General features: G+C 30.8%; 54 protein-coding genes, 1 other RNA gene and 2 pseudogenes (2 of these 57 running past the window's edge). 14 read left to right on the forward strand and 43 right to left on the reverse strand.

Annotated elements, in window-relative coordinates; all coding sequences use genetic code 11:
- Positions 1 to 491, forward strand: partial view of a DUF2860 family protein gene (locus AJN56_RS02420; RefSeq protein WP_009882286.1) — the 3' portion only. 439 nt of this gene lie to the left of the window's left edge; 491 of the gene's 930 nt are visible here — the last part of the coding sequence; the start codon falls outside the window, past its left edge; it ends in the stop codon at positions 489 to 491.
- A 47-nt stretch (positions 492 to 538) separates the two neighbouring features.
- Here AJN56_RS02420 and AJN56_RS02425 read toward each other — a convergent pair.
- Positions 539 to 1,866: pseudogene (locus tag AJN56_RS02425) on the reverse strand (MATE family efflux transporter).
- Between the two features lie 180 nt (positions 1,867 to 2,046).
- On the reverse strand, positions 2,047 to 2,982 hold the full coding sequence (locus AJN56_RS02430) for an NAD(P)-binding domain-containing protein (RefSeq protein WP_009882282.1): 936 nt from the start codon (positions 2,980 to 2,982) through the stop codon (positions 2,047 to 2,049).
- A gap of 70 nt (positions 2,983 to 3,052) precedes the next feature.
- Here AJN56_RS02430 and AJN56_RS02435 point away from each other — a divergent pair, with 70 nt between their 5' ends.
- Positions 3,053 to 4,285 (forward strand): glutamate-5-semialdehyde dehydrogenase, encoded by a 1,233-nt coding sequence (locus AJN56_RS02435; RefSeq protein ID WP_009882279.1) that lies wholly within the window; start codon positions 3,053 to 3,055, stop codon positions 4,283 to 4,285.
- Positions 4,282 to 5,367: an FUSC family protein gene (locus AJN56_RS02440; protein WP_009882278.1), complete on the forward strand. Its 1,086-nt coding sequence runs from the start codon at positions 4,282 to 4,284 to the stop codon at positions 5,365 to 5,367. Before AJN56_RS02435 ends, AJN56_RS02440 begins: the two co-directional genes overlap by 4 nt.
- On the opposite strand, the gene AJN56_RS02445 is transcribed toward AJN56_RS02440, so the two are convergent.
- The 6 genes from AJN56_RS02445 to efp all read right to left on the reverse strand — a co-directional run bounded on the left by AJN56_RS02445 (position 5,364) and on the right by efp (position 10,947).
- On the reverse strand, positions 5,364 to 6,161 hold the full coding sequence (locus AJN56_RS02445; protein ID WP_002855246.1) for an amidohydrolase family protein: 798 nt from the start codon (positions 6,159 to 6,161) through the stop codon (positions 5,364 to 5,366). The genes AJN56_RS02440 and AJN56_RS02445 overlap by 4 nt on opposite strands.
- A gap of 10 nt (positions 6,162 to 6,171) precedes the next feature.
- Positions 6,172 to 7,464 carry an SLC13 family permease gene (locus AJN56_RS02450; RefSeq protein ID WP_074468901.1) on the reverse strand — a complete coding sequence of 431 codons (1,293 nt, stop codon included), beginning with the start codon at positions 7,462 to 7,464 and terminating at the stop codon, positions 6,172 to 6,174.
- Positions 7,465 to 7,572: 108 nt separating this feature from the next.
- Complete coding sequence (locus tag AJN56_RS02455) at positions 7,573 to 8,577, reverse strand: DUF2891 domain-containing protein (RefSeq protein WP_070246382.1); 1,005 nt, start codon at positions 8,575 to 8,577, stop codon at positions 7,573 to 7,575.
- 9 nt (positions 8,578 to 8,586) lie between these two features.
- Complete coding sequence (locus AJN56_RS02460) at positions 8,587 to 9,540, reverse strand: DUF979 domain-containing protein (RefSeq protein WP_002854880.1); 954 nt, start codon at positions 9,538 to 9,540, stop codon at positions 8,587 to 8,589.
- A complete protein-coding gene (locus AJN56_RS02465; protein ID WP_002856730.1) occupies positions 9,527 to 10,219 on the reverse strand; it encodes a DUF969 domain-containing protein in 693 nt (230 codons plus the stop codon). The genes AJN56_RS02460 and AJN56_RS02465 overlap by 14 nt, the downstream gene beginning before the upstream one ends.
- Positions 10,220 to 10,377: 158 nt before the next feature.
- Positions 10,378 to 10,947, reverse strand: coding sequence for an elongation factor P (gene efp, locus AJN56_RS02470; RefSeq protein WP_002855210.1), 570 nt, complete (start codon positions 10,945 to 10,947; stop codon positions 10,378 to 10,380).
- Between the two features lie 113 nt (positions 10,948 to 11,060).
- On the opposite strand from efp, the gene rnpB reads away from it, so the two are divergent.
- An RNA gene (rnpB, locus tag AJN56_RS02475) (RNase P RNA component class A) lies at positions 11,061 to 11,381 on the forward strand.
- Here the strand turns inward: rnpB and AJN56_RS02480 are convergent.
- The 21 genes from AJN56_RS02480 to AJN56_RS02580 all read right to left on the reverse strand — a co-directional run bounded on the left by AJN56_RS02480 (position 11,379) and on the right by AJN56_RS02580 (position 33,122).
- Positions 11,379 to 11,654 (reverse strand): hypothetical protein, encoded by a 276-nt coding sequence (locus AJN56_RS02480; protein ID WP_002776186.1) that lies wholly within the window; start codon positions 11,652 to 11,654, stop codon positions 11,379 to 11,381. The genes rnpB and AJN56_RS02480 overlap by 3 nt on opposite strands.
- Positions 11,635 to 12,021, reverse strand: a complete 387-nt coding sequence (gene fliS, locus AJN56_RS02485) for a flagellar export chaperone FliS (RefSeq protein ID WP_002869304.1) — start codon at positions 12,019 to 12,021, stop codon at positions 11,635 to 11,637. Before fliS ends, AJN56_RS02480 begins: the two co-directional genes overlap by 20 nt.
- Before the next feature lie 11 nt (positions 12,022 to 12,032).
- On the reverse strand, positions 12,033 to 13,961 hold the full coding sequence (gene fliD / locus AJN56_RS02490; RefSeq protein ID WP_052785852.1) for a flagellar filament capping protein FliD: 1,929 nt from the start codon (positions 13,959 to 13,961) through the stop codon (positions 12,033 to 12,035).
- Positions 13,962 to 13,963: 2 nt separating this feature from the next.
- Positions 13,964 to 14,329 (reverse strand): FlaG family protein, encoded by a 366-nt coding sequence (locus AJN56_RS02495; RefSeq protein WP_002776146.1) that lies wholly within the window; start codon positions 14,327 to 14,329, stop codon positions 13,964 to 13,966.
- A gap of 156 nt (positions 14,330 to 14,485) precedes the next feature.
- A complete protein-coding gene (locus AJN56_RS02500; protein WP_002869306.1) occupies positions 14,486 to 16,288 on the reverse strand; it encodes a menaquinone biosynthesis decarboxylase in 1,803 nt (600 codons plus the stop codon).
- Positions 16,285 to 17,208: a hydroxymethylbilane synthase gene (gene hemC / locus AJN56_RS02505; RefSeq protein WP_002820769.1), complete on the reverse strand. Its 924-nt coding sequence runs from the start codon at positions 17,206 to 17,208 to the stop codon at positions 16,285 to 16,287. The genes AJN56_RS02500 and hemC overlap by 4 nt, the downstream gene beginning before the upstream one ends.
- On the reverse strand, positions 17,205 to 17,594 hold the full coding sequence (gene fxsA, locus AJN56_RS02510) for an FxsA family membrane protein (RefSeq protein ID WP_002854991.1): 390 nt from the start codon (positions 17,592 to 17,594) through the stop codon (positions 17,205 to 17,207). The genes hemC and fxsA overlap by 4 nt, the downstream gene beginning before the upstream one ends.
- A complete protein-coding gene (locus AJN56_RS02515) occupies positions 17,591 to 19,300 on the reverse strand; it encodes a proline--tRNA ligase (protein ID WP_002857068.1) in 1,710 nt (569 codons plus the stop codon). Before AJN56_RS02515 ends, fxsA begins: the two co-directional genes overlap by 4 nt.
- Positions 19,284 to 20,582: a glutamyl-tRNA reductase gene (gene hemA, locus AJN56_RS02520; protein WP_002859933.1), complete on the reverse strand. Its 1,299-nt coding sequence runs from the start codon at positions 20,580 to 20,582 to the stop codon at positions 19,284 to 19,286. The genes AJN56_RS02515 and hemA overlap by 17 nt, the downstream gene beginning before the upstream one ends.
- Complete coding sequence (locus AJN56_RS02525; RefSeq protein ID WP_002864642.1) at positions 20,582 to 21,475, reverse strand: hexaprenyl-diphosphate synthase; 894 nt, start codon at positions 21,473 to 21,475, stop codon at positions 20,582 to 20,584. The genes hemA and AJN56_RS02525 overlap by 1 nt, the downstream gene beginning before the upstream one ends.
- Positions 21,476 to 21,488: 13 nt before the next feature.
- Positions 21,489 to 22,025, reverse strand: coding sequence for a hypothetical protein (locus tag AJN56_RS02530; protein WP_002855217.1), 537 nt, complete (start codon positions 22,023 to 22,025; stop codon positions 21,489 to 21,491).
- 2 nt (positions 22,026 to 22,027) lie between these two features.
- Positions 22,028 to 22,291, reverse strand: coding sequence for a DUF2018 family protein (locus tag AJN56_RS02535; protein ID WP_002854834.1), 264 nt, complete (start codon positions 22,289 to 22,291; stop codon positions 22,028 to 22,030).
- A gap of 138 nt (positions 22,292 to 22,429) precedes the next feature.
- Positions 22,430 to 22,987: a 2-oxoacid:acceptor oxidoreductase family protein gene (locus AJN56_RS02540; protein WP_002856866.1), complete on the reverse strand. Its 558-nt coding sequence runs from the start codon at positions 22,985 to 22,987 to the stop codon at positions 22,430 to 22,432.
- A complete protein-coding gene (locus tag AJN56_RS02545) occupies positions 22,984 to 23,829 on the reverse strand; it encodes a 2-oxoglutarate ferredoxin oxidoreductase subunit beta (protein WP_002869309.1) in 846 nt (281 codons plus the stop codon). Before AJN56_RS02545 ends, AJN56_RS02540 begins: the two co-directional genes overlap by 4 nt.
- Before the next feature lies 1 nt (position 23,830).
- Positions 23,831 to 24,955, reverse strand: coding sequence for a 2-oxoglutarate synthase subunit alpha (locus AJN56_RS02550; RefSeq protein WP_002857113.1), 1,125 nt, complete (start codon positions 24,953 to 24,955; stop codon positions 23,831 to 23,833).
- An 8-nt stretch (positions 24,956 to 24,963) separates the two neighbouring features.
- Entirely contained in the window at positions 24,964 to 25,275 is a 312-nt protein-coding gene (locus AJN56_RS02555) for a 4Fe-4S binding protein (RefSeq protein WP_002854819.1), read from the reverse strand.
- A 13-nt stretch (positions 25,276 to 25,288) separates the two neighbouring features.
- Positions 25,289 to 26,158: a succinate--CoA ligase subunit alpha gene (gene sucD / locus AJN56_RS02560; protein ID WP_002855278.1), complete on the reverse strand. Its 870-nt coding sequence runs from the start codon at positions 26,156 to 26,158 to the stop codon at positions 25,289 to 25,291.
- Positions 26,159 to 26,167: 9 nt separating this feature from the next.
- Positions 26,168 to 27,331 carry an ADP-forming succinate--CoA ligase subunit beta gene (sucC, locus tag AJN56_RS02565; RefSeq protein WP_002869310.1) on the reverse strand — a complete coding sequence of 388 codons (1,164 nt, stop codon included), beginning with the start codon at positions 27,329 to 27,331 and terminating at the stop codon, positions 26,168 to 26,170.
- A complete protein-coding gene (locus AJN56_RS02570) occupies positions 27,332 to 28,234 on the reverse strand; it encodes a malate dehydrogenase (protein ID WP_002854883.1) in 903 nt (300 codons plus the stop codon). It abuts the gene before it with no gap.
- Positions 28,231 to 30,435 carry an NADP-dependent isocitrate dehydrogenase gene (locus tag AJN56_RS02575; protein WP_002869311.1) on the reverse strand — a complete coding sequence of 735 codons (2,205 nt, stop codon included), beginning with the start codon at positions 30,433 to 30,435 and terminating at the stop codon, positions 28,231 to 28,233. The genes AJN56_RS02570 and AJN56_RS02575 overlap by 4 nt, the downstream gene beginning before the upstream one ends.
- 116 nt (positions 30,436 to 30,551) lie before the next feature.
- Complete coding sequence (locus AJN56_RS02580; protein WP_002869312.1) at positions 30,552 to 33,122, reverse strand: DUF3971 domain-containing protein; 2,571 nt, start codon at positions 33,120 to 33,122, stop codon at positions 30,552 to 30,554.
- Between AJN56_RS02580 and mltG the strand changes: the two genes are divergently transcribed.
- The 5 genes from mltG (at position 33,037) to AJN56_RS02605 (ending at position 37,171) form a co-directional block, all read left to right on the forward strand.
- The gene (gene mltG, locus AJN56_RS02585; protein WP_002880964.1) at positions 33,037 to 34,038 is read left to right on the forward strand and encodes an endolytic transglycosylase MltG; all 1,002 of its coding nucleotides are present in this window, start codon (positions 33,037 to 33,039) and stop codon (positions 34,036 to 34,038) included. The two genes, AJN56_RS02580 and mltG, sit on opposite strands and share 86 nt — an antisense overlap.
- Positions 34,039 to 34,117: 79 nt before the next feature.
- Complete coding sequence (flgB, locus tag AJN56_RS02590) at positions 34,118 to 34,549, forward strand: flagellar basal body rod protein FlgB (RefSeq protein ID WP_002854879.1); 432 nt, start codon at positions 34,118 to 34,120, stop codon at positions 34,547 to 34,549.
- Between the two features lie 9 nt (positions 34,550 to 34,558).
- Positions 34,559 to 35,053 carry a flagellar basal body rod protein FlgC gene (gene flgC / locus AJN56_RS02595; RefSeq protein WP_002856822.1) on the forward strand — a complete coding sequence of 165 codons (495 nt, stop codon included), beginning with the start codon at positions 34,559 to 34,561 and terminating at the stop codon, positions 35,051 to 35,053.
- A 6-nt stretch (positions 35,054 to 35,059) separates the two neighbouring features.
- Entirely contained in the window at positions 35,060 to 35,356 is a 297-nt protein-coding gene (gene fliE / locus AJN56_RS02600; RefSeq protein ID WP_002856884.1) for a flagellar hook-basal body complex protein FliE, read from the forward strand.
- A 6-nt stretch (positions 35,357 to 35,362) separates the two neighbouring features.
- Positions 35,363 to 37,171: a peptidoglycan D,D-transpeptidase FtsI family protein gene (locus AJN56_RS02605; protein WP_002856744.1), complete on the forward strand. Its 1,809-nt coding sequence runs from the start codon at positions 35,363 to 35,365 to the stop codon at positions 37,169 to 37,171.
- On the opposite strand, the gene AJN56_RS02610 is transcribed toward AJN56_RS02605, so the two are convergent.
- The 11 genes and pseudogenes from AJN56_RS02610 to AJN56_RS02660 all read right to left on the reverse strand — a co-directional run bounded on the left by AJN56_RS02610 (position 37,168) and on the right by AJN56_RS02660 (position 46,764).
- Complete coding sequence (locus AJN56_RS02610) at positions 37,168 to 38,937, reverse strand: Na/Pi cotransporter family protein (protein WP_002869313.1); 1,770 nt, start codon at positions 38,935 to 38,937, stop codon at positions 37,168 to 37,170. The genes AJN56_RS02605 and AJN56_RS02610 overlap by 4 nt on opposite strands.
- Before the next feature lie 3 nt (positions 38,938 to 38,940).
- On the reverse strand, positions 38,941 to 39,375 hold the full coding sequence (locus AJN56_RS02615) for a hypothetical protein (RefSeq protein ID WP_002856797.1): 435 nt from the start codon (positions 39,373 to 39,375) through the stop codon (positions 38,941 to 38,943).
- Positions 39,375 to 39,692, reverse strand: coding sequence for a rhodanese-like domain-containing protein (locus AJN56_RS02620; RefSeq protein ID WP_002854907.1), 318 nt, complete (start codon positions 39,690 to 39,692; stop codon positions 39,375 to 39,377). The genes AJN56_RS02615 and AJN56_RS02620 overlap by 1 nt, the downstream gene beginning before the upstream one ends.
- Positions 39,689 to 41,515: a molecular chaperone HtpG gene (htpG, locus tag AJN56_RS02625; protein ID WP_002869314.1), complete on the reverse strand. Its 1,827-nt coding sequence runs from the start codon at positions 41,513 to 41,515 to the stop codon at positions 39,689 to 39,691. The genes AJN56_RS02620 and htpG overlap by 4 nt, the downstream gene beginning before the upstream one ends.
- 71 nt (positions 41,516 to 41,586) lie before the next feature.
- Positions 41,587 to 41,955, reverse strand: a complete 369-nt coding sequence (gene crcB, locus AJN56_RS02630; protein WP_002858490.1) for a fluoride efflux transporter CrcB — start codon at positions 41,953 to 41,955, stop codon at positions 41,587 to 41,589.
- Complete coding sequence (locus AJN56_RS02635) at positions 41,949 to 42,641, reverse strand: lysophospholipid acyltransferase family protein (RefSeq protein WP_002858620.1); 693 nt, start codon at positions 42,639 to 42,641, stop codon at positions 41,949 to 41,951. The genes crcB and AJN56_RS02635 overlap by 7 nt, the downstream gene beginning before the upstream one ends.
- Positions 42,622 to 43,818 carry an SH3 domain-containing protein gene (locus tag AJN56_RS02640; protein WP_002869315.1) on the reverse strand — a complete coding sequence of 399 codons (1,197 nt, stop codon included), beginning with the start codon at positions 43,816 to 43,818 and terminating at the stop codon, positions 42,622 to 42,624. The genes AJN56_RS02635 and AJN56_RS02640 overlap by 20 nt, the downstream gene beginning before the upstream one ends.
- Positions 43,790 to 44,462: pseudogene (purQ, locus tag AJN56_RS02645) on the reverse strand (phosphoribosylformylglycinamidine synthase I). Before purQ ends, AJN56_RS02640 begins: the two are co-directional and overlap by 29 nt.
- Before the next feature lies 1 nt (position 44,463).
- Positions 44,464 to 44,709: a phosphoribosylformylglycinamidine synthase subunit PurS gene (gene purS / locus AJN56_RS02650; protein WP_002857003.1), complete on the reverse strand. Its 246-nt coding sequence runs from the start codon at positions 44,707 to 44,709 to the stop codon at positions 44,464 to 44,466.
- 8 nt (positions 44,710 to 44,717) lie between these two features.
- Positions 44,718 to 45,428, reverse strand: coding sequence for a phosphoribosylaminoimidazolesuccinocarboxamide synthase (gene purC, locus AJN56_RS02655; protein ID WP_002854922.1), 711 nt, complete (start codon positions 45,426 to 45,428; stop codon positions 44,718 to 44,720).
- A 1-nt stretch (position 45,429) separates the two neighbouring features.
- Positions 45,430 to 46,764, reverse strand: a complete 1,335-nt coding sequence (locus AJN56_RS02660; RefSeq protein WP_002869317.1) for a S41 family peptidase — start codon at positions 46,762 to 46,764, stop codon at positions 45,430 to 45,432.
- Positions 46,765 to 46,881: 117 nt separating this feature from the next.
- Here AJN56_RS02660 and AJN56_RS02665 point away from each other — a divergent pair, with 117 nt between their 5' ends.
- Together AJN56_RS02665 and AJN56_RS02670 are read left to right on the forward strand one after the other, a co-directional pair.
- Positions 46,882 to 47,172 carry a metal-sensing transcriptional repressor gene (locus AJN56_RS02665; RefSeq protein ID WP_002859054.1) on the forward strand — a complete coding sequence of 97 codons (291 nt, stop codon included), beginning with the start codon at positions 46,882 to 46,884 and terminating at the stop codon, positions 47,170 to 47,172.
- A 111-nt stretch (positions 47,173 to 47,283) separates the two neighbouring features.
- Complete coding sequence (locus tag AJN56_RS02670) at positions 47,284 to 49,857, forward strand: ATP-dependent Clp protease ATP-binding subunit (RefSeq protein WP_009882250.1); 2,574 nt, start codon at positions 47,284 to 47,286, stop codon at positions 49,855 to 49,857.
- Between the two features lie 27 nt (positions 49,858 to 49,884).
- Here the strand turns inward: AJN56_RS02670 and AJN56_RS02675 are convergent, their stop codons facing one another.
- From AJN56_RS02675 to alaS, 3 genes are read right to left on the reverse strand one after another with little or no spacing between them, the layout of a single operon-like run.
- On the reverse strand, positions 49,885 to 51,816 hold the full coding sequence (locus AJN56_RS02675; protein ID WP_002867666.1) for a penicillin-binding protein 1A: 1,932 nt from the start codon (positions 51,814 to 51,816) through the stop codon (positions 49,885 to 49,887).
- Positions 51,813 to 52,364 carry a septum formation inhibitor Maf gene (gene maf, locus AJN56_RS02680; RefSeq protein WP_002855005.1) on the reverse strand — a complete coding sequence of 184 codons (552 nt, stop codon included), beginning with the start codon at positions 52,362 to 52,364 and terminating at the stop codon, positions 51,813 to 51,815. Before maf ends, AJN56_RS02675 begins: the two co-directional genes overlap by 4 nt.
- Positions 52,364 to 54,892 carry an alanine--tRNA ligase gene (gene alaS, locus AJN56_RS02685; RefSeq protein WP_002869244.1) on the reverse strand — a complete coding sequence of 843 codons (2,529 nt, stop codon included), beginning with the start codon at positions 54,890 to 54,892 and terminating at the stop codon, positions 52,364 to 52,366. Before alaS ends, maf begins: the two co-directional genes overlap by 1 nt.
- Before the next feature lie 114 nt (positions 54,893 to 55,006).
- On the opposite strand from alaS, the gene AJN56_RS02690 reads away from it, so the two are divergent.
- The 3 genes in view from AJN56_RS02690 to hemH are tightly spaced (at most 4 nt apart) and all read left to right on the forward strand, a layout consistent with a single transcriptional unit that may run on beyond the window.
- Positions 55,007 to 56,080, forward strand: a complete 1,074-nt coding sequence (locus AJN56_RS02690) for a DegT/DnrJ/EryC1/StrS family aminotransferase (RefSeq protein WP_002854835.1) — start codon at positions 55,007 to 55,009, stop codon at positions 56,078 to 56,080.
- Between the two features lie 4 nt (positions 56,081 to 56,084).
- Entirely contained in the window at positions 56,085 to 56,951 is an 867-nt protein-coding gene (locus AJN56_RS02695; RefSeq protein WP_002855142.1) for a Gfo/Idh/MocA family protein, read from the forward strand.
- Positions 56,948 to 57,671, forward strand: partial view of a ferrochelatase gene (hemH, locus tag AJN56_RS02700; RefSeq protein WP_002869243.1) — the 5' portion only. The gene runs 206 nt beyond the window's last position; 724 of the gene's 930 nt are visible here — the first part of the coding sequence; it begins with the start codon at positions 56,948 to 56,950; its stop codon lies beyond the right edge, outside the window. Before AJN56_RS02695 ends, hemH begins: the two co-directional genes overlap by 4 nt.

Raw genomic sequence — 57,671 nt, forward strand, 5'->3', positions numbered from 1 at the left:
AACTTTATGAAAGTGATTTTGGGAAATTTACCACTTCATATTTATTTAGCAAAAACAAATATGATAAAGACACTATCGCACAAAGCTCTTTAAAAAGGGAGGGATATTATCACGAAATTGAATTAAACTATAATTATAGCTTATTAAACCTAGGGTTAAATTATGATTACAATGATGCAGACGGAAAAGCTCAAAGCTATTCAAGATATGGTTTTAGTATAGGAACAAATTTGGCTTTTGCTAATGATTACATCTTCACTCCAAATTTAAATCTTAGCAAATATGAAGCAGTAGGAACTGATCCTATCTTCCACAAAAAACAAGATGGTAATATAGTTAAGCTTAATTTAAAAGTTGTTAAAAATCAATTTTTGGGTTATAACGGACTTTATGGTTTTGCAAATTATGGCATAGAAAAAAGAAATAGCGATATAGGATTTTATGATGAAACCTATCAAATTATCCTAACTGGTATAGGATATAAATTCTAAAAATTATAAAAAAGCTCCTTTGATAAAATTTAAAAAAGATCTATCTCCTATAAAGATAGATCTTTAAAAATTCTTTTAAGAAAAATCCAAGCTAAAATCAAAACACAAAATTCAGCAAAAAATGGACTTAGCCATACTCCATTTAAACCCATAAACAAGATAAAAACAAAAGAAAAAACAAAGGTATAAATAAATTTTGCGCCAAACTTAAAACCAAAGAAAAGCTTGCCTTATTAAAAGCTGTCAAAAAAGAACCACTTAGAACATTAAACCATGCAAAAAAATAATTAAAAGCAAAAAGCATCAAAGCTGTATAAGCAAAAGTTTTAAATTCTTGATTGTTTTCTTTTGTAAAAAGCGTGATTAAATTTTCTCCAAATATCAATATAAGCACTATAGAGAATAAAGATAAAAATCCCCCTGCAAAAAATACCACTTTTATAATAGCTTTGATTCTTGAAAAATCTTTTTTAGCATAGTTGTAACTAAGCGCAGGCTGCATTGCATCACCTATAGCAATAATAAGCATTATAATAAAACTATCAATATATAAAACTATAGAAAAGGCTGCCACGGCTTGAGTATCAGAAATTTTTAATAAAACAAAATTTGCAAAAATACTATACAAAGATCCTGAAATATTGCCAAAAAACTCACTGCTTCCGTTATAAAGAATATTTTTAAAAATTTTTAAATTCATATATAGGCTCGAAATTTTAAGCTCTAAATTTTGAAACAAGAAAGGAAAAATTCCAAAAATACCACCTAAAACAAGTCCCAAACAAGTTGCAAGAGCAGCTGAAAATAAGCCCCAACCCAACTCGACTATAAAAATATAATCAAGCACTATATTGCTTAATGCTATAATCACATTCATTACCATACTATAAGCAGTTTTTCCGCAAATTCTTAAATAATTATCCAAAGCAAAAGAAAGCATAGTAAAGGGTGCAAACAAAGCAAAAACAAACATACATTCTTTAGTCATCGTTTTAATCTCATCGCTAACATTTAAACAATCAATCAAAACAGGTCCTAAAAAATACTCCAAAATTCCGATAAAACAAGAGATTATAAAGATAATCAACATACTTGAGCTAAATATCTTTCTAGTTAAATTCTTCTTGCCTAAACCTAAATGCATAGAAATTTGCACTGCTGATCCTATGGCTATCATATCAGCCAAAGCAAAAGACATCATGATAAAGGGAATAATCAAGGCTAGTGCCGCTAAAGCATCACTTCCTAGATATTTTCCAACAAAAATTCCATCAACTATATAATAAAAAGAAATAAAAGCCATGCTTATAACATTTGGCACGGCACATTTTACAAAAAGCCTAAAAGGGCTTAAGGTGCTAAAAATACTTGACATAATAATCCTTAAAATATTTAAAATTAAAAATATTTTAAACCGCTAATAAAATGCCAAAAGTCCTAGTATGTAAGAATTTAAATAAAGTAATTTCGCAATAAGTTTATTAATATTTATTTTATTTTGCATATGAATTTTCTAGATTAAACTAAAATAAAAATTTAGCCCAAAGGCTAAATTTTAAAGCACAGAAAGAATTTTCACAGCGTCATTTAACCCTGTAACTATACTTGCTCCATTTTTAGTAGCAATATCTCCTGCTACAAAGATGCCTTTAACATTGCTTTGTTTGTTTTCATCCATTAAAGGCACGCCTTTATCATCAACATTAATCCCACATTTTTGTAAAAAATCAAGTGGAGTAGAACCACCAATAGCATAAATGATTCTATCATAAATATCGCTTGTACCATCGGTAAAATTTACTTTAGCTTTGCCATTATCATCTTCTACTTCATTAATGTCAATTCCTAGTTTTAACTCTACCTTACCCGAATTTCTAGCTTCGTGAATATCTTTAAGATTTATATCATTTAATCTTGTAAATTCTTTTTTACGATAACAAAGGCTAACTTGATTTGAATTTGCCAAATCCACAGCGTATTCTGCTGCTGAATTTCCGCCACCTACAACAAGAATTTTTTCATTTCCCAAAACTGAATTGGCATTAAAATTAATGATTTTTGTTAAAGTCATAGGAAGTTTGTAATCAGGTTTATTAGGTTTACCCATTCTACCTATAGCAACAATAATGTTTTTACACTCATAAACACCTTTAGCTGTACTTACTAAAAAAACTCCATTTTCATTTTTAACGCTCTCAACTTCAGAACCAAATTCAACTTCTATATTGTGCTCTTTTAAAGCGTTTTGAAAAGTTTCTATAGTGCTTTCTTTGGTGCCATCTTCAAAAGGAACATGTCCGTGATTGGTTCCTTCGCATCCCTTATAAGCTTTATCTACTCTTTTGCCATCCTTATAAAATTGCATTAAAGTTTGACAAATGTTATTTGATTTTTCTAGTATCAAAACTTCTTTGTTTTTAAGCTTGGCTTCAACTGCACAGCCTATCCCTGTTGGACCTGCACCTACTACAATTAAATCTATTTTTTTCATTTATATTTACCTTTCAATTCTAAATTTTTTTGTATAATTTATCAAGTTTTTTGTAAATAAAGGATTAAAAATGCGAAATTTGCTTGAAAATATTAAGAAAAATTCTCAAAAACTACTTAACTTAACACCCAAAGATAAAGAAAAAATTATTCTAAAATTAGCTCAAATTTTAAGAGAAAATTTCAAAATTATCCTAGAAGCAAATAAAAAAGATATGGCAAATTTCACAAAAAGCGGAGCAATGAAAGATAGGCTTTTGTTAGATGAAAAACGTATTTTAGCTCTTTGCGAAGGCCTAGAAAAAATCGCTTACATCGAAGATCCTATAGGCAAAATTTCTAAAGGCTGGAAAAATTATGCGGGTTTGAGCATACAAAAGATGAGTATTCCTTTAGGACTCATTTGTGTTATTTACGAAGCAAGGCCTAGTCTTAGCGCTGAAATCGCAGCTTTAATGATAAAAAGTTCCAATGCTTGCGTATTTAAAGGCGGAAGTGAAGCAAAATTTACAAATGAGGCTATATTTACTCTTGTTAATAAAGTACTTAAGGAATTTGATTTGCAAGATTGTTTTGCTATGTTTACCCAAAGAGATGAAATCTTGCAAATTCTAGCCTTTGATGATTTAATCGATGTGATCATACCTCGCGGAAGTTCAAATATGATACAAGAAATTGCAAACAATACCAAAATTCCTCTCATTAAGCAAAATAAAGGCTTGTGTCATGCTTTTGTAGATCAAAGTGCTAACTTAGATATGGCTTTAAAAATAATCCTTAATGCAAAGTGTCAAAGAGTAAGTGTTTGTAACGCTTTAGAAACGCTTTTAATCCATGAAAAAATTGCTAAAAATTTTATAAGTCTTTTAATACCTGAATTTAAAAAATTTAAGGTAAAAATTCACGCCCATGAAAATGCTTTGGCTTATTTTAACAACTCAAATTTAAAAATTTTTAAAGCAAATGAAAATACCTTTGATACAGAATGGCTTGATTTTGCTTTAAGTGTAAAATTAGTAAAAGATTGCGATGAAGCTATAGAGCATATCAATAAACACAGCTCCTTGCATTCTGAAACCATTATCTCAAATGATGCTTCAAATATCGCTAAATTTCAACGCCTTATAAACTCATCTTGTATTTATGCTAATGCTTCAACGCGTTTTAGCGATGGAGGAGAATTTGGCTTTGGTGGAGAAGTTGGAATTTCAACCAGCAAATTGCATGCAAGAGGTCCTATGGGGATTGAAGATATTTGCACTTATAAATATATAATCAATGGGGAAGGACAAATTCGAGAGTGAATAAAATAGAAATACTAAAGCAATACCTTAAAGAAATTGCTAAATTAAATTCAAGCGAACAAGTTTGGCAAATGCCTTTTTTTGCGGCTTTAGGCGTAGGTATAGTTTTAGGGCTTAGTGTATTTTTTGGAAAATTAAACTATGGACTCATTGCCATGATAGGAGCTTTGTCTTTTTTATATGTTCCAAACACTCCTTTATATCATAGAATGGCTGTTGTGATGTGCTGTTCTTTTGGCATAGTTTCTAGTTTTTTCTTAGGAATTTTAACTCATTTTTTGCCTGCAATTTTTGCCTTCATCCCTATAGGAATTATGGCCATGGGAAGTTCTATTTTAATTAGATACTATAACATTGGTGCACCTGGATATTTTTTCTTTGTATTTTCTTGTGTTTTAGGAGCCTATTCTCCTTTTGAAGCTAAGGATTTTATCTTTTTAGTAGGTCTTGTTTTTCTTGGAGCAATGGTAGCTAATTTAATGGCTTTGTTATATTCTATCGTTGTGATTTATGGATTTAAAAATGCTTTACCTAGCGAAATTCCACCTAGAGAATACATAGGTTTTGATGCAGTTTTTGTGGATTCTTTGATCATGGGTTCTTTTGTGGCTTTTTCTATATTTATAGGAACTTTTTTAGAACTTGAAAGAAGTTATTGGATAGCCATTTCTTGCACAGCTATTATGCAAGGTGTAACTTTAAATTCTATATGGATTAAACAAATTCAACGCATCATAGGAACGGCCTTAGGAGTATGTTTTGCATGGTGGCTTTTATCTAAACAATTTCACGATATAGAGCTTATTTTACTTATGATGTCTTTGTTTTTTATAGGACAATTTTTAGTCAATCGAAACTATGCTTTAGCTATGATTTTCTTTACTCCTTATGCTACTTATCTTTCGGAAGCAGCTAATTTTATGAGTGAAAATGCAGATAAATTAATACTCGCTCGTTTAATTGATGTTGTAATAGGAAGCATTTTAGGGCTTTTAGGTGGTTTTGTGATTTACAAACCTTATCTAAGAGTGTATTTTGAACGCATTGCAAAATACATCTTTAGGATAAAACAAAAAGCTTAAAAGCCAAATAAAGCACAAGCATTATCCCCTAAAATTTGCTCTTGTTCTTTTTTAGATACGACAACTTCATTAAAAGCCACTAGAGCCGATGAAAAATTAATATTTGCTTCAAAATTTGTATGTGGCCAATCGCTTCCAAAAACAAAATTGCTAAGTGGAAAATGTTCTTTTAAAATTTCATATATTTTCTTTGCAAATTTTACAGCTTGTTCATTATTAGCATAGTCTATTTTTGCTCTATAAAAACCGCTAATTTTAAAAAATATTCTAGAGTTTTTTAAGCAAATTAAATCCTCTAAATTTGTTAAGTTTGCATTAGCTCTTGCTAAATGATCGATAACAATATTACAACCATAAGGAATTAAATTTTCAACAATATCAACAAGATTATTATCTAAATCTCTTTGAATTTCTATTTGCATTTTAAGCTTACTTAAATTTTCAAAAAATTGAGTCCAAACCATACTTTTAAAATTTGGCAATTCTTTGCCAATTAAATTTAATCTAACTCCACAAGCTTTTCTTTCTTTTAGTTTTTTAAGCTCATCAAATTTAATATTTTCATCAACCACAACTATAGCTTTTATATTTTCATCTTTTTCTATACTCTGAAGCAAAAATTCATTATCAATACCTAAAAAACTTGGCTGAACTAAAACCCCTTTATTAAAATCATAATGATCTAAATTTGCTTTATAATCTTTAAAACTAGCGTCATAATCAGGCTTATATCTTGTATTTGCAACCGTATTTAACTTTTTCAAAAATATATGTGCGTGAGTATCAATCTTCATTAAATTATCCTTATAAAATAAAACTCATTATAATAGTAGCTAAAATCGCCGCTATAAATCCTATAGGCACAGCTTTAATAAGTAAATCTTTAAATAATTTTTCCTTATATTTATCAGGGCAAGATCCTAAAATTAGACTTCCTCCAGAAGAAAAAGGAGAAATAGCAGAAGCTTGAGCCCCTACAACAATACAAGAAAAAAGCAATGCCTCGCTTAATCCACTGCTTGCAGCAATGCTTGGAACTATAGGAAAAAGCGCTGGAGTAACCACACCCAAAGTACTTGAAAAAAGCGACATAAGAGCTGCAATAGCACACATTATTAACGGAATAAAAATCACATTGATCTCATTTTCTACAAGATCTGAAAATAATTTTATAGCCCCTGCTTCAACTGCTATGCTAATTAACATCCCTACTCCACAAATCATTATCAAGGTTCCCCAAGGAATTAAAGCAACAACTTGTTTCTCATCGGCTAATTTTAAAAATAAAGCAATGGCAACAAAAATCATGGCTATCATGGCTATATCTATTTTTTTATTAAAATAACTAATTATCTCATTATGTGGAAAAATAATATTTAGCACAGGAAAGATTAAAACAACAACAATCATCATAAACATGAGAATTAAAGTAGTTTTTTGTTTATAATCAAATGGATCAGGTTTTGAAATAACACTAATTTTTATATTATTTTTAAAAGCATTAAACACAAAAAAAGATAATACCACAATAGGCAAAATTATAGTAAAAGCAAAAATAATACTAGAATTTGCAAAAGCTTCATTTGCTTCAATGCCTGAATTTTCCATCAATCCTCGAAAAATAATCCCGCTTTGAGAAGTCATAAAATTTGCTCCTCCCAAAGCACCATAATTTATAGCCATAGCTCCAGCAATTTTGCTTAAACCGATTTTATCGCAAAGTAAAAAAGTAAGTGGTGCCATAAAAGCTAAAACTGTATAAAAACCTGCTCCTAAAGCAGCTATAATAGCACTAACCACAAAAATAACAAAAGGAAGCAAATAAGGATGATTAGCAAAACGATACATCAAATGTCCAGCTAATTTTTCAAGAGTTCCATTTACGGTTGCAAAATTATAAAACAATGAGACAGCAAAAATAACAAAAAATATAGAAATAGGCCAAAAAGCTATGATTTTTTTAGGAGCTAAATCCATAAAAAAAGCTCCTATAATATAAGCAAAAATCATAGCAAAAATTCCAACATTATGTCTAGTAATATAGCCCAAAATAATAGCCACTATAATACTAGAGATGATTAAAAAAACCATTATCATCCTTTAAAGCTTATAATATCAAAAAATATATTTTTCAAAGCATAAAAACAAAATCTAAATTTAAAAAATATCTATTTAGTAACAAATTTACTCATCTTATGAAATTTTTTATAAAATATCCACATCCAGAGCAAGCAAAGCAAAGCTTCCTAGCCAATGCGACCCAAGATAATCATCTTCTATATGAGCTAGAGCTTTATCAAAATGCTCTGTAGCATTGTTTCTTAAAAGAATTTTTAAATTTTCATCGCAAAAATTTGAAAGTATTTTAAAACACCAAGCACGACTTAAATTTAACCCATCTAAATGTGCTATTTTACCATCGCTCCTATCACTCACACTCACAGGGGTAAATAAAGTTACAGGCTCTTTTGCTTCTAAATTTGGCAAATATGCTTTAAAAAATTTTACAAAATCATTTTTATGTAAAACAGCACTTAAAAGCACCGCTTCCATCAAAACAGGAGATAAAAACTCATCTCCACAAGGCTCTAAAGCTTGCATATTTTTATCATTTAAAAACCACTTTTTAGCACTTTGGATGATGCAATACTCCAATTCTTGATCTTTTTTAAATCTTGCATATTCTAAAGCAAAATACAAAGCAAAAGAGCTATTAAAATGGGTTCCAACTCGTATAGGATAATCCATCTTAGGTAAAAACTCCTTAAATTCTTTAACAAAGAAATCAGCTATGCCTTCTAAATTTTTAGCCCAAATTTCAGCTTTGTCATTTTCTTTAGCAAGTAAATTTATCTCCAAAGTCAGTTTTAAAAACCATCCCCATCCATAAGGTCTTTCAAAACCTTTGTGTGCAGGGTTTTGAAGATATTTAAGCTCTCCTTCTGCTTTTTCTTTGCTAAATTGAGAATCTAGAGCTTTGATGATTTCATCCTTTGGAGCAAAATGAGAAAAATCTTTTAAAATTTTCACCAAAAGCCAGTGAGAATGCACGCTAGAATGCCAATCATAAGAACCATAAAATATAGGATACATAAGTTTTGGTGGTTTAATATCATTGATATCATTAAAAGAATGTGTAATTTTATTTGGCAATTCTCTAAAAATATTTTCTAGTGCAATAAAGCTAAATTGTTTTATAAATTTTTCCATTGTTTCTCCTTAAAATCTAAAAGCTAAAAAATACATTAAAAAGATATTAGCCACAAGCAAAACAAGTCCTGACATAAACTGGGCTTTAATTACGCCATTTTTATCATCCAAATTTAAAAGTGCCGCAGGAACTATATTAAAATTTGCAGCCATAGGCGTCATTAAAGTTCCGCAAAATCCACTAAGCATTCCAATCGCACCTATAATAGCAGGATTTGCATGCATTTGTATGATTAAAATCGGCAAAGCAATAGCAGCAGTAATCACAGGAAAAGCTGCAAAAGCATTGCCCATTACTATAGTAAAAAGCGCCATAGCGATACAATACACAGCTACTGCAATAAAAGCATTATCTAAACTAATATAACTAGATAAAAGTTTAGATACTTGATCGCCCATTCCTGTAGAAACAAAAACTACCCCAAGTGTAGCCAAAATTTGCGGTAAAAGCGCTGCCCAACTAATGTGATCCATAGTATGTACTGCATCTTTAACAGCTCTTTTAGGAGAAGCCTTAAACATAAAACAAGCAACTACTGAAGAAATAATTATACCTATAATCAAAGCCATCAATGTAGCATTTTTATTTTCAAAAAAACTCAAATGGGGAAATAAAAAAGTCCCAATAAGTGTAATCAAAGGAACCATTAAAGCAGGAATAAAAAGTTTATTTTTATAAATATTTGCATGTTTTATCTCGTATTCTTTTTCTTCTTTGCTAACTTCGATCTTTGCTGGTTTTAATAAATTAAACCCTGCTATAAGTGCTAGTAAAATCACTATACAACCCATCACAAAATGAGGCAAAACTCCTGCTAGTAAAAAAGTAAAACTATAACTTATCCAAAATACCCCGCCGCTTATTCTTGATTTTATATCTTTAGCTTGATTAGAAAAACTTAAAATTCCAAAAACTAAAAATAAAATTCCTACAATATAATAAAGTAAATCAAGACTTATCATCACTCAACCCTTTATAAGTTTTTTCCAATCTTTTATCAAATAAATAAAGTCTAGAGCAATGGATAATTAAAGCCAAAATTCCAGTTGGTATAGCCCAAACTGATAAATGCAATGGCTCAACAATAATACCATTGCTCTCATAAAAAGCTTTAATAAATAAAATAGAATGCACGGCTATAAAAATATCCTCTCCAAAAAATACAGCAACATTATCCGTTCCCGCAGAAAAAGCTTTGATTTTTTGACTATCTTTATGTGTTAAGTTTTTAAATTTAAGCTTAGCTGCAGCTTCTGCCATAGGGGCTATTAAAGGTCTTATCATCTGCGCATGTCCGCCTAAAGATAAAAGCCCTAAAGCTGCAGTAACTTGTCTAAAAACAAAATAACACATTAAAATTCGTCCTGTACTGGCAACTTTTATTTTGGATATTAAATTTTTAGCCTGCTCTCTTAAGCCTTTGCGTTCCAAAACAGCAAGTAAAGGTAAAATAAGCCAAATTATAGCAACATAGCGATTATCTACAAAAGATTTTCCTATATCACTAACAACCTTAACAAAATCAAAACCTGAAACAAGTCCAGCATAAATTCCAACTGAAGTTACCACTAAAAAGGGGTTAATCTTTAAAGCAAAACCTAAAACAATCAAAGGTATAGAAGCAAGAAGTAACCATTCCATCAACCATCTCCACAATATGAATTAGAAATATTATAGAAATTTTAAATTGAAGAAAAGTTTAAAAAAATATTTTTAAGAATGGAATGAGAAATTAAGTAACAAAATAAATTTTATATAAATTTAAAAAGCCTTGGAATAGTCCAAAAGCTTTTTTTGTATTATTTGTTCGCTCTTTCTATATACTCACCACGCACGGTATCAACGCGTATAACTTCACCTTCTAACACATGAAAAGGAATTTGCACTACTGCGCCTGTTTCCAATGTAGCCGGTTTTTTATTTGATCCTTGAGTATCACCCTTAAAATTTGGAGCTGTTTCGATGATTTTGAGTTCAACAACTTGTGGAACTTCTACGCCGATAGCTTTACCATTATGGAAAAGCACGTCTACCATCATACCATCAAGCATCCATTTTTTCGCCTCACCTACATCATCATCACTAATAGCTACTTGTTCATATGTTTGCGTATCCATAAATTGGCAATTTTCACCATCATCATAAAGATACTGCATAGTTTTATCTTCTAAATTTGGAGCTTCACATTTATCACCTGCATGGAAAGTTTTTTCAAGTACTTTACCATCAATAAAAGATTTGATTTTAATACGCACAAAAGCAGGACCTTTGCCTGGTTTTACATGCTGATACTCAACTATTTTAAAAGGAATTCCATCGATTTCTATTTTAAGTCCCTTTTTTAAATCACCCATTGAATAAGATGCCATAAATTTCCTTTGTTAAAAAATAAAAAACAATTTTATCAAATTTTGATTGATATCACAATAAAATTATTTTATTTGATGAAAAAATAAGTAAAATTACGTTAAAATCCAAATTTAAAGCATAGTAAATGCTCGCTTCTTTTTAGGAGAGGAAAGTCCGAGCTGCTAAAGACAAACATTCCATCTAACAGATGGCTAGGGTAACCTAAGGGATAGTGCAACAGAAAGAAAACTACCACGCAAGTGGAAAAGGTGAAACGGCGGGGTAAAAGCCCACCAGCGATTTTGGTAACAATTTCGGCTATGTAAACCCAATGTGCAGCAAGAAGGGATGGTTAGCGTCTTTGTTTTAACCCTTCGCTTGATTTTGTTTGCAAAAACAAAACTAGATAAATGAGCATTCAAGACAGAACTCGGCTTATCGCTATGCTTTTTTAAGATTTAAAATATGTCAACGCTTTTTGAAATTTTTGAATTTCAACAGCTTTTGTTTTTTTCTTTTGTTCAATCAGTATAACAGCTTCTTGCAAAAGAGCTTGAACTTGATAAAATACATCATTTGCATTTTCTTTTAAAAAATCTTCTGAAGGCGATTCTTTGGCTAAATTTTTAATAAAAGCTTTCATATCAAGTTCATCAAGTAAATTTTCAAGTTTATTGACATCTTCTTGGATTAATGCAAGTTTAAAATCACTGAGCCACTGTTTCATTGTTATGCACTTCTCTCCAAGCTTCTAGCAAACCTTTGGTTACATTTATAACTTCATTGATTCTATCTTCGTTATTTTCTAAATTTGCCAAAGATAAAAGTTGAATTTCTCTTGTATAAAGCCCGCTTAAATAATGTGCCACTTCTCCGCCTTTTTCATAGTTTAAAGTATTAATAAGCTCTATAAAAATAGCCGTGGTTCTTTTTACAAAATACACTCTTTGTTCTATATCTTCATTTCTTATGGCTACTTTAGCTCTTGCACAAAAACGCAAAATTCCCTCATAAAGCATTTCAATAAGTTTTTGCGGAGACTCTATCCCCGCTTGATTTTGAGAATAAGCATTATAAGCTAAATTATTTTGCATCTTTTTTATCCTTAATTATTAGAATTGTTTGCCGCATTAATCATATTAGTTACAGTATTTAGCTGTTGATTGAGTTTATTTAAAATACTCTCATATTGCAACCATTGATTCGCCATTGTATCATATCTTGTATCAATCATAGCCTGAGTTGAGTCTTTAGAGGTATTTAATGATTTAATATTATTTGTCAAACTCTCATCATATTTTGTAATTGAACCATCTTTTCCAGTCATCTCTTGCAACGTGGCTTTTAATTTTGAAAAAATACCTTTACCTTCTATAGGTTTAGAGGTTATATTTACATCAGACAAACCTAATTCCTTAAGAATGGTAGCATTTCCTTTGATGGAAAAATCCGAACTACCATCTCCACTAAAATTCAACTTAAACCCTTTAACACCGTTTTGATCATAGGATTCAACCTTAACTTTTAAACCTTCAATACCTTTGCTGTTTATATGATTAGCTAAATTTTGAAGCAATTCTTCCTCTGTTTTTCCTGTTAATTTAAAATTAGTACCATCAGAATTTTTAGATAAATCATATGTTTGATTATTAAAAACTATAGTAAAATCTCCTGGTTTAAAATCTAAACCTTTATTGCCAGTGCCACTAGAATCAAGATATTGATTCAAACTTCCCTGCTTAATTACTTCTCCTGTGTGATTAATGTCTTCGTATTTAGTAATATTTGAAAAAAAACTTTCAGTAGAGTCTGGATCTTCTTTAACTTTTTGTTCAAATTTAGAAGAATCAAAACTCAAAGTGCCTGCATCATTTAAACTTAAGCCAAAATCCTGCATAGAAAGCATAACCTTAGTGTTCACTTTATTACCATTTGCATCTTCAGTAGTTCCATCAACAACTTGAGAATCAAACAAATCAGCAAGAATGCTTGAGCGTATTGAATTTACTTCACTGATGCCTTGTAAAGTTCCTTTTGTTCCAGTTTCACTATTATAGTCAGTTGCAGCATTAAGATTGGTTACTAAATCATTATAAGCATCCACCAAATCTTGCATGGCTTTTGTCACACCTTCAAAATCTTGCTGTACATCAAAATTAATTTCACCTGTTTTATTTAAAGTTAAAGTCATTCCTACACCAAGATCGGTAACAGTGTTACTTGATCTAAACATCTTAATACCATCAAGTGTAAATTCTGCATTTTGCGCAGTTTGGATATGCAAAGAAGCATCCTTAATACCATAACCTTTTTTATCCTTAGCTGGATCAATAGAACTCGTTGTATCTAATTCCCATCCAAGATTTTTGAATATTGTTTCTGCCTCTGAATCACTTGTATACTTACCATTCGAATCTTTTTTTCCCGCATAGAAACTTATCGCACTGTCTTCGCCTGTTTCTTTACTGGTTAAAGTTAAGCGGTAAGGAGTGCCTTTCTCTCCTGTGTTTACAATCTTAGCAACAATCTCTCCTCCACTAGCTTCATTAATTTTATCAGCTAAATCTCTATAGGTTGTGTTTTTATCTACCGTAACAGTATATTCTTTGCCATTTGAAAAAAAAGTAAGATCGGTGGTTCCAGTTAAATTTGCATTAATAAAACCACTGTCATTTGCTAATCCTTTGCTTTGATACACATCTTTTTGTGCAAGTTGAGTAACATTGATATTCATGCTTTGTAAAGCAACACCCGAATTAACTGTAAGACTTGCTGGAGGATTATCGCTAATACTTCCTACAACTTTTCTTTTCGCAAAAACCGTAGCATCGGCTAATGATGAAACAGCCGTCTGAAAACTTAGTAATTTAGTTTTGATTTCTGTTAAATCTTTTTGTTTGGTTGTATTTTCTTCAATTTTTTTAGTATAAGGATCAATACGAGCTTTTTGCTCTGCTTCTTTTAATTTATCTATAGTATCTTGAGTTAAAACCCCAGAACCAAATCCTAAACTAGATAGACTACCAAATGCCATTTTTAACTCTCCTTATCAAATATCATTCCTATCACATCCCTAAAATACTCAGCTAATCTCATAGCTTCTTCACTAGGAATTTGACGGATTTCCCTTCCAGTGCTTTTTTCAGTCACGCTAATATACATAGAACCGATTTTATCACTATAACCAAAACGAACATTGGTATCTAGAGAATCCATTTGCTCATTTAACTTTTTTGTAATATCAGCCAACTTTTCACTCACACCTCGTTGCTGTCCATCATCGCCTTCTTGGCCTTGACTTCTATCGGTTTGAATGTTTAAACTAGCCTGTGTCTCACTTGTTCTTTGGCTAATGTTTGCCAAAGCTGTATCCATTTGCCCATTTGCCTTCGATATTTCCATTTTAAAATCCTTTTTAAAATTTCCTATTGCTAGTTAAAAGCTTATATCGACAAATTTATAAATTTATGAACACCTATAAAGAAAATTTTATTTTTCAATAATAAAAAAATAATAAGCAAAAACTGTGCCAAAATTTTAAAATAAATCTCAATTATCTTAAAAAATTTCAAATTTATTAAAAAGATCTGGATTATTTTCTAAAATATTACGCAAGATCAAATCTTCTATCACGCTTTTAGTGCAATCTGTTTGCTTAGGCCAAGCTCTTAAATAACCCTCAGCTTCACCTTTAGCACTTGCATCTACTCCAAGTCTTTCTTCTTTGATAAAAATATCTCTTTTAGCATCTATATTATTTACCACACGCCAAACAAGCATATAAGAATTTTCAAGCTTATTTTCAACATCTAAAAACACTAAAATCCTAAAATGTTTTTTAAATTCTAAAAGTTTGTCAAAACTTTGTTCGATTTTTTCTTTTTTATCAAGCAAAATACAAACTATAGGACTTTTACTTTCTTTATAAAATTGCTTTAAATTTAAAAGTTCTACCTTAGTTTTAAAAAGTTCTAGTAATTTTTCATCTTCTAAAATTTCAAGCTCTTCAACTTGTATTTCTTCGCAAGCATCAAGTCCTGCTTTACCCCCAAAACAAGAATTAGGTGAAGCATGATCTAATTGATCACAAATTCCTTCTGAAATTAAAATTTTCTTTGTATTAAAACGATCTAACATATAAGGAATTAAAGCATCATAATCTTTCAAAGAAGGTGCATTTTTATCCACAAAAATTGCATGCTTAACAAAACTCATTTGCCCTACTCCCCAAAATGCATGCATAATTTGTTGCGCATGAGCGGGATATTTTGCATCGATTTTTGCTAAGATAAGATTATGAAAGACCCCATTTTCAGGCATATTATAATCAATTAAATCAGGTACTGAAGTTTGAAGCAAAGGTAAAAAAATTCTTTCAGTACCAAGTCCCATGATCTTATCTTCTAAAGGAGGCTTTCCTACAACCGTTGCTTGATAGATCGCATCTTTTTTAGCATAAATTTTTTCTACTTTCATCACAGGAAAAAGTTCAGCAGGAGTGTAAAAACCCGTATGATCTCCAAAAGGACCTTCGATTTTAAACTCTTCTAAATCCACATAACCTTCAATAACCACATCACTATCATAAGGTACAAAAATACCATTTTCACAAGGAGTAAGTTTTGCAGGAGTTTTTTTAATAAAACCATAAAGTAAAAGTTCAAAAATTCCCTTAGGTAAAGGTGCTTGAGAACACCAAATATAAAGCGGATCTCCACCTATGGCTATACTTACAGGCATTTTTTTAAAACCAACATTTTTGTATTCGTGATAAAAATTTGCCCCATCTTTATGAATTTGCCAATGTATTAAAAGTTCATTTTTATCACTCATTTGCAAACGATACATTCCAAGATTATTTTGAGTTTTATCTAAATTTTGTGTATAAACTTGCCCCATGGTAATAAATTTACCCGCATCATCTTCCCAAGTTTTTAGTATGGGAAGTTCTTCAAGTGAGTTTAAAATTTCATAATCATACAAGGCTTTATTTTTTTTCAGTCTTTTAGGAGGAATATTTTTAAAACTTAACAAATTCATAAAAAAATCCATTTTTGCTTTAAAACTCGTAGGAATATGAAGCTTGGTGAGTTTTGAAATTTCTTCAGCCACCTCTTCATAATCACGTCCAAAAGCTAAATTTAAAGCCTTTTCATTGCAAAAAGTATTCATCAAAACAGGAAATTTATATTGTTTATTTAATTTTTTATCTATAGGATTTTTAAATAATAAAGCCTTCCCTTTTTCTCCTTTTTTAGCTTCTATATAGGCTAAATGAGCGATTTCAAGATCTACATCTACAGGCTCTTCAATTACCCTTAAAAGATCATTTTCTTTTAAAATTTGAATAAATTCTTTCATATCATACTCTCAGCTTTTTTTAAAAGTTCTTTAGCACCTTTAGCAATAAACTCCTTAGCCAAACTCTCTCCAAAACCTTTAAAATCATTCTTTTTAATCATTCTCTTATCTTTTAAAATTTCACTTCCATCGGGTAGTCCAAGTACCGCACGCACACAAATTTCATCTCCCAAGAGCTCTGCGTTAATACCTATAGGAACTTGACAACCTCCTTCTAAAGTAGCAATAAATTCTCTTTCAATGCTTGTTTCAATCAAAGCATTTTCATCATTTAAACATTTTAAAAGTTCTAAAATTTTTTCATCATTTATGCTTTCTATACCTAAAGCTCCTTGAGAAGCCGCAGGAATAAGCTCATCTTTGCTAAATTCATAAACAAAATTCACTTGCTTATCTAAGTTTAAGCGTTTAATTCCCGCCATTGCCAAAATAATCGCATCAAAATCATTATTTTTTAATTTCTCTATACGAGAATTGACATTACCACGCAAAGAAATAATATCTAAATCAGGTCTTAATAATAAAAGCTGCATCTTGCGTCTAAGACTAGTAGTGCCTATTTTTGCACCTTTTGGTAAAGAAAGAAAATCTTTATAATTTTGACTTAGCATAGCATCATTGCTTTGCTCTCTTTTACTTACCGCTGCCAAAACTAAACCTTGAGGAAAAAAACTAGGCACATCTTTTAAACTATGCACTGCTAAATGTGCTTCTTTTCTTAACATACTTTCTTCAAGTTCTTTTGTAAAAAGTCCTTTACCACCAATTTTTGCCAAAGGAGAATCCAGCAAAACATCGCCTTTTGTTTTAAAACCTTCTAAAAGCACTTCAATTTGATGTGTATTTTTTAAAATTTGGGCTACATGCTCACTTTGCCAAAGAGCCAATTGACTTTTTCTTGTTGCGATAATAAGCTTCATTTTCTATCCTCTATAATTTCAACATCAATGATTTCTTCATTAGAATTTTGATACTCTTGCTTGGTGTATTGATATTTTGATTTAGTTATTAATTTCAAAGCAATACCAAAGAAAAATACAAAAATCCCAAAAACACTTGTAATAATCCCTGGAAAAACAAGTAAAAACCCTGCGATAACAAAAGAAAATTGTGTTAACATATCCTTTAGGCCACCCATTTGAAACTCAAGCATATTTTTCCAAAAAATTCCCAATAAAACCGCACCAAAAATCATACTCAAAAGTATGAAAAATAAAAAATTACCAAAACCAAAAAACACTATAAAAAGTATACTTGCAATAATTTCAAGTACAAATAAAGGACTTAAACTTAATTTATAATTCATAACACTTTCTTTTTAAGAATTTCCATAAGTTCATCAGTTTTTATAAGTTCTTTTACCAAATCTTCTCTTTGGATAAGCTCTATTTCATTATTTTCTAATCCCTTGCCAATAACTAACGCATAAGGAAAACCCATAAGTTCAAAATCATTCATTTTAACCCCAAAACGCTCATTTCTATCATCAAGCAAGACTTCTAATCCAAGATTAGTTAAATCCTCATAAAGCTTATTGGCAAATTCTAAAGCCTTTTCATCTTTGAGATTTGAAACAATAATTTCAAGCACAAAAGGAGCTAAAGTTTTATTCCAAATACATCCTTTTTCATCATGATTTGCTTCAATAGCTACAGCCAACAAGCGTGAAACACCTATGCCGTAACATCCCATATAAAAAGGCTGACTTTTGCCATTTTCATCTAAGAAATTTGCATTCATCGCTTTGGAATATTTTTGTCCTAGCTTAAAAATATGCCCTACTTCTATACCTTTACTTTGTTTTAATTTTGCTCCACATTTAACACAGCAATCCCCTTCTTTAACTTCAATCAAATCTTTAAAACGATCTTTATTTAAATTTACAACATCAATACCGATTAAATGATAATCTTTTTCATTCGCACCCATAATCATTTGCTTTTCGTTTTCAAGCTCAAAATCTATATAAAAATCTATATCTTTTAATCCCACAAAACCTATAAAACCAGCTACTAAGCCAGCTTTCTCCAATTCTTCTTCGCTCGCATCGACTAGTTCAAGGGCACTGCAAGCATTTTGAGCCTTGATTTCTTGCAAATCATCACTTCCTCTTATAAAAAACACAACTAATTTGCTTTCATTTTCATAAATAGCTTTTTTTACCACTGCTTTAATCGTATAAAAAGCATTAATTTTAAAAAATTGTGCTAAAGAATCTATAGTTTTAATATTTGGAGTGTGAAATTTACTTGCATAATTTGCTTCAGGACGCTCATCTTGACAAGTTTTTTTAGCTCTTTTTGCAGCTTCAACATTAGCCGCATAATCACAATTTTCACAAATTAAAATATCATCTTCCCCATTTTTTGCCAAAACCATAAATTCCTTAGAACCACTTCCACCAATAGCCCCACTATCAGCTTCAACTGCTCTAAAATCAAGCCCCATTCTTTGTAAAATTTGAGAATAAGTTTTATACATAAGCTCAAACTCACGCCCTAAATCTTCTTCATTAGCATGAAAACTATATCCATCTTTCATTAGAAATTCACGACATCTTAAAAGCCCAAATCTAGGCCTTGCTTCATCACGAAATTTAAGTCCAATTTGATATAAATGCAAAGGAAGTTGTTTATAGCTTGTGATTTTGTTTTTTACCAAAGAAAGCATAGCTTCTTCATGTGTTGGACCTAAAACAAATTCATTTTCTTTTCTGTCTTTAAAACGCAAAAGTTCTTTTCCAAAAACATTATAACGCCCACTTTCTTGCCACAAACTTGCAGGAGTGATAAAACTAAGATTTACTTCTTGTGCTCCAGCCTTATCCATTTCTTCTTTAACTATATTTTTAATCTTGTCTAAAACTCTTTTTCCCAAAGGCAAGAAATTATAAAGTCCGCTACCAATTTGTTCTACAAAACCCGCACGCGTTAAAAAAATATGACTAGGTAAACTCGCATCTTTTGGCGCTTCTTTTAAACTTGGTGCATAAAATTTAGTAAATCTCATCATTATTCTCCATATCAAATTCACATTTATATTGATTCAAACCTTCAAGATTATTTTGCAAATCAAAAACATAACGCATAGCATTAATCACTGTATCGCTTTGCATTTTACCTTGTAAATGTTTCAAATTTACAGTAGGCGTGTGTAAAAAAGCCTTAAAAACTTGATGAATCAACTTTCTAGCCTCTTCTTTATCAGATTTTTTCAAATATCCTTTTTTTAACGCAATTTCAAGTTGTTTATCTGCATATTCTTTAGCTTGCAAGCGTATAGCTTTGATAATAGGCATCAAAGCCAAATCGTTTAAATACCTAAAAAATTCACTTGTTTCACGACCTATTATCCCATAAGCCATACGAGCTTCTTGTTCTCTTAGTGCTAAATTTTTTTGAACCACAATTTCAAGATCATCTACAGCAAAAACAGATATATTTTCATTTTCATTGATATCAATATCCCTTGGAACTGCAATATCAAAAAAATACCTTTTATAAGAAAGTTCTTCTACTAAAGAATTTGTAATAATAGCATTTGGTGCATTGGTAGCTGAGAAAAAAAACTCGTATTGATTTAAATATTTTTTTAAATTTTCTAAACTATCATATTCGCTTAAAACACCAAGTCTCTCACACAAATCTTTAGCTTTTTGTAAATCACGATTTAAAATAATCACCTTAGCACCCGCAGCAATTAAATGTTTTGCCGCAAGTTCTCCCATCTCTCCAGCTCCAATAACAACAGCTTTTTTTTGCGTTAAATCTGCAAGTTCTTTTGCTTTTGCCACGGCAACGCTAGCTACAGAAATAGAATTTTTAGAAATTTGAGTTTCATTGCGTACCTTAGCAGCACATTTAAAAGCACTATGTACCGCTCTTGAAAGATGTACTCCACAAAAATTATTTTTTACAGCAAAAGCAAAGGCATCTTTTAATTGTCCTGCTATCTGAGTTTCTCCAACCACCAAACTATCCAAAGAACTTGCTACAGAAAAAAGATGGTGGATTGCTCCACTATCTTCAAAAATATCAGCTTTTTCAAGTAAAATATCTTTATCAACATCACAAAGTAAAGCCAAAGATTTAACAATAAACTCCGCACAGGCCATTTTTACAAAAGCAACAATTTCAACACGATTGCAAGTGCTTATAACCAAACATTCTTCAATATTTTCATGAGTGCTAATGATTTTTAAAAACTCACTTTTTTTAGCTTCATTGGAAAAGCTTAACTTTTCCCTTAAGGCAATATCTGTATTTTTATGAGTAAAAGATATACAATAATACATTAAAATTCCCTATCTATCATAGCTTTAATAATATCATTAAGCTTGTTATTATCATATTTTTCAATTGCTTTTCTAGCCTTTTTTGCATAAGTTTTAGCTTCTAAAATAGCTTTTTCTAAAGCTTTTTGTTCTTCAAATTTAGTTTTTAGCCATTCTTTTTCATTTTCATTTAAATCTTTTTTAAATAAAGTCTGCAAATATATCCTATCTTGTTCTTGTAAATTTTCATAAAGATAAATATAAGGCAAGGTAGTTTTACCCTCTTTAAAATCATTCATAGCAGGTTTTCCAAGAATTTTTTCATCACTCTTAATATCTAAAATATCATCAATCATCTGAAAAGCAAGTCCTAAATTTTTACCATATTCTGCAAAATCTTTTTCATATAATCCAGCCAAAATAGCTCCGCATCTAGCACTTGCTTCAATCAAAACAGCTGTTTTATTATAGATCATTTTCAAATAAGCTTCTTTATTGATATTAAATTTCTCTCCCAAATCAACATCCATAAGTTCGCCTATAGCAAGCTTTACAACAGCATCTGAAATAATACTTGCAAATCTAGCATCCATTTTGCTTAATTCATAAAAGGCTTTTGAATACAAAATATCGCCCAACATAAGAGCATTTTTTGTACCAAATTCAGCATTAACAGATCTTGCTCCACGCCTTAATTCACTCTCATCGATAATATCATCATGTAATAAACTAGCAAGATGTATCAATTCTATAGCCGCACAAATTTTAAAAGCAATCTCACTCTCATCTGCGATAGCTAATAATAATTTAGAGCGTAATTTCTTTCCTGATTTTACATTTGAAAGCATATTTAAAATAGGTTCATAGCCAAGTTCTTGTAAAAACTGTTTTATTAATTCATCTATTTTTTGCACTATCTTTTCCTTGTTAATTGCTATTATTATTTTCTTTGCTTGTTAATGGTTTTACCTGAGGTTCGTTAAAATTAATCATAGGAACAACCTGATTATTTTGCGGTGGATTTTGTAAAGCTTTTTTTCTCGGATCTAAAAATTCTACCATTAAGCGAGATTCCTTATCTTCTATATAAACCGTAAAAGTTGCTAAACCTTTATTATAACCACTAAATTCTAAAATAAGTCTTGCTCTATCAATGTGTGGATTGGTATAATCAGGTATTAAAGTTTGAGTTACCCAATCTAAATTTCTTCTTAAACTCATCACAAATTGACGCGGATATTTGCGAAATTTCGAATGTACGATGATATTAGTATTATCAAACAAAGTCCAATAAAAATCAAAATTTTGCACCTTATCTTCATAGCCTATTTCTTTAATCTGCACACTAGCTCTCTCATCTTTTTTAAGTATAAATTTATAAGTATAATCAAAAGTTGGTTCAGATGCTAAAACATTACTAAAAATAAAAAAAATACAAATTAAATAGGGGCTTATTTTAAACAATTTTAGCCTTCGTGTCCTAAAATTTTTGCGCCCAATTCTATATAAATATCATTTTGCCTTTCTTCTATGAAATCACCATTTTCTAATATGAAATTTTTTACATCCATTTCTGTTAGACCTTGTTTTTCCAAAAGTTCCACCATAGCAATATGATCAGCAAAAAATTCCTCAAAAACTTTTTCTAAGGCTCCTAAATTTCCATTTTGTATAATTTCTATAAATTTTTCTTTTGGAGTTTTATTAAACATTTCATCAAAAAAATCCATTAATTTTCCTTGAAAATATAAGTTTTTGATTATAAAATTTTAATCGTTAAAAGTAGCTAAATTAAAATAATTAAAATTTAAATTTTATTTGCAATGTGTAAAATTTTAGAAGTTAAATTCCGCATGATGCGGAATTTATTATGAATGTGGTTTTGCTTGAGTGGCGTATTTTACACCCAGATCAAAAGCTTTAGCATTTGCATCACGAGTTTTTGCAGGAACCATATGAAGCATAGTGTCTTTTAAAACATCTAAATCTATACATTTACTCATATAAGCAGCAATTGCAAGTGCTACAACTGATTGAGTAGCCACATTTCCTACCTCATCTTTAGCTATGGTAATAATAGGAATTTCAAAAATTTGCCATTTTTTATAATCTTCACTTTCAGGATGTACTAAATTTGGCTCTACAACTATGATACCTCCTTCTTTTACACCCCCACGAAAACCTTTATAACCCTTATCTGCAGTCGAAAGCATAAAATCTACTTCCCCTTCTACAGCATAAGGAAATAAAATTTCTTTATCATCGATGATAATATCCACCTTAGTAGGGCCACCACGCACTTGTGAAGTGTAAGTAGAAGCCTTAAAAGCTTGACGACCTTCTTTAATGGCTGCTTCTGCTAAAATTTCTCCTGCGGTGATAACACCTTGTCCGCCTTCACCGCCAAATCTTAATTGATATTTCATTTTAAAGCTCCTAAATCCACCATTCTTTTTTCTTTGGCTGCACGACGTACTTCTTCATAAGCGTGGCAGTATTCTGGCTGAGAATTATCTTCATGTAAAATTCCTGTTGGAAATTTATCTTTTCTTTCTTCAAAATCCATGCTTTCAAATTTAGACTTATCCACAACACGATTTTTAATCCAATCAAGCATAGCCACTGCTTCACCCATTTTATTTTTTCTACCTAGGTTAATATGACAATTTGAGAAAACATCAACAAAGCTATAACCTTTGTGTGCTAAAGCTTTATAAATTAAATTTTCTAATTTATTTGCCTCAATAACATTTCCTCTTGCCACGAAAGAAGCTCCAGCGGCTTTAGTTAATTCGCAAGCATCAAAATTTGGATCGATATTTCCAAATTGTGCAGTTACTGTATAAAAACCTTTTGGAGTAGTTGGAGAAGTTTGAGAATTAGTAAGCCCATAAATAAAATTGTTGATTACAATATGAGTTAAATCTATATTTCTACGACATCCATGTATAGTATGATTTCCACCAATTGCTAAAGTATCACCATCGCCACTTACTACAATAACATGTTTGCTAGGATTGGCTAGTTTTATGCCTGTTGCATAAGCAATAGCTCTACCATGAGTAGTGTGCACGGTATTGCAATTTACATAAGAGCTCATTCTACCGCTACATCCTATACCTGAAACAAGACAAACATCATCCATATTCCAACCCAGCTTTTCTATCGCGCGGATAATACATTTTAAAACTACACCATCGCCACAACCCCAACACCATTGAGTAGGAAGTTTATCAGTTCTTAAATATTCATCATAATTAAACGCCATTTTATATATTCTCCTTTACTTTAGCAATGATTTCGCTAGGTGTTATAGGACGACCATTTGCACGATGTAAGCTAATAAAATCACGACGAGAACTTACTCTTTCAATCTCCTCAAGATACTGTCCCATATTTAATTCGCTTACCATTACCTTTTTAAATTTGTTTACCACTTCAGCAATTTTCTTTTCAGCTACAGGATAAAGTGTGATAGGACGGAAAAGTCCTACCTTAATACCCTCTTCTCTGAGCCTATTGATAGCTTCTTTAGCAGAACGACTTACGCTTCCGTAAGCTATGATTAAAAATTCAGCATCATCAAGCATATATTCTTCATAAGTACAAATATCATCTTGGTTGTTTTTAATTTTACCTATAAGTCTTTCCATGTTTTTCTTAACTATAGCGCCATCTTCTGTTGGAAAACCTATATCTCCATGATGAAGTCCGGTTACATGATAGCGATAGCCAGTAAAAAATGGATTGAGTGTTGCAGGTTCATTTTCGCCCGCTGCATAAGGTTTATAATCTTTTTTATCGCCTGTGAATTTTTTACGATTAATAATTTCTATATCTTTTAAATCAGGCAATACCGCTTTACCATTCATATGCCCTACAGTTTCATCCATAAGTAAAAATACAGGAGTCATATACTTTTCAGCCAAATTAAACGCTCTTATGGTTTCTGTATAAGCTTCTTCTAAACTCGCTGGTGCGATAGCCACACTAGCAAAATCCCCATGAGTAGGTGCTTTTGCTTGAAATAAATCCCCTTGAGCCACCCTTGTTGGAAGACCTGTCGAAGGACCACCTCTCATAACATTTACAATCACAAGTGGAATTTCAGCAATAAATGCAAGTCCTATTTGCTCTGCTTTTAAAGAAATTCCTGGACCGCTACTTGCAGTCATGGATTTTACTCCACTCATTGCCGCACCAATAGCCACGCTAATACCTGAAATTTCATCTTCCATTTGTATAAAAGTTCCATCATTTGCAGGAAGCATATGGCTTAATTCATGAGCTATCTCACTACTAGGAGTAATAGGATAACCTCCAAAAAATTTACATCCACAATCAATCGCAGCTTTGGCGATTAAAACATTACCTGTTGCTATAACTTCTCTCATTATTTTTCCTATGCTAATTTTTTGTATTTGTTATTTTTTACGGCTACAGCTCTATCTTTAGCCTCAGCAGTAAGTTTGGCAAATTTAAATTCATCTCTTTTTGCCACCATAATAGCAAAATCAGGGCAATGTGTCTCACACTCGGTACAGCCTATACAGGATTCAGGGTGTACCACCTCTATCATTTGTCCTAAAACCGCATGCACATCATCGCGCATAGCTAAAACCCCAGCGGGGCAATAGCTAACACAAATATTGCATGCTTTACATCTATGCTCATCTACCCAAACAGGGGTATCTTTTGGAGCTGTCATACTCATGTTTTTTCCTTTATTAACCTAATATTTTTTGAATTTCTTCACCAATTAAAGCCGGAGAATCCACCACATGAATTCCATAGCTTTTTAAAGCTTCTTTTTTAGCTGCAGCGCTTTCATCAGCACTTCCTACTATGGCACCTGCATGCCCCATTCTTTTGCCTTTAGGAGCAGTTGCACCTGCAATGAATGCTACCACAGGTTTGCTAATATTTTCTTTAATAAATTTAGCCGCTTCCACTTCCAAACTACCACCAATTTCACCTATCATTACAATAGCTTTAGTTTCATCATCTTTTTGGAATTCACTTAAAAGTTCTTTATAAGCAAGACCTATGATAGGATCACCACCAATTCCTACTGCAGTAGAAATTCCATAACCACCTTGAACTACCTGATTAGCAGCTTCATAAGTTAAAGTTCCACTTTTTGAAATAAGCCCCACGCAACCTTTTTTAAAAATAAAACCTGGCATAATACCTAATTTGCATTCTTCAGAAGTGATAATACCTGGACAATTTGGTCCAATGATTTTCATACCCTTTTTATTGGCATATTGCTTAGCAAACATCATATCTTTTACAGGCGTATGTTCTGTGATTACAACTGCAAGCTTAATACCCGCATCAGCTGCTTCAATCACGCTATCACCCACAGCAAAAGCAGGGACAAAGATCAAGCTCACATCAGCCTTTGTTGCTTTAACCGCATCTGCAACGGTATCAAAAACTGGTTTACCTAAATGAGTTTGTCCACCTTTATGAGGGGTGACACCTCCAACTATATTTGTACCATAAGCCATGCATTGCTCAGCGTGAAAAGTTGCTTCTTTACCCGTAAAACCTTGAACTATTACTTTTGTATTTTTATTAACCAATATACTCATTTTCTATCCTTATCCTACTAAACTTTTTACAAGCTCTGCACCGTTTTTAAGATTGGTTGCTGCTTTGATATTTTTAAGATTTGAATTATCTAAAATTGTCTTTGCTTCTGCTGCATTAGTGCCATCAAGACGCACTACGATAGGAATGTTCACCTCAACATTTTTAGTTGCCTCCAAAATACCATTTGCGATTCTATCACAACGAACAATACCACCAAAAATATTGATAAATATTACTTTAACATTTTTATCTCTTAAAATGATTTCAAAAGCTTTTGCAACTGTTTCAGCAGATGCGCCACCGCCCACATCTAAGAAGTTTGCAGGTTTTGCACCACTATAATTGATAATATCCATTGTTGCCATAGCAAGTCCTGCACCATTTACCATACAAGCAACATCACCGTCTAATTTTACATAACTTAAACCAAATTCAGCTGCTTCTCTTTCAGCAGGATTTTCTTCTGTGATATCTCTAAGTTCGGCAATCTCTGGATGGCGATAAAGTGCACTGTCATCAAAACTACATTTTGCATCAAGAGCGTAAAAATCTCCTTCTGCAGTTTTAATTAAAGGATTGATTTCAAGCATATTCATATCTTTATCCATATAAAGCTTATAAAGTTTTGCTATCATAGAAATAAGTTTTTTGCTTTCATCTTTATCTAATCCTAAAACCTTTGCCACTTCAAGACCATGAAACATTTTAAAGCCAATTTGTGGATCAATGCCTACTTTTGCGATTTTTTCAGGGCTTTCTTTAGCCACTTTTTCTATATCCATCCCCCCTTCACTTGAAGCAATGATTGTAATTTGTTCTGCCATTCTGTTAAATAAAATAGCCAAATAATATTCTTTTACTATATTTGCACCACTTTCTATATAAAGTTTTTGCACGAGCTTACCTTCAGGTCCTGTTTGATGAGTTACTAAATTCATTCCTAAAATTTTACTTGCATAATCTTTTACCTCATCTAAATTTTTAGCGATTTTAACACCACCGCCAAGACCACGACCACCTGCATGGATTTGAGCTTTCACAGCCCAAACGCTACCGCCTAATTCTTTAGCATTAGCCACAGCTTCATCTACGCTAAATGCAACTTTTCCCTTTAAGGTAGGGATGCTATTGTCTGCAAAAATTGCTTTTGCTTGATACTCATGTATGTTCATTTATTCTCCTTTATATTGATATTTGATTAAAGATTTTTCTAATTTGTCTTTTTCTTGCAAACTAAGATCCATTTTCATGATTTCAATCACACCTTCAAGTCCTAATCTTGCCATAACTCCTAAGGCTTTGTTTTGCACTCCAAATTCCCCATGTAAAATCACACTCATAGGTAAAAACTCGCCACTTCTTATGGACTCAAGCATTCTTATACAAGCACTAGCAGGGGCTAAATAAGCTGAAGTTTTAAGATGTTTGATTACTTTAGCTCCACCTGTTTTTACTTCATTTTCTAAATCATCAAATTCTTCTTCATTTAAAAATTCGCTTATATTTTTATTTTTAACACTTGCGTAAGATTTTACCAAAACCATATCATCATTATGAAAACCAATAAGTCTTGTATCCACACTTGACATTTTGACATTAAGTTTTTTGGCAAGCTCATACTTAAATCTTGCATTGTCTAAAACTCCCGCCATGGCTATAATTTTCTTTGATGAAAAAATCCCGCTTTCATAAAGAGTATTAAGTAGAAAATCCACAGGATTAGTTAAAATAATAAAAAGCGGATCTTCTGTAAAATCTTTAATTTTTTTAGCACAATCAAGCATAATGCTTGTATTCAACTGAAGCAATTCTTCTCTACTTTGCCCATCTTTTCTAGCAAAACCTGCACTAAAAAGCACTATATCTGAATTTTTGGTATGAGTATAATCTTTAGCGCAAAGTAAATCTATATTTAAATTTAAAGCAGCTATGCTTTGAGTAAGTTCTAGTTCTTTTGCATAAAGCAAATCCTCATTGATATCTACTAAAACAATTTCATTTGCTATTTCTCTTAAAATCAAAGCATAAGCTACGCTTGAGCCCACATTGCCAGCCCCTATAACAGTGATTTTCATCTTTGTCCTATTTTTTCTAAAATAGCGTTAAAAGTTGCACTTGGACGCATGATTTTATTTGCTTTTTCATCATCAAATTTATAATACCCACCCAAATCCACTTTCACACCTTGTGCATTGTTAAATTCGGCTCTGATTTTTTCTTCATTAGAAGAAAGCTCTAGGGCAATATCTTTAAAAAAGCTTTGAAGCTCCATATCACTTGCCTGTCTTGCTAAATGATTTGCAAAATACATTGCTAAGTAAAAATGACTTGTTCTATTGTCATCTTCTTTAACTTTTCTTGATGGAGCTTTATTATTTTCAAGCCATTCGCCTATAGCCTCATCAAGACATTCTGCTAAAACCTTAGCTTTATGATTACTGCACTTATTTGCATAAAATTCCAAACTTGCTTGCAAAGCCAAAAATTCACCCAAACTATCCCAACGCAGATGATTTTCTTCGACTAATTGTTCTACTTGTTTAGGTGCTGAACCCCCTGCTCCTGTTTCAAACATAGCTCCACCCTTTAACATAGGCACAACAGAAAGCATTTTTGCACTTGTTCCAAGCTCTAAAATAGGAAAAAGATCGGTTAAATAATCCCTTAAAACATTACCCGTGATAGAAATAACATCTTTACCTTCTCGGATTAACTCTAAACTTCTTAAACAAGCTTCTTTTGGAGTTAAAATGGCTATATTTTTACCCTTTTCTTTTAAACGATTTTGTACCAAAGTTATCATGATTTTATTACTAGCTCTTTTGCTATCTAACCAAAAAATAGCTTCGGCTCCACTAAGTTCTGATCTTTCTATACCTAAATCAATCCAATTTAACACCGCATCAAATTTAGCCTGATTAGCTCTATAAATATCACCTTTTCTAACCTTATGTTCTAATAAAACTTTACCGTTAGAAACTATTTTAAAAGTTCCTTCTTCTTTAGCCACAAAGGTTTTATCGTGCGAGCCATATTCTTGAGCCTTTTTAGCCATTAAACCTACATTAGATACACTGCCAAGTTTTGAAGGATTTAAAGTGCCATTTTTATGTAAATCTTCAATAACCGCCTCATAAATAGTCGCGTAAGTTTGATCAGGAATTACGGCATTTGTGTCCTTTTCCTTACCTTCCTTATCCCACAATCTTGCGCCATTTTTAAGCATTGCAGGCATAGAAGCATCCACAATAACATCGCTTGGAACATGAAGATTTGTAATGCCTTTATCGGAATTTACCATAGAAATATCAGCAGATTTAGCTAAAATTTCATTGTATTTTTTTAGAATTTCATCTTTTTTGCTTGAATTTTCGATCTTACTTAAAAGCTCACTTAAACCATTATTTGGATTAATGCCTAATTTTTCAAATTCATCTTGAAACTCGATAAATAATTCTTTAAAAAATACTTTTACCGCATAACCAAAAAGTATAGGATCACTTACTTTCATCATTGTAGCTTTTAAATGCAAAGAAAAAAGCACATCATCATCTTTGCTTGCTTTAATTTCTTTTGCATAAAATTCCTGAAGTTTTTGCACATCCATAAAAGTAGCGTCTAAAATTTCATTTTTTTCAAGTTTTAAGCCCTCTTTTAAAATTTCATTTTTACCATCAACGCTTGTAAATTCTATATTAGCCACACAATCTTGATCGATTAAAACCGCTTTTTCATTAGAGAAAAAATCCCCTTCTTTCATGTAAGAAACACGAGTTTTTGAGTTTGGATTAAACTCAACCACACGATAAGGATTGTTTTTTGCATAGTCTTTTACCGCTTTTGTTGAACGACGATCTGAATTTCCTTGTCTTAATACAGGATTAACCGCTGAACCTAAAACTTTTTGATATTTTGTTTTAATTTGCAATTCTTCATCATTTTTTGGCTCATCTGGGTAATTTGGTAACATATAACCCTTATCTTGCAATTCTTTAATCGCCGCCTTAAGCTGAGGAATAGAAGCTGAAATATTTGGGGTTTTAATAAGATTTGCATCCGATCTTTTGACAAGCTCGCCTAAAAGCTCTAAAGCATCTTCACATCTTTGCTCCTCTTTTAAATACTCACTAAAAGTAGCTAAAATCCTTCCAGATAAAGAAATATCCGAGGTTTTTACTCCTATATGTGCCCTACTTAAAAAAGCTTTCACTATAGGCAAAAACGAATAAGTCGCAAGAGCTGGGGACTCATCTGTTAAGGTATAAGTAATTTGCATTTTTAGTCCTTTAAAATACTTATTTTTATTTTCATTTTTAAGTATATTACAAATAAAAAAAAATGCAAGAGTAAGTTTAAAGTTTGTTTTAGTTTTCAAACAAACTTTAAATATTTTTAATTAAGTAAATTAGCAGGAAGTTGTATGATATTTTTAATAAGATTAAAAGGGGTTTTTAGAGTATCTGTTAAAATTTCGGTATGAAATTTAGGGTCATCTATACTTCCATCTATTTTTAAGTTTGTGCTAATTTCTTGATTTTTACCTAAAATTACATAATTTAAAATTGGAACCTTGGATATAGCTTCTGAAGCTGATTTTAAAGTTTTAAGCTCTAAACTAAAATCCACTGTATTTAATCTTAAATTTGCTGATCCTAAACCATATATATCTACACTATCGCCGTTTAAATTAATAGCCAAAACACTTAAAAGATCTTTTTTTCTATTAAAAATAATCTTTCCATCATGTAGGCTTAAACCTTTTTGATTAAAAGTTGGAGATTTAAACATCAATAAACTTGGTACAGTATCGATAAAGGAAATAAGCTGATTTATACCTCTTAAATCCTTCACATAAGTATTTTTAAAATCGATCTGTCCATCAAAATACTCCAATCCACTTCCTTTTATACTTAAGTTAAACACTCCATCTTGAACAGCTTGTTTTTGTAAAAACTCATTTAAATAATTATCATCAATATTGCTAACGTTTAAATTTAAATCATTAGAAGAATAATAAAGATCAAATTTTGCATTTCCTCTAGAACCTTTAAGATCCAAAGCATTACCTTTTAAATCAGCCTCTACCCTATCAAAAGCCAAAGTTTTATTAGAATCTGGCAAAATTAAAGCTACATTTGCTCCACCAAAACTAATATTTTGGGTATTAGTAGAAATATCAAATGTTGAATTTGAAGAGTTGGAATCTTTTTTATAAATATAACTTAAATTTTTCAAATGAATTTCTTTATTATCAGAACTTATTTTAGCACTTGCCGTATCACTTTGAGTATGAATTTCCATAATGCCCTTATTTTTTACAATATCAAAGCTATCATTTTCATAAGGAGTTTGACCGTTGATAAGTAAATTATTTTTAAAATAAGCATCATTAACGCTTGCATTAAAATCTTCAAAATTTAAAGTTTTATAATAAACATTTTTAGCATCAATAAACCCAAACTTTTTAAGTAATGGAGAAAATGAAAATAAAATCTTAGGATTATTAAGATTAGCCTCAAGTCCATCTTTAAAATTTAAAATCAAATTCCACTGAGGAATGCTAATGTTAACATTTTGCGAATAATCTAATTTTACTTCTGCATTTTGATTTTTTAAATCTAAAAGCTCCCCATTGTCAAAATAAAGCCTTGAAATCTGAGTATTGAAATTTCCTTGTTGTTTTTGCAAGTCAAATTTAGCATTAAAATCAGCCTCTAAAAAGCCATTTTTAACACTAGCATTTTCTATATTTAAATCATTTTGATTTAATTTTACAAATGCTTTTGTAATATTAAAATCAGCCAAAGAAATACTAGCATTCTCTAAAGCTAAAATACCACTATAAGAAATTTCACCCTTATCATGAAAATCAATTTTAAGCTCTAAATCACTTTTAATTTTTCCGCTTTTTTGATAAAAAGGTAATGAAAAATGATAATCCTCTAAAGCTTTAGCAAGTTTTTCGTCAAATTTTAGATTATCAGACTTAATGCGCAAATAAATCCCAGCTTTTTTTTCATCAAACAAATCATATAGATAAACCTTACTAGAACTTAAATCAGCACCATTATAGAAAGCTTTATTAAAGACAAAATCAAGCTTTTGTTTGTTTAAATTTAAATCGAGTTTTGGAATTTCAATAGCATTCATTTTATCATCCAAACGAACTTTGACATTATTAACATAACCTGATGCGCTAATATTGTCTAAATAATAATTATCTTTAGTAAAATCTATAAAGCCCTGCAAATAATCTAAATGATAAAATTCTCCCTTAGCCCTATATGCTACCCAAAGATTTAAACTCTGCGGAAGTTCTATTCTTTTATTAACTCTTTTAAAAATTTCCGTAATATTTCTAATGTTTAAATCTTCTATTTTATAAGCTAAATTTTTATCTTTGTAAGAAATACTTGCGTTAAAGTCAAATAATTCTCCACTTGCTCTACCTTGAAAATAATAAAACTCGCTCTTAGTATTGATACTTAAATTTCCATCAATATTTAAATCATAATCTTTTAATAAAAGTTTTTTAATATCAGCTATAAGTTCTTTATTTTGACGCTGCAATGTTAATTTTAAAAATAACAAATCATTATCTATAAAAAATTCATTATCTTTAAATAAAATACGCACATGATTATCTTTTATATTTAAATTTTGTATATCAATCTCTTCAACAAAAGTATATAGATATTTTAAATTTTTTGTTATTTTTAAAATCTCTGTTGAAGCATTATCAGAAGAGTGAGTTTGTGATGAAATTTCGGAATTTTGAGTCTCATTTATAGTGATATTTTTTGCTCGTACAATTAATTTTTTATCTAATTTAATATATAATTGTTCCAATTTTAAAAAATCAAATTGGATACTAGAGATGACAATCCCATTTTTAAGCACTATAAACAAAGCTAATATAAGCACAACAAAAAATACAACAATATATAAAATTTTCTTTTTCATACGCAACTTCTTTTTGATATTTATTTTGGGGATTTTTTATTATCTAACTCAGCCTTTAAAAAGCAATTCTGTGGTATTTATTCCCCAAGGTTCAATTTCTCAAATTATAACATATTTAAAGCAAAATAAATATCAGATGAGTAGTATTGATAAATATATTTTATTTTTTTTAGGACACCCTCAATCAGGCTGGATCAACATAGGTACAAAAGATTTAAATAGGGCTGAATTTCTACATAAACTCACTATTGCTAAAGCAGCACTTCAAACCATTACTCTTATCCCAGGAGAAACAAGCGTAATCTTTTTAGAACAAGCAGCCAAACAACTTGAACTTGATAAAGATATGCTTTTAAAAGAATTTCAAGCTCAAGCTCCTTATGATGAAGGAGTTTTTTTACCAGAAACTTATAAAATCCCAAAAGGCATTACAGAAAATCTACTCATTCAAATGCTTTTAAACCATGCTGAAATTTCCAATAAAAAAACTTCTGAGAAAATTTTTGGTGATTATAATCCAAAAAAATGGCACCAATATATCATCATCGCTTCTGTAATACAAAAAGAAGCTGCTAATGACAATGAAATGCCTATAGTTGCAAGCGTAATCTATAATCGACTTAAAAAAGGTATGAAGCTTCAAATGGATGGAACTTTAAATTATGGAATTTACTCCCATGTAAAAGTTACCCCACAAAGAATAAGACAAGATAATAGCTCTTATAATACCTATAAATTTACAGGATTGCCTAAAGAAGCGGTTTGTAATGTTTCTTTAGCTGCTATTCGTGCAGCTATTTTTCCTTTAAAGACAGATTATTTATATTTTGTGCGTGATAAAAACACTGGAGTTCATATTTTTAGCACAAATATAGATGATCACAATAAAGCCATAAATTTACAAAAAGGAAAATAATTTTGATATTTTTGTACAAAATAGTTAAATTGGAACAGTATTTGCTTGTTAATATTAAAAATTATAAAAAGGATAAAAAATGATTAACCCATTTAAATCAAAAGAACTGGTCACTGGTGCTTTAGCGGGTAGAAATCTAAGAAATCAACTCATCAATGCCAATCTTGCAAATGTTGATACTCCTTTTTATAAAGCAAGAGATATTGAATTTGAAACAGCTTTGGTAAATCGTGCAAATGAAATTTTCAAAAAAAATGATAATAAAGAATTGCAATTAGCCGTAACTGAAGAAGGGCATCAAAAACCTTGGAAATTCCCTGATCCTAGTAAATCTACTATTTACTTAAGAGATGGTCATTTAGCAAGAAATGATGCAAATACTGTTGATCTAGATGTAGAAACCACAGAAATGAGTAAAAATACAGTTATGATAACAGCTCTTGATGGAGTTTTAAGAAGACAAAGCAATATCTTTAGTTCTATACTTGATGCAAGCTCTAAATTAAGTTAAAGGTAAATTATGGCATACTTAAGTGATTTTGATATTAGTGGTTATGGTTTAAGTGCTCAACGTTTTAGAATGAATGTTATTAGCTCTAATATAGCTAATGCAAATACTACAAGAACAGCTGAAGGTGGGCCTTATAGAAGACGCGAAGTGATCTTTAAAGCAACAGATTTTGATAAGCTTTTAAATGAGCAAATTAACAAAGATAATAATTTTTTAAAATATGAAAATCCTTTAAATGATCCAAGTTCGCCAGAAGAAGCTAAACCTCCTATTCAAAGTGTTGTAGTGGATAAAGTGGTCAGAGATGACAAAGATTTTCGTATGAAGTATGATCCAAGCCATCCTGATGCAAATGCTGAAGGTTATGTAGCGTATCCAAATGTAAACCCTGTCATTGAAATGGCAGATTTGATTGAAGCTACAAGAGCTTATCAAGCCAATGTAAGCGCTTTTACAAGTGCAAAAACTATAGCTCAAAGTGCGATTGATTTATTAAGAGGATAATAAAAAATGAACAATATTAATGATTTAAGATTAAATAATAATATTTCAAATACCAACAAAAGTCAAAATTCCACAGGAATTGGTGATGAATTTGCCAAGATGCTTAAAAATGAAATCGATGATTTAAATAAAGCACAAGAAAGTGGAGAAGCTGCAATGACAGACATTGCCACAGGACAAGTAAAAGATTTACATCAAGCAGCTATAGCTATCACTAAAGCTGAAAGCAGTATGAAATTTATGCTAGAAGTAAGAAATAAAGCGATCAGTGCTTATAAAGAAATCACAAGAACTCAAATTTAAACCCTAATGCAAGAATATAAAAAAAATAGGGTTTCAAAAGTTGCCTTTGCCTACTGCATGGCACTTTTGTTTATGATTATTTTTATCAGCTCTACTTTTTTTCTTACATCAAAACGTCATATACCTAACACTGAAAAAGATCAATACGCTCTTGCTCTAAGAGGATCGATTATAACTAAAGATAATTTTACTATCACAAGTTCTAAACAAATTTATCGTGCTGAAATTGATCTTAGAAGTATTAACAAAGATAAATTTGATCTATTTTTAAAGCTTTTTCAAATTTATAGTGGGATAAGTAACGATCAAGTAGCAGATATTAAAAAAAGAATGCAAAATCAAAAAAAACGCTCTTATAATTTTGTTCTTTTGCAAAACTTAGATTCCAAGCAAGCAAGCTATCTTAAAGACCTTGCTAAAAAACTTTATATACAAGGTTTTTTCAAAGCTTTTACAAACAACTCTGGAAGAGTTGAAACAAGAGGATTAAATATCATCGAACATGAAGAAGATAGAATTTACATGTCAAAAGATTCTTTTACTCCTATTATCGGTTATACCAAAATGATATTAGATCCAGAAAGTGGAATTTTAAAAAATATAGGAGTTAAAGGTTTAGAAAAATACTACGATGAATGTCTAAGTCCTGTTCAAAATGAAAAAATTCAAGGACTTAAAGATATAGGTGGAAATATTATTTTAAATCTAAATTCACTACAACAAAAAAAGATCAATGGTTGTGATTTATATTTAAATCTTTCTTTAAAACTGCAAAAAAGTATAGAGAAAGCTATAGATCAAAGAAATGAGGATTTAAAAGCCAATGAAATCATCGTTGGGGTAATGGAAAGCAAAACAGGAAGAATTTTAGCTCTAGCAAGCTCAAGGCGTTATGACCCACAAAATCGCGGAAAGGATCTATCAGTTCTTAATGCAAGCGCTATAGAATACGGCTATGAAGCAGGTTCTGTTATCAAACCTTTTATCTTTACAACAGCCTTAAGACTTGGTAAAATAAAAATGGATGAAGTGATTAATACTTATGGCGGTTCTTACAAGCTAGGACGTTTCACCATCAAAGACGATCACAAAATGGACAAAATGACTATGGAGGAAGTTATAAGATATTCTTCAAATATAGGCATGATACAAATTGCTAAAAGACTTAACAATATAGAAATCGTATCAGGACTTAAAATATTTAAATTTGGCGAAAAAAGTGGTATTGATCTACCCTATGAACAAAAAGGAGAAATTCCAAATCCTAAGCGCTTAAGAGATATAGAAAAATCTGTTTTAAGTTATGGTTATGGACTTAAAACAACCTTTATGCAACTCCTTGCAGCTTATAATGTTTTCAACAATGATGGGTTTTATATCACACCACGTTTAGCTGAAAAATTCTATCAAAATGGACGCTTTACAAATCTTGATGATGATGTAAAAAAAGAAAAAATTCTTTCTAGCGAAGCCGCTAAAACGATGCAAAATGTTCTTATAAATGTTATAGAAAAAGGAACAGGAAAAAAGGCAATTACACAAGGTATTATTGCAGGAGGTAAAACAGGAACGGCAAGAATAGCCGAAAGACAAGGTTACACCTCAAATCGCTACAATGCTTCCTTTTTTGGTTTTGCAAATGATTTAAATCACGCCTATACCATAGGAGTTCTCGTAAGACATCCTACTAAACCTTATAGTTATTATGCTGCACAAAGTGCTTTGCCTATGTTTAAAGATGTTGTTGATATTTTAATCAATGAAGAATTTCTAACGCCTATACAAGACAATAACCAAACTAGCACAAACAACTAGTTTGATATATCTTTAGAAAATATCACCTCAACAGCACCTATAAGTTCTTCGGCAATCTTAGCAGCAAAAGTTGTATCATTAAGTATTGAAATTCCTTCAGCTGTTGTGATTTTTCTTACTGAAATAAGATGTTCAACATTGCTCAAGGTTAAAGTATCGATTTCTTTTAAAATTTCTTTTCCTTTTTGAAGATTTTTAATAATCAAATAAAGCTTTTCACGATCTTCAACAACTCTAAGCTCTTCGATACTTCTTAAAAGCTCTCCTAGATTCGATCTAATTTTATTATACTCTAAAGCCAAAAATTCATTAGAAGAACTAGAATATTTCTTAATATTTGCTTGGATAATTTTTAAATTTTTAGTTGTTTCGGCTAAATTTTTAGCTGCCATCTTAAAGGTAAAAATTTTATGATTCTTTGTTTCATCGTTAATATAAACTTGTGCTTTAGTTGAAAAATCGATAATAGCTTCAAAAAGAACCTTTATCCTAGTTTGATACAAATAGTCCAAATCCACATTTTTACTAAACCACTTTTTATTTTCTAAAATTTCTTTAAAACTTTTATCACTTTGTATATCTTTACGACTAAAACCTATAGCATGAGCAACAATTGCATAGGTATTGTTATAAAGATGCTCGCTTTCTTTCCTTAAAGATTCGATGGCTGTGTCACTAAACTTAACCAAACTACTATCAAGATATAAAGGCTTGTCTTTATTCTTATCTTTAGGAGCTTTTACTATCTTATTTAAAAAAAGAACAATTTGAGGAGTAAAGAATGAAAAAAGCACAACACCAATTAAATTAAACAAAGTGTGAAATAATGCTACTTTCAAAGCTATATCTTCTATGTTTAATACAATGGATAAAAAATTAAGAAAATGTATAAAATAAGGAAAAATAAGCACTATTAAAAAAGCTATACCAAAATTAAAAATACAATTTGCAAACGCTAATTTCTTTCCTTCAATATTGGTACTTAAAGAAGCTAAAACAGCCGTTACAACTCCTCCAACACTAGTACCTAAAGTTGCTGCTAAGGAATTTTCCAAACTGATTTGTCCTGCAAGTAAAGCAGCGACAATAATAGCCATTGTAGCTGTGCTTGATTGTATAACTCCTGTAAGCAAAGCACCTAATCCTAAAAAAACAAAAACTCCTTTAAACCCAGCAAAATCAAAACGAGAAAGATCAATTATATGTTTAAAATTTTCAAAACCACTTTTAATATAATCCACACCCAAAAAGAAAAATCCTATACCAATAAAAATATTACCTAAACCTTTTAAAACACTATCTTTTTGAAAGAAAAATAATACTCCAATAATCAAAAGTGGGATAGCTAGCATTGAAATTTTAATATTTGTCAAACCAACAATCAGCCAAGAACTTGCCGTATTTCCTAAATTTGCTCCAAAAATAATCCCTATGCCCGCACCCAAAGAAATAAGCCCTGCGCTCAAAAAAGAAATCGTAATAATAGAAACTAAAGTTGAAGATTGCATAATTAAAGTACTTAAAGTACCAAAAAGTATACTTTTTATCTTTGTATCGGTTGACTTCGCTAAAATTTTTTCAAGCAAACCACCACTAAAAGCTTTAAAACCTATACCTAAATTAGTCATTCCAATAAGAAGTATTGCCACTCCTGCTAAAAGATTGGCAAGCTCGTCATAACGAATTAAAATAAAAATCAGAACTAAAGTAAAAATACTCCATGAAATAAATTTAAAATATTTTAAAGAATTTCTTTCCTCTTGCAATGCCTAACCTTTTAGTTTTTCAAATTCATTCATCAGAAATTCTCTTAAAATTTCGGCTTCTTCTTCGCCTTTTTCTAGATACTCAAGCAATAAATTTTCTAATTCCTTTAAAAAAGAAAAAAGTTCATTTTGCCAGATACTATCGTTTTTATTGCTCAAATTCATGGTTTGTATGAAAGTTAATTCCCTGCTTAAATCCCCAAGTTTTTCTAAAAATTCATCTTTTTGATCAGAAATTTTTAATGCTAAATTAGCATTTTGGACATTTTCTTTAAATTCTCTGATTTTTTCATCGATTAAATCACAAAATTTCGGATAAATATCCATTTTAATAGGCTCTAAAAGGGTTCGCTCATCTATATTTAAAGTAAGCTTTTTAACAGCAAAATAAAGAGCTAAAAAAGACAAAGCTGCTATGAGTAAATAAATTCCTAGCATTAATAACCCTTAAGGGCTAGCATTCCGCCATCTAAATTGATGCTTTCAAGTCCCAATTTTTCGGCTATAAACTCAGCTGCAACCATGCTTCTATGGCCACTACGACAAATAAAAGCAAGTTTTTTATTTTCATCTCTTTTGCTTTGAAATTCATCTAAAAATTTAGCATTTAAAAGCCCTTGATTATCATATAAAGCCACACATTGTGCATTAGGTAAAACACCTTCTTCCCATTCTAAAGGAGTACGCACATCAAAGATTTGATATGCGTTTAAATCTTGCTTTGTCCAAAGACTTGCAGGGATATTTTCTATCATGAAAAAGCCTTATTGATGATTTTTGTAAGGCTTGCATTAAATTCAGCAGGATTGTCCACGCCCATACCTTCGCTTAGTTTTGCCATATTTAAAACTAGGGTTGCTATATCTGCACTAAAGCTTTCGTTGTTTTTAAGACCTGTAAAAATAGCGTGTTTTGGATTGATTTCTAAAATAGGTTTGAAATTTTGCTCTTGACCCATTTGTTTTAAGAGTTGTTGCATAGCAAAATCAGGTTTATTTTTATCATAAACTATACAACTTGGGCTATCTTTCAAACGACTGGTTAGTCTTACATCTTCAACTTGATCTTTTAGAAGTTCTTTAAATTTAGCTACAAGTGGAGCAAAGGTATTTTTTTCTTCATCACTTAGTTCATTTTTATCTTCTACTTGATTGATAGCTACAAATTTCAAACCTTCAAATTCTAGCATAGGAGTTACCAAAGAATCAATCTCATCATCCATGAGTAAAACTTCTATATTTTTTTGTTTATACTCTTCAAGCAAAGGAGAGGTTCTTAATAAACTTTCATTATTTCCTGCTATATAAAAAATTTCCTTTTGTTCGCCTTGAAGGTCATTTTTATACTCCTCTAAAGAGCGTAAATTTTCACCTTTAGTGCTTTTATAAAGCATGAGTTTTAAAAGACTATCTTTTTCTCCGCCAAAACCATAAAGTCCTTCTTTTAATACCTTGCCAAAGGTTTTAAAGAAAGATAAGTATTTTTCTTTATCATTGTTTTTAAGTTTTTCAAGTTCACCTAAAATCTTTTTAACGCTAGCTTCTTTAACACCTTTTAAAATTTGATTTTCTTGTAAAATTTCACGGCTTACATTAAGTGGTAAATCTTCTACATCGATAATCCCCCGCACAAAACGCAAATAAGTTGGTAAAAGTTCTTTATCGTCATCGCTGATAAATACGCGTTTTACATAAAGTTTTAAGCCACTTTGATAATCCACACGGAATAAATCAAAAGGTGCATTTTGTGGTATGAAAAATAAAGAATTGTATTCTAATTTTCCTTCACTTTTAGTGTGAAGATAAAGTAAAGGTTTGTTTGAATCATGAAAATTTTGCTCATAAAATCTTTCATAATCTTCTGCTTTAAGGCTTGATTTTTGCATTCTCCATAAAGCATTGGCTTTATTGATTTGAGAAATTTTAAGTTCAGTTTTCCCTTCTTCTTCGCCTTCTTTAGCAGGAGTAAATTCTTCTTTTTCCATGAAAATTGGAAATTGAATGTGATTAGAGTATTTTTCTATAATGCTTTCGATTTTATAAGCATTAGCAAACTCATCATCTTTTAAATATAAAGTAATGCTTGTTCCTTGTTCTTCTTTGTTTGCGTCATCAATCTCATAACCATTTGCATCAGAACTCCAAAGATAAGCTTTATCATCTAAAGCTTTTTTACTTAAAACTTCGATTTTACTAGCCACCATAAAAGCAGAATAAAAACCTACTCCAAATTGTCCTATGAGTTGAGAATCTTTTTTAGCATCACCGCTTAAATTTTCTAAAAAGCTTTTAGTACCGCTTTTTGCTATGGTTCCAAGGTTGTTGATAAGATCATCTTTATCCATACCTATGCCATTATCACTAATACTTAAAGTTTTTTTATCTTTGTCAATTTTGATTTCAATTTTAGGTTCGAATTTTAAGCTTTTATATTTATCATCACTTACGCTTAAAAAATTAAGCTTGTCTAAAGCATCGCTTGCGTTTGAAATAAGTTCTCTTAAAAAAATTTCTTTATTAGAATATAAAGAGTGTATCATAAGCTGTAAAAGCTGATTAACTTCAGTTTGAAATTGCATTTTGATTCCTTTGTAATTTTTTAAAGTGGTATTTTAGCAAAAAATACAAATTCTAAAGTAAATTTAAAGATTTATTTGAAAATTAAAAAGCCAAGCCATGCGGCAAATAAGCAAAGAAAGACATTTAAGATAATATTTAACGCAAAATGAAGATAATTTCCACTTTGCAAAAGAAGTAAATTTTGATAAGAAAAAGTAGAAAAAGTTGTAAAAGCTCCTAAAAAACCTGTACTTATAAAGCTTTTAAGTAAAGGAGATAAACCTTTATTTTGTGCATAAGAAAACAAAAGTCCTATGATAAAAGAACCCAAAACATTTACAAAAAGAGTTCCAAAGCTGATAGAATAAGGAAAAAATTTATTCACTAAATTTATAGAAAGCATTCTTAATATTGCTCCTATAAATCCCCCAAAACCAACTACTAAAAGAGTGTTTAACAAAGCTTAGCTCTTTCTTGATCGAGTAATTCTTGCATTTTTTTTCTGGTGTTTTCAAGCCATTTTTCATCATTTGTATCGACTAAATCCATACAAATGATTTTAAGTACTCCGCTGCTTGCACTAAAACTTTTTGTGTCTAAAATTTTTGCAGAATCCACAATTAAAATGGGTTGAACTTTAAGATTTAATTTTTCACTTAAAATTTTTGCTCCACTTTGAAATTTAAGCATTTTTTCATTTTTAGATCTAGTTCCTTCTGGAAAAATAGCTAAAACCCTATCTTCACTAATTCTTTCTTTTGCTTCTTTTAAAACTCGCACCAAATCACGCGGATTTTTTCTATCTATACAAAGAAGTTTTGGTTTTTTCATAGCAACTTTGAAAATAGGAATTTCTCCTAATTCTTTTTTGGCAATCCAGCATAAATTTTTAGGATATAATTCTTCTAAAGCGATGATATCTAAAGCACTTTGATGATTCATTAAAATCATCTGAGCTTGTGGATTAAAAGTACCAATGATTTCTTGTTTATAAGAGATAGTATATCTTTGAAATTTAGCCCAAATTTTGCGAATTTTCCAAAGTGTGTTTTGAGATTTTGTAAAGCAAAAACAAAAAATCACCAAAGCAACACTTAAAACAAAAAAAATCCAAAAATAAAGAGCTTTAATTTTTTTGTAAATCATCTTTATTAACCCAACCTATTTTTCCATCAGAAAACAATACTTTAATATAATTTTGTCTTTTGCCCAAAACTTCTACTTTTTCATCTGCATTTGCCGTATAAAAATAAGTTGAAGGCTCTGTAGGTAAAATTTTAGCCCTAGAACCAGCCTTGATAATTGCATTTTGAGTATTGGTATCTACAAGAAAACTAAGTGCAAAACAAACAACTGCCAAAGCCAGAATAATGTAATTTTTTCTCCATACAAATAAAACTCCAAATAAAACCGCTAAAAACCACAAAGCATATTGTTTATAAATATTTAAGTCTTTATTTACAGGATTTAAATCACTCTGAGTACTAATCTCATCGTCACTAATTTTTAATTTTAAATTTATATTTTCAAGCTTTTTACTGTCCTTATTGAAATACGAAAATTCAAAATTTGTTTTACTTAATGGCAAAATAGCATAATAAAAAGCGCTAGAAGCATTAAAATCCCCTTTTAAATTTTCAATACCTTGCTTTTGAATTCCTTCTATAAAAAAGCTTTTAAGATTTGTATTGGTTGCGTTTAGTTCTACCATCATAATGATATTAGCATCATCAAAATAACTCGCTTTAACTTTTTTAATTTCCAAAGAACTTGCCACAAGGTGTGAAAAATCTTTATTGAATAAAGTATTTTCAAATTTGATAGGATTAAGATTGATATCAGCCTCTTGAAAAGCTTCATTATTTCTAAGAAGTTTGATAGAAATTTTACTCAAACTAGCATTTGAATTTTTGGCTTCAAACCATAAAGTTGTTTTATATTCATTGTTGATAAATTCCCATTTTGCATCTGGATTCAAAAAAGATAAGTTAGTTTTTTCTACGCTTATGTTGAAATCAAATTTTGTATTTTCCGTAGTGCGAGCATAGATCGTAATAGGAAAAACTTCTCCAACATATACCTTACTTGGATATTCATCATTTGTAAGAACCAAACTCCCTTTGGCTACAAAAGGATCGTCTACATTGCTTTCAAAGTCATTGTTTTCATCACTTGGCGGAATATTTTGATAAATTTTTTGTTCTTCTTGGGGTAATTTTTGTAATTCTTTTTGCATATTTTCATCTTGGCCACTAAATACAGAAATTTCACCTCTGCCAAACAATACAACAACACTAAAAATTAAAGTTAATAAAATTTTCAAAATAAAAAACCTTTAAGCATTTTTAAACCTACATCATTGCCTAGAATTTTTTCACAAGCACGCTCAGGATGTGGCATAAGTCCAAAGATTTTTTTGTTTTCATCACAAATTCCTGCGATATCAAATACAGAACCATTTGGATTTGGCTCGTATTTTAAAGTAATAAGATCTTTATCTTGCAATTCTTTTAAAGTAGTCTCATCAGCGTAATAATTTCCCTCTCCATGGGCAATTGGTAAACTAATAATTTCATCTTTTTTGAAATTTTTCAAAAAGGCATTATCATTAGAAACCACTCTTAAACTTTGGTTTTTTGAGATAAAGCTAAGATTGTTGTTATGCTTCATTGCACCTTTTAAAAGACCACTTTCAAGTAAAATTTGAAAACCATTACAAATACCTAAGATATATCCTCCTTTTTTTGCATGATTAAAAACACCTTGCATAGCAGGAGCAAGTTTTGCAATAGCTGCGCATCTTAGATAATCTCCATAAGAAAATCCTCCTGGTAAAACAACTAAATCTGCATCAAATTCTTTTTCTTCATGCCAAACAATCTGCGTTTTTACTCCAAGTTTTTCAAAGGCATAAGCTGTATCAATTTCACAATTTGTCCCCGGAAATCTAATAATAGCAACTTTCATTTTACTCTTTCTCAATTACAAGCTCATAATCTTCAATGACGCTATTTACCAACAACTCTTCACACATTTTTTTTACTTGTTCTTTGGCTAATTTTTCATCTTTCTCATCAAGAGAAATTTTGATTTGTTTTGCTATTTTTACTTCTTTAACACTATTAAAATTTAAAGAATGTAAAGCTTTTTCCACCGCTTTACCTTGTGGATCTAAAACCCCATTTTTTAAAGAAATATTTACAATAACTTCCATATTTTTCCTTAATTTAATATTCTTTTTAAAACTTCTTCATAAGCCATTTTTACATTACCTAGATCTTGACGAAATCTATCTTTATCTAATTTTTCATTGCTAAATTTATCCCAAAATCTACAACTATCAGGGCTTATTTCATCAGCTAAAACAAGCTCATTATCTTTAGTTAAACCCAGTTCGATTTTAAAGTCAATCAGCCTTAAATTTTTATTATCAAAAAATGGAGTTAAAATAGAGTTAATCTTTCTAGCCATATTTTTAATTTCACTAATTTGAGCTTCATTTTGCACTAAATTTAAAATCAAACAATGCTCATCATTGATAAAAGGATCGCCTAAGGCATCATCTTTAAGACAAAATTCCACCAAAGCAAAAGGTAGCACAGTGCCATCTTTAATGCCCAGTCTTTTTGTAAGAGAACCTGTTGCAACATTGCGTACTATAACTTCAATAGGAACAATTTTACATTTTTTAACCACTTGTTCTGTATCGCTTATAGTTTCTACCAAATGAGTTTTAATCCCATTTTTTTCGAGCAAATGAAAAATTTCAGTACTGATTTTACAGTTTAATGCGCCTTTTCCACTTTCATTGCCTCTTTTTTCTGCATTAAAAGCAGTTAAATCATCTTTAAACTCACTAATTAGTAAATTTTCATCATCAGTTTTGAAAAGTTTTTTACCTTTTCCTTCGTAGAGCATTTCTTTTTTTGTCATTTTATTGTCCTTGTTTGATATTTAAAATTTTAATAGTATCAATAGCCGATTTTAACTGTGCGTCATCATTGATTTGTTTTTGACTGATTAGATTTTTATTGTCTTTATTTTCTTGTTTATCTTCTTTTTTATTTTTATCTATTTTTTCAAGCTCACTTTCTAAATGTTGTTTTAAGTCGCTTTCTTTTATAGAAAAACCATCTTCTTGAGTATTTACTTTACCTGGAAAAACTTCAATATCAGGTTTTACACCCACTGCTTGAATAGTACGTCCGCTTGGAAGATAATATCTTGCGATAGTAAGCCTTAAAGCTTCAGTTTTATTAATAGGTATGATTTGTTGAACACTACCTTTTCCAAAAGTATTCTCACCCACAATAACACCGCGTTTAAGATCTTGTAAAGCTCCACTTACGATTTCACTTGCACTAGCACTTCCACCATTTACAAGCACAGCCAAAGAAACATCAGAAATTTTGTTTTTAGGATCGGCTTTATATTCTTGATTTTCACTTGTGATGCGCCCTTTTTGAGAAACAATAACACCTTTATCTACAAATAAATTTACAAGTCCTATAGCTTGATTTAAAAGTCCACCAGGATTATTTCTAAGATCTAAAATAACCCCTCTAACATTAGGATATTTTTTAAGTTCTTTACTTGCCACATCTACAACATTTTTATCAAAATTTGTAACTCTAAGATAAAGAATGTTTTCATTTTCTATCATTTTTGCATAAACACTTTCTATCTTAATAATTTCTCTTGTAAGTGTAACATCAAAAGGTTTTGTTGCACCTTTTCTAAAGATGGTTAAAGTGATTTGAGTTTTTGGCTTACCACGCATTTTATCTACAGCATCATTGAGATTAATTCCCAAAGTGGCCTCATCATTAATTTTTAAAATAATATCTCCTGATTTTATCCCTGCTTTATCTGCTGGTGTTCCTTCTATAGGAGAAACAACTGTTAAAGCGCCATCTTTCATACCTACGGTTATACCAAGGCCACCAAATTCGCCATTGGTTTGAATTTTCATATCATTAAAATCTTTTTCATTTAAAAAAGAAGAATGCGCATCAAGATTGCTTAAAAGCCCTGATAAAGATTTATCCACCAAATCGCTGATATTTTGATCATCCACATAGTATTGCTCTATTATAGCAAGAGTTTTTGTAAGCTTATCTAAAGCTTCTAGGCGTTTTTGAACCTGCTCTTCTTTTTGATCAACTTTAGCTTGTAAATGACTTGTTAAAAATAGACATAAAATGAAAGTAGTGGCAAAGCCTGCAAGACCCGCAAAAAATCGTTTTGTTTTCAAAATAAGCTCCATCATTGAGTTTTAGTTTAAAGAGTAAATTTTAATAAAAATTGCTTAAAAATTCGTAAATAAATTTAAATTCTTAAAAATATGTTAAAATAGACTAAAAATTTCAAAAAGAAAGTTAATACAATGTGCCAAGAAAAACATACTCATACACATTCTCAAAAACATCTTAAAGCAGTTTGCAATCGTCTAAGTAGAACCATAGGACATTTAAGCGCTATTAAAAGAATGGTTGAAAATGACAAAGACTGTAGTGAAATTTTAATCCAGCTTGCTGCCGTAAAAGCCGAAGTTAACAATACTGCAAAAGTAGTTTTAAAAGAACATTTAGCTCATTGTATGGTACATGCTATAGAAGAAAATGATATTCAAAGTATAGAAGAATTAAACAAGGCTATAGATATGTTTATGAAATAATCTAAAATTAGTCATTTGTCCTATTATTTAAAAAATTTTACTCAATTAACTTGACATTATATGACTAAAGTTATATAATGTCAAGTATATAAACTAAATAAAGGATAAAACATGGCAAATATACAAGATTTTTTAACTGATAATATGCTTTCAAACCTTGAAAGTGCAGCATCTTTAGCTATACATTCTAAAAATACTGAAGTCGTACCTTTGCACCTTTTATGGGCTTTAAGCGTAGATAGTACAAGTATTTTAAATCAAATTTTAAATAAATTAAATATTTCTAAAGAAGCCTTAGAACTTGAAATTAAAAGCAGAATTTCAAAACTTGCAACGAGTTCAAATGTAAACCGTGAAAATATACGCTTTTCCAATGAACTTATAAATTCATTAGAAAATGCTAAAGGATTAATGAGTGCTAATGGAGATAGTTATTTAAGTGTGGATACTTGGCTTATAAGTGAAAGTCAAAAAAGTCCTATTAAAGAAATTTTGGCGCAATTTTTAGATTTAAGAGAATTTCAAAAAGAGCTTGAAAGTCTAAGAGCGGGACGAAAAATGGATAGCAAAACAAGCGATGAAACTTTAGATAGCTTAAATAAATTTGGTATAGATTTAACCTTAAAGGCAAGCGAGGGTAAACTTGATCCTGTTATAGGCAGAGAAGAAGAAATCGAACGTTTGATGCAAATTTTAATACGCAAAACCAAAAACAACCCTATACTTTTAGGTGAACCAGGCGTAGGAAAAACAGCTATAGTAGAAGCTTTAGCACAAAGAATTATTAAAAAAGATGTTCCAAAATCTTTGCAAAATAAAAAAGTCATCGCTCTTGATATGAGTGCTTTAATTGCAGGTGCAAAATACAGAGGAGAATTTGAAGATAGATTAAAAGCTGTGGTTAATGAAGTGATAAAAAGTGAAAATATCATTCTTTTTATCGATGAAATTCACACTATAGTAGGAGCTGGAGCGACTGAAGGCAGCATGGATGCGGCAAATATTTTAAAACCTGCTCTTGCAAGAGGTGAACTCCATACCATAGGCGCAACTACTTTAAAAGAATATCGTAAATATTTTGAAAAAGATGCAGCCTTGCAACGCCGTTTTCAACCTGTAAATGTAGGTGAGCCAAGTGTTAATGAGGCTTTGGCTATGTTAAGGGGTATAAAAGAAAAGCTTGAAATTCATCATAATGTAACCATAAATGATAGTGCTTTAGTAGCCGCAGCTAAACTTTCAAAGCGTTATATAACAGATCGTTTTTTACCTGATAAGGCCATTGATTTAATCGATGAAGCTGCAGCTGAACTGAAAATGCAAATTGAAAGCGAACCAAGTTCTTTAAGAAAAGTACGCAAAGATATAGAAACTTTAGAAGTTGAAAATGAAGCTTTAAAAATGGAAAATGATGAAAAAAATCAAAAAAGACTCGATGAAATCGCAAAAGAACTAGCTAATTTAAAAGAAAAACAAAATGCCCTAAATTCACAGTTTGAAAATGAAAAAAGTGTTTTTGATGGCATAAGTGCTAAGAAAAAAGAAATTGATCTGCTTAAAAATGAAGCTTCTTTGGCTAAAGCTAGAGGTGAATTTCAAAAAGCAGCCGAGCTAGAGTATGGAAAAATTCCAAGTCTTGAAAAAGAAGTAGAAATTTTAGAAGATAAATGGAAAAAAATGAGTGAAAATGGAGTTTTACTTAAAAATCAAGTGGATGAGGATTTGGTTGCTGGAATTTTAAGCAAATGGACGGGTATTAGCGTGCAAAAAATGTTAACTTCTGAAAAACAAAAATTCTTAGAAGTGGAAAAACATTTAAAAGAAAGTGTCATAGGACAAGATAAGGCCTTAAGTGCTTTAGCTAGAGCCATTAAACGTAACAAAGCAGGGCTTAATGCGGACAATAAACCTATAGGAAGCTTTTTATTTTTAGGGCCAACAGGGGTAGGAAAAACACAATCGGCTAAAGCTTTGGCAAAATTTTTATTTGATGATGAAAAAGCAATGATTCGCTTTGATATGAGTGAATTTATGGAAAAACATAGTGTTTCAAGACTCTTAGGTGCGCCTCCGGGATATATAGGACATGAAGAAGGTGGAGAGCTTACTGAAGCCGTACGAAGAAAACCTTATAGCGTGCTTTTGTTTGATGAAGTTGAAAAAGCACATAAAGATGTATTTAATGTGCTTTTAGGGATTTTAGATGATGGTAGAGCAACCGATAGCAAAGGTGTAACAGTGGATTTTAAAAATACCATTATCATTTTAACTTCTAATATCGCCTCAAGCGCCATTATGAATTTAAGCGGAAAAGAACAAGAAGATGCGGTAAAAAATGAGTTAAAAAATTTCTTTAAACCTGAGTTTTTAAACCGTTTAGATGATATTATCACCTTTAATCCACTTGGAAAAGATGAAGCTTATGAAATAGTCAAGCTTTTATTTAAAGATTTACAAATGAGCTTAGAAAACAAGGGAATAAAAGCAAGTTTAAGCGAAAATGCAGCCCTTTTAATCGCTAAAGATGGTTTTGACCCTGATTTTGGTGCTAGACCTTTAAGAAGAGCTATTTATGATCTTATAGAAGATAAATTAAGCGATATGATACTTGCTGATGAACTTCATGAAAATGATAGCATTATCATTGATGCAAAAGATGATGAAATAATCATCAAAAAAGCTTAATCATTTTGAAAGTAGATCTTTCTACTTTCAAAATATAATCTCGCTTTCATTAAATTTCATATTTGCTTTTGGTAATGGTGATTTGGTGGTATAATAAGCACTTTCTCCTTTATAATTTCCACGATAAACTCCATTAGGAATGCTAAATTTTCTAGTTGTATCAGGGAATTTTTCTATATATTGAGTTAAAAATTCTCTAAACACAGGAGCAGCTGTTCTAGCCCCACCTTCTGTATAACGCATAGGCTTGTTGTTATCATTTCCATACCAAATGATTGCTTCTATTTCAGGCGTAAGTCCACAAAACCAAGCATCAACACTTTTATTCGTTGTTCCTGTTTTTCCTGCTATTTCTATATCTTTTACTCTTGCATTACGCCCTGTGCCTTTTTCAACAACATTTCTCATCATATCTAAAACCAGAAAACTTTGCGCTTCATCGCTGACTTTACGCTCATTTGAGTTAAATTCCATGATGGTTTTACCGGTTTTATCCTGAACTTGTCTGATAATTTGAGGATCTTTAATCGTACCATAGTTCCCAAACATGGTATAAAATTTCGAATACTCCAAAGGAGAAATACCAAAACTTCCCAATACGATTGATAAATTAGGTGGTATATCTTTAAATCCAAATTCCATTAGTTTAGAGTAAAGAACATCAAGCCCCATATCAAGTGCGAGATTAATGGTAGCTAAATTTCTTGATCTTGTTAAAGCTTCTTTTAAGGTAATTAAACCTAAAAATTTACCCCCTTCATTTTTAGGTTTCCAATCCTCATTATTACCCGCTCCACCTTCAAAAATTCTAGAAATATCAGCAATTTCACTCATAGGCGAATATCCTAAATTAATCGCCACTTGATACACAAAAGGTTTAAAAGAGCTTCCAGGTTGACGCATACTTTGAGTAGCGCGGTTATAATTACTTTTTTCATAATCAACTCCACCTACCAAAGCTAAAACATCACCACTTTGATGATTTACCACGACCATAGCTCCGTTTAAAGTGCTTAAATTTGCATCTTTATCGCGTTTTACTATCTCATCATAACCAAATTTTAAAGCATTCTGTGCCATATTTTGAACATCTAAGTCTATATTTAAAATGATTTTATATCCACCTGTTTTTAAGTCTTTGATATTAGGGCTTAATTGTTTAATCACTTCATCTACGACATAAGGAGCAGCATTTTGAGTAAGCGTATCATCATAAACTTGCGGAATTTCTTTAATGGCTGTATCATAATCTGCTTTTGAAATCCAACCTAGATTATACATTCTTGAAATAACATTATTTGCTCTTGAAATGGAAAGATCTAAATGCTTTGTAGGATCATAACTACTAGGTGCTTTTGGCATACCTACTAACATAGCAATCTCTTTAAGGCTTAATTCATTTAAATTTTTATGAAAATACCCCAAAGCTGCGGTTTTTACTCCATAATACCCATGTCCAAAAAAAATAAAATTTAAATACCTTTCTAAAATTTGCTCTTTAGTTAAAATGGTTTCCATTTTATAAGCAAGCAAAGCTTCGCGAATTTTACGCGTAATAGTTCTTTCAGGGGTTAATTCCGTGTTTTTAATAAATTGCTGAGTAAGAGTGGAAGCTCCTTCCATGGTTTTTCCACCGCTTTTTATGATTTTTACAGCAGCTCTAAAAATGGCATCGATATTAACTCCATTATGTTCAAAAAAGCTTGTATCTTCTATAGCAACCAAAGCTTCTATAAGGCGTGGAGGAAGCTCTTCATAAGGAGCGTAAAAACGATGTTGTTCAAAAATATTAGCCACAAGCTTGCCATTTCTATCGTAAATTTGTGTTGTAAGAGGAGGTTTGTATTCTTTAAAAGTATAACCCTCAGTATCAGCACTTGTGAAAAGATAAGCCACATAAATAAATCCAGCTATAAACAAAAGAGTAAAAAATGAAAAAATATATTTTAATATTTTCATAAATAAGCCTTTAAAGTTTGGATATCAAGCCCTAAAGCAGTGCTTAGATTTCCTACTTGTTGGGTGATGAAATTTTGATGAAAACCCTCACACATAATACAACCCGCCTTGCCTTTATAAAGATCATTTTCTACATAATCTCTTAAAGCATTTTCATCAAAATTTTTAAAATAAAGCGTAGTTTTTGAAAGAGAAAAAACTCTTTTTTCAGGTTTTACAAGCAAAAAAGCCGATAAAATACTTGCATACTTGCCATTTTGCAAGGCAAGCATTTCATAAGCTTCTTTTTTATCCTTTGCTTTGGTAAGAATTTTTTCATCTATACAAACTATACTATCTGCAAAAAGCAAATTTTGGTTTTGAAAATCTTTGCCTAAAGTACTTAAAAATTGTCTTTCTTTTTCAAGAACTATTTTTTGAACATATAAAAAAGGTGAAATATTTTTATTTAAATTTTCATCATAATCAAAACTAACTTGCCTAAAATCAATCTTTGCGGTTTTAAGCAAGTTAGCTCTTGAAATGGAACTTGAAGCAAGAATTAACATTAAAGTGCTTTTTCTATCGTTTCTAAGCTTTGTTTTAAAGCTTCATTGATTTTGCTTAAATCTTTTCCACCTGCAGTAGCAAAATCATCTCTTCCGCCACCATTTCCACCTAAAATTTGCGCCGCTTCTTTAACCAAAGCTCCTGCTTTTAAAGGTGCATCTTTAACACCAGCTGCTAAAGTGATTTTTTCATCTTTTACTTGAATAAGTAAAATCACCGCTTTAGCAAATTTATTTTTAAAATCATCAATCATAGCTTTAATATCGCCATTATCTATACGTTTTACGCAAATTTCAACACCTTGGATATTTTTAGAATCAAGCTCGGTTTTACTTGAATTTTTAAGCTCATTTTTTAAACTTAAAATTTCATTTTTAAGCTTTTTAACCCCGTTTAAAATATCATTATTTTTAAGCTCATCTTTTACTTTAGAAAGTTCTTCAAGTTGATTTTTTACAAATTCTAAAGCCGCTTTAGAAACCACAGCTTCAATACGTCTAACTCCAGCACTCACACCACTTTCTTTAACTATGTAAAAACTTCCTATTTGAGCAGTATTTTTAACATGGGTTCCCCCACAAAGTTCTTTGCTTTCACCTAGAGTTAAAACACGCACATTGCCTTGGTATTTTTCATTAAACAATGCTATAGCACCGCTTTTTTTAGCTTCTTCTAAAGGCATATTTTCTAAGATAGCTTCGCTTGAGTTTATAATCATTTCATTGACTCTTTTTTCAATGCTTTCTAGCTCTTCTTTGTTTAAAGCTTTATGATGAGTAAAATCAAATCTTAGTTTATTGCTTTCAACCAAAGATCCTGCTTGACTTACATGAGAACCTAAAATTTCTCTTAAAGCATGGTGTAAAAGATGAGTGGCTGAGTGGTGGCGTGCGATTTGCTCTCTTTTTTCTGTATCGATTCTTGCATGAACTATATCGCCAACTTTTAGTTCTTCGCCTGCTTTTACAAAGCTAAGATTGAGATTAAAAAACTTTTGCGTATCTAAAACTTCACGCTTAGCTATAAATCCACTATCAGCACTTTGCCCCCCACTTGTTGCATAAAAAGGTGTGTTTTCAAGCATCACCCAACCCGCATCTTTAAGGGTGGAAACTTCTTTAAAATCTTCATCTAAAAGGGCTAAAATTTTACTTTCGCATTCTGCTTTTTCATAACCTACGAAATGATTTTCTCCAAATTTTTCAAGCAAGTTTTTAAAATCTCCGCTTGCAGTTTTATCTCCACTTCCTTTCCAAGAAGCCTTAGCGCGTGCTTTTTGCTCATTCATTAAAAGTTCAAATTTTTCTTCATCAACTTTAAGATTTTTTTCTCTTAGCATATCAGCCGTTAAATCAAGCGGAAAACCATAAGTATCATAAAGCTTAAAGGCTACTTCTCCGCTAAAAATTTCTTTAGTGTTTTTAAGCTCTTCATTAAAAATTTCAATCCCATTTTCTATAGTGCTTAAAAATCTTTCTTCTTCAAGGCGAATTTGTTCTTTTATAAAGTCTTTTTTCTCATTAAGATAGGTATAATGTCCACCCATTAAATCGCATACAATATCAACTAGTTTATACATAAAAGCTTGTTTAAAACCTAGCAAATATCCATGTCTTAAAGCACGACGCAAAATACGACGCAAAACATAACCTCTACCTTCTTTATCAAAACTTACCCCTTGTGCAAGCAAAAATACACTTGATCTTATATGATCAGCTATGACTCTAAAACTTGCTCCGCTTTCATAAATATAAGTTTTATTACAAAGTTTTGAAATTTCATTGATGATTGGCATAAAAAGCGAGCTATCAAAATTGCTGAATTTACCTTCTTTAATCGCTGTTACCCTTTCAAGTCCCATTCCCGTATCAATGCTTGGCTTTGGTAGTGGGCTAAGCACTCCATCAGCACTTCTTTCGTATTGCATAAAAACAAGATTCCAGATTTCTAAAAATCTATCTCCATCTCCACCCATATAATCTTCGCTTGAGTTAAAATGCTCTTCTCCTTGGTCATAAAAAATCTCACTACAAGGACCACAAGGACCAGTATCGCCCATTTGCCAGAAATTATCTTTATCGCCAAATTTGTAAATTCTTTCTTTTTGAATGTGTTTTTGCCATAGATTAAAAGCTTCATCATCGTTTTCATGCACGGTTACATAAAGTCTGTCTTTAGGTAGTTTTAAAACTTCAGTTACAAATTCCCAAGCATAAGCTATGGCTTGTTCTTTAAAATAATCTCCAAAACTAAAATTCCCAAGCATTTCAAAAAAAGTATGATGGCGTGCGGTATATCCTACATTATCTAAGTCATTGTGCTTTCCACCCGCTCTTATACAAGTTTGACAGCTTGTTTTGCGTGGAGGGTTTGGGCGTGGAATTTCTCCTGTAAATATGCTTTTAAAAGGCACCATACCCGCATTAGCAAAAAGTAAAGTTGCATCATCAGGAACTAAAGGACTTGACGGGGTTATCTCATGTCCTTTTGATGCAAAAAAATCCAAATAAGCTTTTCTAATATCCATGAATTTTCCTAAAGAAATTTTTATAAAAACATATCATACCAAAATTACTTTAAATTAAGTAAAACTAAAATACAATAAACATTTTTATTTAATTTTATTTCTCTAAGGTTTTTTATGAATTTTATCAATCTTCAAGCCCAATATCTCGCATACAAAGATGAAATCAATGCTGAAATTGAAAGCGTTTTATCAAGCTCTTCTTTTATAGGCGGTGCAAAGCTTAACGAATTTGAGCAAAATTTAGCTCATTTTTTAGGTGTTAAACACGCTATAGGTTGTTCAAGTGGAACCAGTGCTTTATATCTTGCCTTAAGAGCCTTAGATATTGGCAAAGATGATGAAGTTATAGTGCCTAGTTTTACTTTCATAGCAACAGCTGAAGTTGTGGCCTTAGTAGGTGCAAAACCTGTTTTTGTAGATATAAATTTATCAAATTACAATCTTGATTTTGAAGCAGTGCAAAAAGCAATAACCCCAAAAACCAAAGCCGTTATAGCAGTAAGCATGTTTGGACAAATGAGTGATTTAAGGGCTTTAGAAGAAATTTTAAAAAATAAAAATATCACTTTGATCGAAGATGGTGCACAAAGTTTTGGTGCAAGTTTCAAAGGAGAAAAATCCTGCTCCATAGCTAAAATTTCATGTACGAGCTTTTTTCCTTCAAAACCTTTGGGAGCTTATGGCGATGGTGGGGCTATTTTTTGCCATGATGATGAAATTGCTAAAAAAATAAGAATTTTACTCAATCACGGACAAACTCAGCGTTATAAACATGAATTTATAGGTATAAATGGACGCCTTGACACCTTACAAGCAGCGATTTTAAATGTTAAGTTAAAATACCTAGAAAAAGAATTAGACAAAAGACAAAAATTAGCACAAACTTATAATGCAAATTTAAAAAACTGCCAAATTCCACAAATTGATCCAAATGCTTTTAGCGCTTATGCACAATACAGCGTTTTAGTTGAAGATAGAGCTAGCGTATTGCAAAAATTTGAAAAAGCTAATATACCTTATGCTATACACTATCCAACCCCTTTGCATAAACAACCTTGCTTTAGTGAGTTTTCAAATTTAGAACTTAAAAATTCAGAATATGCAAGCGAACACATCTTATCTTTGCCTTTTTCACCTTTTTTAAGTGAAGAAGAACAAGAGCAAGTTATTTGTATTTTTAAAGATTAATTCCATGAAAATAGGTATCATAGGCCTTGGAAAAATGGGGCAAAACCACTTAAATGAACTTAGTAAAAATTCTCATTTTAAACTTAATGCACTTTTTGATCTTTGCAAAAATCCAAATCTAAATATTTTTGATGATATTTTTTATGATGATTTGGATAAATTTTTAAATCGAAATAATGATATTATCATCATAGCAACACCTACAAATTCACATTTAGCAATAGCAAAAAAAGTTTTTAAACAATGCAAATGCGTTTTAATCGAAAAGCCTTTAGCTCTAAATTTAAAAGAAATAGACGAAATTTCAAATTTAGCTAAAGAATACAGCGTAAAAGTAGGCGTAGGTTTTTGTGAAAGATTTAATCCTGCGGTTTTAGCCCTAAAAAAAGAGCTTGAAAATGAAGAAATTATCAGCATTAACATACAAAGATTTTCACTCTACCCGCAAAGAATCAGCGATGTAGGGATTTTGCAAGATTTGGCTGTGCATGATCTTGATTTGCTTTGTTTTTTAAGCAAACAAGAAATAACAAAAACCAATTTGCTTAAAAAATACACCCAAGATCAAACAAGAGAAAGTGAAAGCATTATTCTATGTGAGCTTGAAAAATGTATTGCTAGCATACATCAAAGTTGGAATAGCACGCAAAAACTAAGAAAAATTCATCTTATTACTAAAAATCATTTTTATGAAGCCAATTTAAATGACTTTTCTTTATTAAAAGATGGAAATTTTATAGAACTTACTCAACAAAGTCCACTTTTTTCAGAACACGAAGCTTTGTTAAAACTTATCGATAATCAACCCAATCATTTAGCCAGCACGAGCGATGCTTACAAAGTTCAAGAAATTTTAGAAAGGTTTGCGTGAAATTAGTTTTATTTTTAAATATGGGCGGAGCTACGAATTTACAAGATTGTGAAGTTTTTTTAAAAAATATGTTTAATGATCCTTATATTTTAGGAATCAAAAATCGATTTTTAAGAAAATTTGTAGCATGGATCATAACAAAGGCTCGCGTTAAAGCCATGCAAGAAAACTATAAAAAAATGGGTGGAAAATCCCCTTTAAACGAACTTACTCAAAGCTTGTGTAACAAGCTTAATTTAAAACAAGATGAATTTAAATTTGATTTTGTAAATCTTTATGTGCCTCCTTTTGCCACAGAAATTTTGCAAAAATACACTTTAAATGAAAGTGATGAAATCATTCTTTTTCCACTTTATCCGCACCATTCTTGCACCACAGTAACTTCATCTTTAGAAGTTCTGCAAAATGAAATTTCAAAGCAAAAAATTCAAGCAAAAGTAAAAACTATAGATATTTTTTACAAAAATGAGCTTTATAATGAGATGATAGTTTCGCACATTTTGGATAAAAAAAGTAAATTTGATGCCAAAATTTTGATTTTTTCAGCGCATTCTTTGCCACAAAGCATTATTGACAAAGGTGATTTATATGAAAAGCATGTAAATGATCATGTAGAAATTTTAAAAGAAAAACTAAAAGATCATTTTGATGAATTTATTTTAGCTTATCAGTCTAAACTAGGCCCTGTAAAATGGCTTGAACCAAATACAAGCGATGTTT

The sequence above is a fragment of the Campylobacter sp. BCW_4319 genome (genome assembly GCF_001764435.1).
Lineage (GTDB): Bacteria > Campylobacterota > Campylobacteria > Campylobacterales > Campylobacteraceae > Campylobacter_D > Campylobacter_D jejuni.

Coding starts and splice junctions, on each gene's coding strand:
- AJN56_RS02430 (WP_009882282.1), bottom strand. CDS start 2,982: ATGAAAAAAATAGATTTAATTGTAGTAGGTGCAGGTCCAACAGGGATA.
- AJN56_RS02435 (WP_009882279.1), top strand. CDS start 3,053: ATGCGAAATTTGCTTGAAAATATTAAGAAAAATTCTCAAAAACTACTT.
- AJN56_RS02445 (WP_002855246.1), bottom strand. CDS start 6,161: ATGAAGATTGATACTCACGCACATATATTTTTGAAAAAGTTAAATACG.
- AJN56_RS02450 (WP_074468901.1), bottom strand. CDS start 7,464: ATGATAATGGTTTTTTTAATCATCTCTAGTATTATAGTGGCTATTATT.
- AJN56_RS02455 (WP_070246382.1), bottom strand. CDS start 8,577: ATGGAAAAATTTATAAAACAATTTAGCTTTATTGCACTAGAAAATATT.
- AJN56_RS02460 (WP_002854880.1), bottom strand. CDS start 9,540: ATGATAAGTCTTGATTTACTTTATTATATTGTAGGAATTTTATTTTTA.
- AJN56_RS02465 (WP_002856730.1), bottom strand. CDS start 10,219: ATGGAATGGTTACTTCTTGCTTCTATACCTTTGATTGTTTTAGGTTTT.
- efp (WP_002855210.1), bottom strand. CDS start 10,947: ATGGCATCTTATTCAATGGGTGATTTAAAAAAGGGACTTAAAATAGAA.
- AJN56_RS02480 (WP_002776186.1), bottom strand. CDS start 11,654: ATGAAACAGTGGCTCAGTGATTTTAAACTTGCATTAATCCAAGAAGAT.
- fliS (WP_002869304.1), bottom strand. CDS start 12,021: ATGCAAAATAATTTAGCTTATAATGCTTATTCTCAAAATCAAGCGGGG.
- fliD (WP_052785852.1), bottom strand. CDS start 13,961: ATGGCATTTGGTAGTCTATCTAGTTTAGGATTTGGTTCTGGGGTTTTA.
- AJN56_RS02495 (WP_002776146.1), bottom strand. CDS start 14,329: ATGGAAATATCGAAGGCAAATGGGCAAATGGATACAGCTTTGGCAAAC.
- AJN56_RS02500 (WP_002869306.1), bottom strand. CDS start 16,288: ATGAAAGAATTTATTCAAATTTTAAAAGAAAATGATCTTTTAAGGGTA.
- hemC (WP_002820769.1), bottom strand. CDS start 17,208: ATGAAGCTTATTATCGCAACAAGAAAAAGTCAATTGGCTCTTTGGCAA.
- fxsA (WP_002854991.1), bottom strand. CDS start 17,594: ATGAATTATAAATTAAGTTTAAGTCCTTTATTTGTACTTGAAATTATT.
- AJN56_RS02515 (WP_002857068.1), bottom strand. CDS start 19,300: ATGATGAGATTTACTAAATTTTATGCACCAAGTTTAAAAGAAGCGCCA.
- hemA (WP_002859933.1), bottom strand. CDS start 20,582: ATGTATTATTGTATATCTTTTACTCATAAAAATACAGATATTGCCTTA.
- AJN56_RS02535 (WP_002854834.1), bottom strand. CDS start 22,291: ATGGATTTTTTTGATGAAATGTTTAATAAAACTCCAAAAGAAAAATTT.
- AJN56_RS02540 (WP_002856866.1), bottom strand. CDS start 22,987: ATGAAATATCAATTAAGATTTGGCGGTGAAGGCGGACAAGGTGTTATC.
- AJN56_RS02545 (WP_002869309.1), bottom strand. CDS start 23,829: ATGGCGTTTAATTATGATGAATATTTAAGAACTGATAAACTTCCTACT.
- AJN56_RS02550 (WP_002857113.1), bottom strand. CDS start 24,955: ATGAGAGAAGTTATAGCAACAGGTAATGTTTTAATCGCCAAAGCTGCG.
- AJN56_RS02555 (WP_002854819.1), bottom strand. CDS start 25,275: ATGAGTATGACAGCTCCAAAAGATACCCCTGTTTGGGTAGATGAGCAT.
- sucD (WP_002855278.1), bottom strand. CDS start 26,158: ATGAGTATATTGGTTAATAAAAATACAAAAGTAATAGTTCAAGGTTTT.
- sucC (WP_002869310.1), bottom strand. CDS start 27,331: ATGAACATACATGAGTATCAAGCAAAAGCAATTTTTGCAGACAATAGC.
- AJN56_RS02570 (WP_002854883.1), bottom strand. CDS start 28,234: ATGAAAATCACTGTTATAGGGGCTGGCAATGTGGGCTCAAGCGTAGCT.
- AJN56_RS02575 (WP_002869311.1), bottom strand. CDS start 30,435: ATGCAAATTACTTATACCTTAACAGATGAGTCCCCAGCTCTTGCGACT.
- mltG (WP_002880964.1), top strand. CDS start 33,037: ATGACAATCCCATTTTTAAGCACTATAAACAAAGCTAATATAAGCACA.
- AJN56_RS02580 (WP_002869312.1), bottom strand. CDS start 33,122: ATGAAAAAGAAAATTTTATATATTGTTGTATTTTTTGTTGTGCTTATA.
- flgB (WP_002854879.1), top strand. CDS start 34,118: ATGATTAACCCATTTAAATCAAAAGAACTGGTCACTGGTGCTTTAGCG.
- flgC (WP_002856822.1), top strand. CDS start 34,559: ATGGCATACTTAAGTGATTTTGATATTAGTGGTTATGGTTTAAGTGCT.
- fliE (WP_002856884.1), top strand. CDS start 35,060: ATGAACAATATTAATGATTTAAGATTAAATAATAATATTTCAAATACC.
- AJN56_RS02605 (WP_002856744.1), top strand. CDS start 35,363: ATGCAAGAATATAAAAAAAATAGGGTTTCAAAAGTTGCCTTTGCCTAC.
- AJN56_RS02615 (WP_002856797.1), bottom strand. CDS start 39,375: ATGCTAGGAATTTATTTACTCATAGCAGCTTTGTCTTTTTTAGCTCTT.
- AJN56_RS02620 (WP_002854907.1), bottom strand. CDS start 39,692: ATGATAGAAAATATCCCTGCAAGTCTTTGGACAAAGCAAGATTTAAAC.
- htpG (WP_002869314.1), bottom strand. CDS start 41,515: ATGCAATTTCAAACTGAAGTTAATCAGCTTTTACAGCTTATGATACAC.
- AJN56_RS02635 (WP_002858620.1), bottom strand. CDS start 42,641: ATGATTTACAAAAAAATTAAAGCTCTTTATTTTTGGATTTTTTTTGTT.
- purS (WP_002857003.1), bottom strand. CDS start 44,709: ATGGAAGTTATTGTAAATATTTCTTTAAAAAATGGGGTTTTAGATCCA.
- purC (WP_002854922.1), bottom strand. CDS start 45,428: ATGACAAAAAAAGAAATGCTCTACGAAGGAAAAGGTAAAAAACTTTTC.
- AJN56_RS02660 (WP_002869317.1), bottom strand. CDS start 46,764: ATGATGGAGCTTATTTTGAAAACAAAACGATTTTTTGCGGGTCTTGCA.
- AJN56_RS02665 (WP_002859054.1), top strand. CDS start 46,882: ATGTGCCAAGAAAAACATACTCATACACATTCTCAAAAACATCTTAAA.
- AJN56_RS02670 (WP_009882250.1), top strand. CDS start 47,284: ATGGCAAATATACAAGATTTTTTAACTGATAATATGCTTTCAAACCTT.
- AJN56_RS02675 (WP_002867666.1), bottom strand. CDS start 51,816: ATGAAAATATTAAAATATATTTTTTCATTTTTTACTCTTTTGTTTATA.
- maf (WP_002855005.1), bottom strand. CDS start 52,364: ATGTTAATTCTTGCTTCAAGTTCCATTTCAAGAGCTAACTTGCTTAAA.
- alaS (WP_002869244.1), bottom strand. CDS start 54,892: ATGGATATTAGAAAAGCTTATTTGGATTTTTTTGCATCAAAAGGACAT.
- AJN56_RS02690 (WP_002854835.1), top strand. CDS start 55,007: ATGAATTTTATCAATCTTCAAGCCCAATATCTCGCATACAAAGATGAA.
- AJN56_RS02695 (WP_002855142.1), top strand. CDS start 56,085: ATGAAAATAGGTATCATAGGCCTTGGAAAAATGGGGCAAAACCACTTA.